This is a genomic window from Roseovarius gaetbuli (assembly GCF_900172365.1).
Lineage (GTDB): Bacteria > Pseudomonadota > Alphaproteobacteria > Rhodobacterales > Rhodobacteraceae > Roseovarius > Roseovarius gaetbuli.
Genome location: NZ_FWFJ01000022.1, coordinates 1 through 57,671, shown reverse-complemented (window position 1 = coordinate 57,671; position 57,671 = coordinate 1). Strand labels below are relative to the sequence as shown.

Genomic DNA, 57,671 nt, shown 5'->3' with positions numbered 1-57,671 from the left:
CACCACACCACAGCGGTCCCCATCACCGTCAAAGCCAAGCGCGAAATCCGCACCGGAAGCTTTCACCGAAGCGCTCATGTCATGCAGCATTTCCATGGCTTCTGGATTTGGGTTGTAATGGGGAAAAGTATAGTCCAGCTCGTTGTGGCTGGGCACGACTTCGACACCCAGACGCTCGAACAACTCGGGTGCAAACGCCGCTGCCGTGCCATTGCCCGTGGCACACACGACCTTGAGCTTGCGGGTCATTTTGAAATCTCCCACCAGGTCATCAAGATAGGCCTCGCGCACGCCTGCGACGAATTCATATTTGCCACCCTCGCGCGCCTCACCTTCGCCGTTCAGCACGATATCCTTCAGCTCGGACATCTCGTCAGGGCCATGGGTCAGGGGGCGCTCGAACCCCATTTTGACGCCGGTCCAGCCGTTGGGATTGTGACTGGCCGTGACCATCGCTACTGCGGATGCATCCAGATGGAACTGCGAAAAATACGCCATGGGCGAGAGGCAGGGGCCAATGTCCTTGACGTGGATACCCGCCTGCATCAGCCCTAGCATCAGCGCGTTTTTGATGCTGAGCGAATAGTCGCGATAGTCATTGCCGACCGCGATCACCGGCTCGATCCCGCGGCGCATCATCTGGGTTCCCAGGCCCAGACCCAGTGCTGTGATGCCAGGCAGGTTGATCGCCTCGGGGTATTGCCAGCGGGCGTCATACTCTCGAAAGCCGGTGGGTGCGATCATCGGATCGCGCAAAAATTCCCATGTGTTCGGGGTCACAACGGAGAGCGGTCTGGTCATAAGAAATCCTGAAGTGAAAATGCAAGTGTAGCATTTCTTTAGGGATATTGAGCAGGCAGCACAACTCATACGGCATAGTAGGCGCAGGTACGCGAAAGGGCAAAACCTTTTGCATTCACCAATTAGATCGGCTTATCTGTCCCATGACAGTTTGTGCAGATTTATGCGCAAAGATTTTACAGAGGAGAAGCTTCAGTGACAAACGTTACATTTCTGGGCAATACGCAAGACTATTTTTTTGATGCATTTGACAATGCCGATTTGGTCTCGCATGAGCCAACCCTTATTGTCGTGCGCGACTTGAACAGTGGATTTCTGACAGAGCTTCAGGGATTTGGCTTTGCGATCAACGAGCAAACTTCATCCGGTTTCGTGGGTACAATCACCCGGATCACCACGGAGACCAGTGCCCTTCAGCCTGTGATTGACATAAGCGGGGTGGCAATTGACGTGAACGAATTCGACCAGGCGATCGAGGCCAATTCGCTCGGAGATGGCGGGCCACTGTCGCTTCTTTTCAGCCAACAAAGCATCAATTTTGATGCATCATCTTCGAATCTGGGAGCCGACTTCGAATTTGACTTGGTGACCTCCCCTGTGACGGCCGTTGGGAGCATTTTTGACGACACGCTCGCGGGCGGACCAGCCGACGACACGCTGCAGGGTGGAGACGGCAACGACTTCCTGTTCGGCAATGCAGGCAATGATGTCATCGAGGGCGGTTTCGGGAGCGACGTCCTGTTCGGCGGAGCAGGCGACGACACGATCAACCCCGGCGACAACATCAGAGACCTAGACTTTATCGATCCGGGAACAGGCAACAATACAATCGTGCTCAGCGATGTCGACCTCGGATATATCCAGATTGGCCACCGCGATCAGGCCCTTGCCGGCCTCGGCGGGTTTTCCTTCATACTCGACGGCACCACCAACACAGGCTCGATCACAACGCCAGGGGGGACCGACACACTGATTGATGTGAACGCTGCCCTGACCGCTGATGGCCTGCAACTCGACGGCTCCGAGCTGAACGATGTCTACACGGTCAGCGGCGTGCCGGATGGCGGCTTTCTCAGTCTGCGAGGGGGGGCCGGCAACGACACCTATAACATTGGGCAAAGCGCGGGTGGGATCCGGATCGACCTGCGCCAAAGCGCACTTTCCGGGCCGAACAACGGTGTGACGGTTGATCTGGCCAACGGCACGGTCATAAACGACGGCTTTGGCAGCACCGACCAGATCATAGGCATCGGCAGCGCAACCATCGAGATCCGCGGTACCGATCTGGCAGACAGCATGACTGGCAGCGATTTCGACGACCGCTTTATCACGCGCGGCGGCAACGATTTTGTCGATGGTGGCCTGGGGGCCGATTTGGTGCGCTATGACCGCACCGGGGTAACCTCCGGGATGGATGTCGATCTGGCGGCAGGCACCGCTTCGGGCAGTTTCAACGGCGTGGCCTTCACCGATACGCTGATGAGCATCGAAGACGTGCGCGGCAGCCGCGTTGGCAGCGATACGCTGTTGGGCAGTGCCGACGACAACCTGTTAAGGGGCTTTGGCGGCAATGACCGCATCGACGGGCGCGACGGTGACGACACGCTGGAGGGGAACGTCGGCAACGACACCTTGCTGGGCGGTGCAGGCAATGATCTGATATTCGGCGGCGCCCTTTCGTCCGTCACCGATGGAAACGATTTTATCGGTGGCGGGGCGGGCAACGACACCATCGAGGTCGTCTCGGGCAATAACACGATCTACGCTGGGCTCGGTGATGATAGCATCAGGGGCGGTGTGGACGCGGATCTGATCTTTGGCTCGGCGGGGTCCAACCATATCTCCACCCACTGGGGGCTATCGAGCGCTGTGGGAACCGGCATTGACACCGTGATCGGCGGCACCGGCGACGATGTGGTGGATGGCACGGGCTCTTTCGCCGCGGAAATCCGCGGGAACGGCGGTAATGACAATATCACCGGCAGCGCGGGCAATGATTTCATCGCAGGCGGCACCGGCAATGACGTCATGCTGGGCGGGGCGGGCATCGACATCATCTACCTGGGCGCGGGCAATGACTTTGCCGGGGGCGGTGAGGGCCGCGACATCATCTACGGTGGTGCCGGCACCAACACGATCTATGGTGGGCTGGGCGACGACACCGTGCAGGGTGGCACAGGTGACGACTTCATCGTGGGCGGTGGATCCGGCCGCAATATCTTGCTGGGCAATGGCGGCAATGATCAGGTCTTTGCCGGAACCGGGAATGACCTCGTCGCGGGCGGCGCGGGCGACGACAGCATCTTTGGCGGGGATGGTGACAACACCATCTATCTGGGCACCGGCAATGACTTTACCGGTGGGGGCGCAGGCGATGACGCGATCTTTGCCGGCGCGGGCAACAACCGCATCTACGGCGGTGCCGGCAATGACACGATCTATTCGGGCGTAGGCAAGGACGTGATCACGGCAGGCCCCGGTGCGGATGTCTTTGTCTTCAACTCTGCCGCAGCGGCGGGCATCGGCGCCGACCGCGATATCCTGACCGGCTTCGAGGTGGGTGTGGACAAGATCGACCTCAGCGCGATGAATCTGACGTTCGGCGTCTCCTTGCTCTACATCCCCGGCTTTGTGGTTGGTGATGTCAATAACGACGAGGTCAATGATTTTGCTATCGAAATCTCGGGCGCGCCCACTCTGACAGTGGATGATTTCATTCTGTAACCGACGCCATACAGTCCAGTACCAAAGTCCACGGCCCGCACCACACGTTGCGGGCCGTGTTCACATAGATGGTGATACCCCATTTTGGCCTTATCTTGGCCCAAATTTGCAAGCCATATTCCCTATGGTATCAGGCAATGTTTGCCTTCTGGACGTTAAGAATGAAACGGGCCCTCTCGTGATCGGCCCCAGCTACATGCAGGCGTGCGGTCAAACAAATACGCCCCGGCGGAGGACATTATGGATAATGGAAACAATTCAGTTCGCTCGGTGAGCGAAGTTGCCGACTATATATCCACTTCTTTCTGGGGCAGCGGCCAGAGTTTCCCTTTCGCTTTGGGGGCTGATCGCGTTTTGACGGTTAACCTTGAGGGTCTGCCGCAAAGCTCCCAACAGATTGCGCTGTGGGGGCTGGATGCCTGGACCACGGTGACCGGCATCACTTTCGAGCGCGTCACCGGTTCGGCGCAGATCACCTTTGATGATGAGCAACCCGGTGCCTTTGCAGGGGCCAGAGTGTCTAACGGGTCTGTGACACAGGCCGATGTAAATGTGTCTCAAGGGTGGGTCGGAACCTATGGCACCGAATTCAACAGTTATTCCACAATGACTTATATCCACGAGATCGGCCATGCCTTGGGGTTGGGTCATCCAGGGGACTACAGCGACGGCGCGAACTATCAAACTGACCGCGATTATGCCAACGACAGCTGGCAAATGTCCGTCCTGTCCTATTTCAGCCAGCGCGACAATACATTCATCGATGCGACCTATGCCCTTGTGGCAACGCCCATGCTGGCGGACATCGGAGCCATTCAAAGCCTGTATGGGGATGTGGCATTGCGCACCGGCAACACGATCTATGGCGACGGCTCGACTGCGGGCGGCACCTATGACCGCATCAGCGAAGCCCGTGCCGCGGGAACGCTGGGCGATGAGGTGGCCTGGGCCATTCTGGATGATGGCGGATATGATATACTGGATGTGTCTTCCAGTGCGGCCAACCAGATCGTCGATCTGCGCCCCGAGGCCATCTCAAGCGTGTACGGCATCACAGGCAACCTCGCGATCGAACGGGGCAGTATCATCGAGGAAATCCGCACAGGCAGCGGCGATGACCTGATCATTGGCAGCACCAATAATGACAGGCTGTTGGGCAATGCAGGTAACGACGAGATTTATTTGGGCCAAGGCGACGATTTTGTGGGCGGTGGCACCGGCAATGATCTCATCCGTGCGGAATCCGGCGCCAATACCATCTATGGCGGTGCGGGCAGCGACACCATCAGCGGCGGCACCGGCAACGACACTATCTATGCAGGTGGCAACAGCCGTAACGAGGTACAGGGCAGCGACGGCAATGACCTGATCTATGGTGGCAGCAGCAATGATCTTCTGGCCGGTGGTACAGGCAACGACAGCATTTATGGCGGTGTCGGCGCAGATACCATCTATCTGGGATTTGGCGATGATGTCGTGGGCGGCGGCACCGGCAGTGATCTGATCGTTGCAGGTGCGGGCAACAATGAAATCTATGGCAGCCTTGGGGACGACACCGTCTATGGCGGCGATGGTGCCGATATGATCAATGGCGGCGAAGGGGCTGATCTGTTGGCGGGTGGTGCGGGCAACGACAGCATTTATGGCAGCGTCGGCGCAGATACCATCTATCTGGGGATGGGCGATGATTTCGCGGGCGGCGGCGCCGATGCCGACCAGATATTTGCAGGTGCGGGCAACAACGAGATTTATGGCGGCGTGGGCGATGACACGATCACCGCCGGTGTGGGCCGCGATGTGAGCAATGGTGGCGCGGGCGCGGATGTCTTTGTGTTCACCACAGCCGCCTCTGCCGGGATTGGCGCGAGCCGCGACATCATCACCGACTTCGAGGTGGGTGTGGACAAAATCGACCTCAGCGCGATGGGGCTGACATTTGGTCCCACGGGCATGGTCGACTACATCCCCGGCTTCGTGGTGGGCGATGTGGATAGTGACGGCACCAACGACTTTGCCATTCAAATGTTCGGCGCACCTGCGCTGAGCGTCGATGATTTCATTCTCTGAGACCGCGCGCACGGTGACACTCTGACATGCTCTCCCCTTGTGACAGGGCATGTTTTGTCAGATATAACCCCAAATTCTGGAATGCGGGTCCATGTCTGAAATCATCAACATCATACTGGTTTGTGAGAGCAGCGACATTTCCGCGCTCGAGCGCAGCCTGCTTAGCCTCGTCACCCAGGCCGGAGACTTCAGTCTGCGGATACATGTAAAGAATATCGGCCCTCATGCTGCTGCAAACGCGCCCGTTTTGGCAGGGTGGCAGGCGCGAATGGGCAATGCCGATACGGTCTTTTACTGCACGAATGTCTGGCTCACCTACCAGACCCAGCCACACCTGACCGCCCATGCCGCCTTGCGCGACGCCATGGGGCAGATCTGCGAAGACGGGGACAGTTTCACGAGCTGGCTGCATCCGGGTGATATTCTGCTGCCGGGCGCCTTGGCCCATATCAGCGATCTTGCGCGCCGGTTTACGGCAGACCATCTGGCTTGGGTACAGGGGGCTGCCGGCCATTTGGACGAAGGCCAGCTGATCGCGGGCAGCGTGTTGCGTGCGCCCACAGCACTTATTGCGCAGGGGGTATGTGACGATCACCGCTGGCCTGCCCTGGCCCAGGGCGGCATGTTTATACGCGCGGGTCTATGGCGCAAGGCGCAGGCATCGCTTGCGTTTGAAGGTCCCGAGGATATTACGCCGTGGCTGCTGTGGCAGCGTCTCGCAAGGCAGGCCCTTTTCGTGCAAAGCACCCAAGTGATGGGTGTTTTTGTCTCTTGTGCGAAAGAGCCGTCCGCCCATCTGAAAATCCGCCGCCGCCGCCGCATGCAACGGGTTGCACCCGAGGCCGAGCCGCGCGACACATTGCAGCGCATCCTGCGCCAGGGCCCCTTGCTGCATCATGTCATCACCAACGATGCTACGGGCGCGCCCACAGCAATCATTGCCATGGATGTCACGGCACCCGCCTATCACTGGGCAAGGCAGACAGACCAGTGGCACAATGACCTGCCCGAACCTGCCAGTATCGCGCAGCAACGCATCGCGACTGCCCATGGCGCACCCATGCCTTTAAAACGTCCATCTGAGAAGACGCCGAACAGCCCCCCCCACAGGGCGATGCCAGACACTACGATCTTCGCGGACCTGCCTGCCTATCGCCTGTTGCTGCGCACCATCAATGCGCAAATGCCCGACACCAACAAGCTGATGCAGCACCCCTTGTACGCCTGGCTGCCCGCCCTGCGTCACAGACCCGTCTGGCAAGCAAGCCGGATCTGGGCATGGGATCAGGGATGGGATGACACCGATCACACCGAATGGGCCGCTCTGCGGGCCCTGCAGGAAATGGGCGACGTGCCGCAAGGCACCAGCTACGTCGGGTTTCCTTGGGCAGCCCTTATCGAAGCGCGGGCCGAGACCACGGCACAGGCGCAAAGACTACGCCATGATTTCCAGAGCTTTGCGACCACCGTTCCACGCGCGGCACGCAGAATCACAACGTGTCAGCACCCCGACTTGATCGCCCATCTCGACTATTTTAAGCATGCGGGTGTGACGGATGTTTTCTGGCCCTATACTACGCCCGAAGCGGTCCAGGCCGCGGCGGCAATGGGAATATGCCTGCATACCATACCGCAATCCGCACGGGCGGCCTTTTACCCCGCGGATCAGACACAGCGGCGCAAACATCTGTTTTGCAAGGTGGACGCAGATACAGTTACCCTGCGCCAAAGTACTTTTGCGCTGTGTCCGGCAGCGCCCCAAGACCATCCGGCCGCCCTGCTGCATGCGATCGCGGCAGGGGCAATCCCTGTGGTGCCGACAGATGCCGACTTTGCACCGCTGGTCGGTCATGACACCCTGTGGCGCAATGCCGTCGAGCGGTGGGATTTCGCGACCAAGACACAGGACGACTTGTCGACACATTTGCGTATCCTGCGTAAAAAGGCCGAGAAAGACGCTGAATATCAGCTGGCCCCACTTCCGCAGGCGCTGGCCCAATTGCAGCTGAGCGTGGGGCCTGAAACGCTGGGCTGTGGCATTCATGCGCTCATGGCTAGACATGCGGATGCATACCGTGCCCTGCCTGCCTTTCCCGCCCCCCGCCAGATTTCACGCCACATCCGCATCTATCATCTGGGCCCGCGTGCAGCACGCAGCCCGTTGGGCTATGCACCCTTTGCAAGGCTCGCCGAAAACCGCATTCTGCGCGTCGAAAGCCCTGCCGAGGCAGATATCGTCATGACCGGATGGAACCGCGATCTGGCAGAAAACCCAGAGCTGCTGGCCCATGCGTTTGAAAGCAATCCGGGGTTGCGTTGCATGGTCATCTCAGAAGAGCCGCTTTGGGATACACTCTGGAGTGACGGCTTTGCTGCGCGTGACCGGCCTTTTGTCTGTAACGGGCGAGAGCATTCTTATCGCTACCTCAATCACATGAATTCGGACATCTTCGCATTCACCCATATTCCCTATTTCCTGCTGACTTCGGATGACTATGTGCCGCGCTATATCTCAATGCTGCGACGCTATGCGCACATCTCTGCGCGCGCGATGCTGACCAAATGGCAAACCACGATAATCGCGGCGGCCTTTGTGGCGGAACACCGTGACGCGCCGGAATTCGATTTCAGCGATCCCGCTCGTGATATCCAAGGGCTCAGCGGATACCGCACCCGCGTCGCCCAGCACGCCAAGCACCCCAAGATCTGGCGCATGGGACAAGGCTGGGCCGATGGCATGCCCCCACGCCAGACCCTGCCTGACTGGCACCTGGACAAGCTGGCCCGCTTGCAAGGCAACGTCCGTCTGTGTAGCGCATATGAAAACACCCATATGCGTGGTTATATCTCTGAAAAAGTGTTCGACGCCTTTGCCGTAGGGGCAATGCCGGTGTGCTATGCCGCACCGGACCACCGCCTGCACGAACTCATCGCACCTTACGCGATGATCAATACATATGATCAACCGGCAGAGACCGCCGCCGCCTGGATAGACTGGTTCATCCCAGAGATGGCGAACGCCGAAAGCTGGCTGGAAACGGCCGCTAGGCTGCGTACACGACTTGCCTGTGCAGATGCCGTGGCGATGGAACGCCAACGGATCGCCACAGAAACACTCCGGGAAATCGACATGTTCATACAAACCTCGCTCTAGAGAAATTTGCATATTCTTTGATACTTGCCAAAAACTCGGCGTGACCCGCCCGCCGCTTTGCTTGTAACGGAAAAAAAAACTTGGTAACGAGCTTCAAGCAAGCTGGTCTCCGACTTGTCAGCACATTGGCGCCCTTCAAAAAACAACATCTATTTTCAGGACATCATATGACCAAAATAGCACTAATCACTGGCATTACCGGACAAGACGGGTCCTATCTGGCAGAGTTTTTGCTCGCGAAAGGGTATGAGGTCCACGGGATCAAACGCCGCGCATCCAGTTTCAACACACAGCGGATCGACCACATCTATCAAGATCCGCATCAGCCCAATCCAAAATTGAAGTTGCACTACGGCGATCTGGCCGACAGCTCGAACCTCACGCGCATTCTTTCTGAAGTGCAGCCCGACGAAGTCTACAACCTCGGCGCACAAAGCCACGTGGCCGTCTCCTTTGAGGCACCTGAATATACCGCCGATGTGGATGCGATGGGCACCCTGCGCCTGCTGGAAGCGATCCGTTTTCTGGGATTGGAGAAAAAGACAAGGTTTTATCAGGCCTCCACCTCGGAACTCTACGGTCTGGTGCAGGAAACCCCGCAGACCGAAACCACGCCGTTCCACCCGCGCAGCCCCTATGCGGTGGCCAAGATGTATGCCTACTGGATTGCTGTGAACTACCGCGAAGCTTACGGCATGTATGCGTGCAACGGCATTCTGTTCAACCACGAGAGCCCGCGGCGTGGCGAGACATTCGTGACCCGCAAGATCACGCGCGGTCTGGCCAACATCGCCCAAGGGCTCGAGCAGTGTCTTTACATGGGCAACATCGATTCCTTGCGCGACTGGGGTCATGCCAAGGATTACGTGCGCATGCAGTGGATGATGCTGCAACAGGACGCCCCCGAGGATTTTGTGATCGCCACGGGCGTGCAATACTCTGTACGCGAGTTCATCACGTGGTCGGCGGCCGAGCTCGGGGTCACACTTGAGTTTACCGGCACCGGCACCGAAGAGATCGCCACCATCACTGACATCAAGGGCGATGACACCCCCGCACTCAGCGTGGGCGATGTGGTCATGCGCATCGATCCGCAATATTTCCGCCCCGCCGAAGTCGAGACGTTGTTGGGTGACCCGGCCAAAGCCAAGCGCGTGCTGGGCTGGACGCCCGAGATCACCGCACAGGAAATGTGCGCCGAGATGGTTCGGCACGATCTGAATACCGCCAAGCGCCACGCTTTGCTCAAAGAGCACGGGATGGACATGCCGGTGAGCGTTGAGAATTGAGTGTCATGACATCCCACATTTAGGGCCCGGAGAACAGCAGTGGGTATCGTGAAATTATGTTCGTTTGCAGACGGGGCTTTTGAAAAGCGTAAAGTAAACTTCAAAGACAACGTCATTGCATCGGGCTTTTTTGACGATATTCACATCGCTGACTGCAATTCCCTCCCGGTGGACTTCCTTCGGTTTCATGAAGCCTTCATGCGCGCAACCGTCCGTGGCTTTGGCTATTGGATTTGGAAGCCCGCACTCATTCTGGCACATCTGGTCGATCTCGGACCGGAAGATGTGCTTGTTTATGCGGATGCCGGCTTTACCTTCAATCCACAAGGCCGCCGCCGCTTTGACGAGTATCTCGAATTGACACGGGACGCTCCAGATCGGATGCTTTCGTTCCAAAATGTCTTTGTTGAGAGCCACTATTCCAAGATGGACCTCAGTTATAGGCTTGGGCTTTGTGACGATGACAGTCACCTCAAAACCAGCCAATTGGGGAGTGGTTTAATCTTCCTGCAGAAAACGAACAGCAATATCGAACTACTGCGCAGTTGGGCCTCTATAGCGGTAGAAGATGCATATCACTTTTCAGATGACAGTGTGTCCCATCTGTCAAATCACCCCGACTTCATAGAACACAGACACGATCAGAGTATTGCAAGCCTGCTTCGGAAAATACGGGGCACGGCAATAACGCATTACGAAGTACAAGACTACAGCTCGGCCTTTGGGCGGCTCAAGGGAAAACTGCCCGCGTTGGCAACTCGTCTGCGTCACTAAATAGGTCACCAGAAAACTCAGTACTGGGAACGGATACATGACAAAATACTACATCGCAGGCCATCGCGGCATGGTCGGCGGCGCCATCACCCGCCGTCTTCAGGCGCGCAGGGACGCGGGCGAGGATCTGACGCTGATCACCCGCACGTCCTCCGAGTTGAACCTGACCGATCAGATCGCCGTGCGCGACTTTATGCAGGCAGAGAAACCCGATGTGGTGATCCTGGCGGCGGCCAAGGTGGGCGGCATTCACGCCAACAACACCTATCCGGCCGATTTTATCTATGAGAACCTGATGATCGAATGCAACGTGATCCATCAGGCCTTCGAGGCGGGTTGCCGCCGCCTGTTGCAGCTCGGATCGTCTTGCATCTATCCGCGTGCCGTTCCCCAGCCGATGCGTGAGGACGCACTGCTCACCGGGGTGCTTGAGCCCACCAACGAGCCCTACGCCGTGGCCAAGATCGCGGGCATCAAGCTGTGCGAAAGCTACAACCGCCAGCATGGGGTCGATTACCGCTCGGTGATGCCGACCAACCTTTACGGCCCCGGTGACAACTTTCATCCCGAAAACTCCCATGTGCTGCCCGCTCTGATCCGCCGCTTTCATGAAGCGGCACAGGCCGGCGACGATGAAGTGATGATCTGGGGCTCGGGCAAGCCGCGGCGCGAGTTCTTGCATGTGGACGATATGGCCGAAGCCAGCCTGTTCGTGCTGGAATTGGACAAGCAGACCTATGATGCCAACACCCAGCCCATGTCGAGCCACATCAATGTGGGCTCAGGCACCGATATTTCGATTATGGAGCTGGCTCAGATGGTGGCCCAGGTGACCGGGTTCAAAGGCCGGATTACCAATGACCCCTCCAAACCCGATGGCACCCTGCGCAAGCTGATGGATGTGTCGCGTCTGGCGGACATGGGCTGGCGCGCGGGCATTGGGCTGGAAGAAGGGGTGCAAAGCACCTACGCATGGTTCAGAGAGACCGAAACCGTCAGGGAGGCTTGAGATGTACCGACAGCCACAATCAAAAGGCGACGTGATGCAAAGCGCGACCGCTCCTTGAAGATTACGGAAAAACTCACCGCCTTCAGACGAGGCGCGTTGCCAGTTGACCAAAGGCTGGATCGGAAAGATGCTGCGTTCAAGAGGTCCGCTTATCTACAGGGATGTTTTTTTGAACATTCAGCCGCGGTATCGTTCCCTCTGATCCAGACGGCGCCCTCTATATTTTTCGGCGCACACAGCTATCGTCATGAACGACGTTTGGATCGGCGACGGCGCGATCATACTGGAAGGTGTGAGCATCGCGACCGGTGCCGTGATCGGGGGCAACAGTGTGGTCACCAAGGACGTTCCCGCCTATGCTATAGTCGGTGGGAGTCCTGCCCGCTTGATCCGTTACCGGTTCCCCGAGCCAATCCGGGACGCCCTGCTGAACGCCCAGTGGTGGGAATGCGATTTAAACGTCCTGCGGCGCTATCCTCTTGGAAACATCACTCAGTTTCTGAAAGCCTATGCTGCAGATACCGACCGCGAGGATGATCCGTTCAAAACATTCGCATTAGAGCAGACGAAATAAAGTGAGGGGTTGAGTTTTGCAGCCCGCTCAAACAAAACCATCACGATAGGTGAACTCATTGACAAAGGATTTTACTATGATCCATCCCATTCTTCTGTGTGGCGGTTCCGGCACGCGCCTTTGGCCGCTGTCGCGTAAATCATATCCCAAGCAATTCGCCAAACTTCTGGGCGACCAGACGCTGTTTCAGGCCTCCGCGCAGCGCCTGTCGGGGGAGGGATTTGCCGCCCCCACGGTGCTGACCAATTCCGACTTCCGCTTTATTGTAACAGAGCAGCTGGCCGATGTGGGCATCGATCCCGCCGCCATCCTGATTGAGCCAGAGGGCCGCAACACCGCCCCTGCGGTGCTGGCCGCCGCCCTCTGGCTGGAAAAGACCGACCCCGATGGTGTGATGCTCATCGCGCCCTCAGACCACGTTGTGCCAGATGCACCTGCGTTCCGCGCGGCCGTGCAGGCGGGCCTGTCGGCCGCCTGCGCAGGTCAGCTGGTGACCTTCGGGATCAAACCCGCCCACGCGGAAACCGGCTACGGCTACCTTGAGCTGGCCGAGGATCCGGGTGATTTTTCCGCCCGCGCCATAGCGCTGACCCAATTCATCGAAAAGCCCGGCGCCGCGCGCGCGCAAGAGATGCTAGACGCCGGTAATTTCCTTTGGAACGCAGGTATTTTTCTGTTCTCCGTGAAGGGTATTCTGGATGCCTTCCGCAGCCACGCCCCAAATCTGATCACACCCGTGCAACAGGCCGTCGATGCGGGTCAGCACGATTTGGGCTTCCTTCGTTTGGCGCCCGAACCTTGGGCGAAGGCCGATGATATTTCGATAGATTATGCCGTTATGGAAAAGGCCGACAATCTGGTGGTGGTACCCTTTGCAGCAGGCTGGTCCGATTTGGGTGGCTGGGATGCCGTCTGGCGCGAAACGGCGCGCGACGACCGCGGTGTGGCCACGTCAGGAGCGGGCACGGCAATTGATTGCGACAACACGCTGCTGCGCTCGGAGGACAGCAACCTTGAGGTCGTGGGCATCGGGCTGAAGAACATCGTGGCCGTGGCCATGACCGATGCTGTTCTGATTGCGGATATCAACCGCGCGCAGGATGTCAAACTGGCCGTCGCCGCGCTAAAGTCCAAATCGGCTAAACAGGCCGAGGAGTTCCCGAAGGATCACCGCCCCTGGGGCTGGTTCGAGAGCTTGGTGGTTGGGGCGCGGTTTCAAGTCAAACGCATTGTGGTGCACCCCGGTGCCGCGTTGAGCCTGCAAAGCCATCACCACCGGTCCGAGCATTGGATCGTTGTCGAAGGCACCGCCGAAGTCACCGTGGATCAGGAGGTCAAACTCGTCACAGAGAACCAGTCCGTCTACATCCCGCTGGGGGCCGTGCACCGGATGGTAAATCCCGGCAAAGTGCCGATGGTGCTGATCGAAGTGCAGACCGGCAGCTATTTGGGCGAGGATGATATCATCCGCTACGAGGACGTCTACGCGCGTACCTGAACGCGCATGATGTGCCGACAAAAAGCGTTCTTGCAGTCTGAAGTCAGCGCTGTACAACGCCACAGCGCCTATTTGAAATGCCCCCCCCGGATCCTGACCGGGGCGACGTCGCCATTGCAAGGATCTCATAACGTGAAGACTAAAATCGCCGTCGTCGGTCTTGGATATGTCGGGCTGTCAAATGCTGTACTGCTGGCGCGGTTCCATGACGTGGTCGCCGTTGATATTGATACAAGCCGGGTGGATTGCGTCAACAAGGGTATGTCGCCCATCGTGGATGATCATATTTCTGACTACCTGTCGCACCATACGCTGAACCTGACCGCGCCACCACCGACCCGCAAGTGGCATACGCAGACGCCGAGTACATCATCATCGCTACCCCGACAAACTATGACCCTGTCAGCAACAAGTTCGATACCCGTTCGATCGAGGCTGTGCTGGAAAACGTTCAGGCCTGCAACCCGACCGCGACAGTGATCATAAAATCAACCATACCCGTCGGCTATACCCGCAGGATGCGGGCCCAATTTGGCACCGATAACATCATCTTTTCCCCGGAATTCCTGCGCGAGGGGCGGGCCTTGTATGACAACCTCTATCCGTCACGCATTGTCGTAGGCGATGTCACCCCCGCAGCCGAACGTTTTGCCGACATCCTCAAAAGCAGTGCATTGGCAGAGGACGTGCCTGTTCTGTTCACGCATTCCACCGAAGCGGAAGCCATCAAGCTGTTCTCCAACAGCTATCTGGCAATGCGTGTCGCATTCTTCAATGAACTGGATACTTACGCATTGGTGAATGATATCGATAGCCGCCAGATCATCAGCGGCATCAGCCTGGATCCGCGCATCGGGGATCACTACAACAATCCATCCTTCGGCTATGGCGGCTACTGCCTGCCCAAAGACAGCAAACAACTTCTCGCCAACTATGAAAAAGTGCCCCAGAATATTATCAAGGCCATTGTCGATGCCAACCGCACCCGCAAGGATTTCATCGCCGATCACATCATTTCCAAAGGGCCCAAGACCGTTGGCATCTACCGGCTTGCCATGAAAACCGGATCGGACAATTTCCGGTTCAGTTCCATTCAGGGCATCATGAAGCGGATCAAGGCAAAGGGCATTATTGTCATTGTATACGAGCCCAATATGCCGGAGACCCATTTTTTCGGCTCGGAGGTGTTCAAAGACCTTGGCGCATTCAAACAGGCCGCAGATCTCATCGTGAGCAACCGCATCTCGGACGAGTTGAATGATGTATCCGACAAGCTCTTCACGCGCGATTTGTTCAATTCCGACTGAGGGATGCCGAATTCCTTCGCGCTCAGTGGTTGACCTGTTGGAAGCCATAGTGACAAGTGTCATCGCACCACTCGACGAAGACAGAACGATGATAAAGGCTTGGGCAGTTTGCCCCCAACGCTCTAAACCGAGGTGGGCGTCAGGCAGCGCCCGCGGTGATGATCGCGACCACGAACAACCGCCTTGAGTACCGCAGGTTCCCAGATAAACGTTCACCGAACGACTGCAGTCGCCATCGCGCCCGCATTCCTTTCTTGGCGGCAAATCACCAGCCGTGGTCTTTTGCAGAGAAAAGAAAAAGCCCAACCCGATCAGCAGGGGCGAAAAGCAGTTTAGATCACGTCAGATCCTGTCCAACAAATGCGAGCAGCTCAGTCAAAGGAGCGGCACAAAAACCGGACAGGTCCAACAAGCGTTCAGCTGCGCCGATAGCGAAACACGCCGGTGGCGGTGGCGACAAGCGTGCCGCTGTCGTCGCGGATTTCACCCTTGGCGAAATAGCTGGTCTTGCCCCCGCCGGTGCGCCAGCCTTCGGCGATCAGCACCGCGCCTTTCGCCTGTGCCAGATAATTCACCGTCATCGACAGGGTAAGCGCCATCTGCGAGCGCTCCGGATCGCCGGTATAACAGCCCGCAAACCCCATCGCCGTATCAAGCAGCGTGGCATGGATACCGCCATGCGGCAGGCCCTGGCGATTCATCAGGTAGGGATGAAGCGGCAGCTCAATCCGCGCATAATCGCGCGACCATCCGGTCATTGAAAACCCAAGGTGGGTTTGCAGGGCCGAGGGCGTCTCGATCAGGGCGGGGTCAACGTCTTGAGTCATAAAACTCCTTTCGCCGCCTCAAGCCCCTGACGGGCAAAGGCGGGTACATATTGGCCAAGTTGCAAACCGCGTTCAGGGTCAGAGGCATTGCCATCAAGCGCGCGTTTCTTCACGCCTTGCAGAATGGCCGCCATGCGGAAATAGCAAAATGCCAGGTAAAAGCCGAAATTGTCGATGTCGGCCAATCCGCGCCGCGCGCAATAGCGCTCGATAAACTGCTGATCGCTCCAGAGGCCAAGCGCCGTGCGATCCACCCCGGCCAAGCCGCGCCCTTCGCGGGTGGCGGGCATCGACCATTGCATGATCACAGCGGCCAGATCGGCGTAAGGGTGGCCGATGGTCGACAGTTCCCAATCCAGCACCGCGAGACAGCGCGCATCGTCTTTGGAAAACAACAGGTTATCGAGGCGATAGTCACCATGCACCAGCGTGCGCTGCCCGTCATCGGCGGGAATATTTCCGTCAAGCCAGTCGATAAGCGCGGTCATATCCGGCAGATCGTCGGTCTGGGTGGCGCTATATTGCTTGGACCAGCGGTCAACCTGACGGCGGTAATAATTGCCCGACGGCCCATAATCCGACAGGCCGACGGCGGTGATATCGACATCGTGGATCGCTGCCAGAACCCGGTTCATCTCGTCAATCAAGGCGCCGCGTTCGGGCGGGGTCATGCCGGGCAGGCTCGGGCTGTCGAAATTGCGGCCCTCTACCTCGTCCATGATGTAGAACGGCGAGCCGATCACGGTCTCGTCCTCGCACAGGATATGCATCTTGGCGACCGGCACGTCGCTGCCTTCAAGGGCGCGCTGCACCCGGAATTCGCGCTCGACCGCATGGGCGGACTTGAGCAGGACGCCGGGCGGTTTGCGCCGCAGTACATAATTGCGCGCAGGGGTCTTCAGAAGGTAGGTTGGGTTCGATTGCCCGCCGCTGAATTTCGTCGCACTCACCGGCCCGGAAAAGCCCGCAAGATGCGCGCCAAGCCATGCGGCAACGGCGGTGGTGTTAAGCTCGGCGCTCATGTGCTGGCCTCTCGCAGGTCGGGTAAAACATAGTTGCCAAACCGCTCCCGAAGGGTAAGTTTCGACACCTTTCCGGTGGCGGTCAGCGGCAGGTCCTCGACCCAGAGCAGGTCATCGGGCAATTGCCAACGGGCGAAATGCGCCGCCATATGGGCGTGCAGGTCGGCCAGCGTCGGGCGGTCCTTGCCTGCGGGCACGGCCACCAGAACCGGGCGCTCATCCCATTTCGGGTGGGCCACGGCAATCACCGCACAGGCGGCAATGGCCGGATGCGCGATGGCGGCGTTTTCAAGGTCGATCGAGCTTATCCATTCACCGCCCGATTTCACCAGATCCTTGGCGCGATCCCGGATCACCAGCATCCCGTCGGGCGCAACCGAGGCCACATCGCCGGTGCCGAACCAGCCTTCGGCGTCCATCGCGGCGCGGCTGGCGGTCTCGTTGTTGAAATAGCCGCTGATCACGGTATTGCCGCGCACGTATAATTCGCCGCTGGCGGTGCCGTCATGGGGTTGGGGCGTGCCCTCGTCATCGACGATCTTGAACTCGACCCCGAAAATCCGCCGCCCGGCACAGGCCTTGGCGGTGATCCTGTCGGCCTCGGGGGCCTGTTGCAGGGCAGGGGGCAAAACGCCGTGGGTGCCAATCGGGCTCAGCTCGGTCATGCCCCAGGCCTGACAAACGGTGACGCCGCGCGCCTCGTACTCCTCGATCATCACGCGCGGCGCGGCCGACCCGCCAACCACCAGATCGCCAAAGCCGTTTGGCGCGCGCCCCTGCGCCTTGATCTCGGCCAAAAGCCCGGCCCAGACCGTAGGTACGCCCCAGGCCGAATAGACCGCCTCGCCATCCATCAGGCGAAACAGGCTTGCGCCATCAAGCGCCCCGCCGGGCATCACCATGGTCATGCCCATAAGTGGCGCGGTATAGGGCAGGCCCCATGCGTTGACGTGAAACAGCGGCACCACCGGCATGACCCGCGCCCCGGCGCGAAAGCTGCTGGTTTGCGAGATCGGCACCATCATCGCATGCAGCAACGTCGAGCGATGCGAATAAAGCGCCCCCTTGGGATCGCCCGTCGTGCCCGAGGTATAACACAGCGCCGAGGCGGTCTCTTCCGCGAATTCGGGCCAGTCATAGGTTTGCGGCTGTCCGTCAAGCAACTCTTCATAGCACAGCGCATCAAGCGTGGTCTCGGGCATATGCGCGCGGTCGGTCAGGATGACAAAGCGCAGGTCTTGAGGAAGCTGATCGCGCACCGCCTCGATCAACGGCACAAAGGTTGTGTCGATGAACAGGATCCGATCTTCGGCATGGTTGATGACATAGACCAGCTGTTCCTGCGAGAGGCGCGGATTGATCGTGTGGCACACCGCCCCGATGGACGAGATCCCGTAGTAAAGCTCGAAATGGCGATAGCCGTTCCAGGCCAGCGTCGCGATCCGGTTACCGAACCTGACCCCGAGCGCGTCAAGCGCATGGGCAAGCTGCGCCACCCGCGCAAGGGTTTGCGGGTATGTGGCGCGATGAATGTCGCCTTCCGTGCGCACCGAGATCAGCCCCTGATCGCCAAAGGCCGCGGCGGCATGGGTCAGGATGTCGATGATCCTTAACGGGCGGTGCATCATCTGTGCCTGCATGGGGCGTTGTCCTGTTGTTTCCGGCGGTCGGGGCGACCGTGGCATGAAACCCGGCAAGGATCAATTGCGGGTGAGGGTCTTGACCTCTGGGCGCGCGGGGCGCATGTGCAAGGCATCCCAACCCCGCGCAAAGAGGCCCTGCCATGAGCTTTGATCGTTCCATCAAAATCGCCCCGTCGATCCTATCGGCGGATTTTGCCAATTTCGGCCAGGAAATTCAGGCAATCGAGGCCGAGGGCGCCGATTGGGTGCATGTCGATGTGATGGACGGGCATTTCGTGCCGAACCTGACGTTTGGCCCGCCGCTCTGTGCCGCGATCCGCCCGCATATCAAGACGGTGATGGATGTGCATCTGATGATCTCGCCGGTGGATGCCTATATTGACGCTTTCGCCGCGGCGGGCGCCGATATTCTGACCGCGCATCTTGAGGCCGGCCCGCATACCCATCGCACGCTTCAGGCCATTCGCGGCGCGGGCTGTAAGGCGGGTCTGGCGCTGAACCCCGGCACCGGGATCGAGGATCTGGACTACCTTCTGGATATGGTCGATCTGATCTGCGTGATGACGGTGAACCCCGGCTTTGGCGGTCAGAAATTCATTCACAGCCAGATCGACAAGGTCCGCCGCCTGCGCGCGATGATCGGCGACCGGCCCATTCATATCGAGATTGACGGCGGCATTACCCCGGAAACAGCACCGCTCATGGCGGCTGCGGGGGCCGATGTTCTGGTGGCCGGCTCTGCGGTGTTCAAGGGTGGCAGCGTCGCCAACCCCGCGCCATATGGCGAGAATATCCGCAGCATCCGTGCCGCCGCCGAGGCCGCAACCACGACCATGGCATGACCCGCGCCGTCATCTTCGATCTTGACGGCACCCTGATCGACAGCGCGCCCGACATTCACGCCGCCGCCAACCGGCTTATGGCGGCGCATGGCTTTGCGGGCTTTACCCCCGAAGAAACCCGCGCCTTTATCGGGCACGGCGTGCCGCATTTCATCGCTTGCTGTCTGCGGGCGCGCGATGCGGATGCGACGGGCGATCTGCACCGTCAATTGGTCGGTGAATTCGAGGCCGGCTATAAGACCGCCGTGTGGCTGACAGAGGTCTATCCCGGTGTGGCCGACGCGCTTGAGCGGCTTGCGGGCATGGGTTTTGCGCTTGGCATCTGCACCAACAAGCCGGTCGCGCCTGCGCGCGCGGTGCTGGCGCATCTTGGTCTTGACGTGTTTTTCTCCGTGGTGATTGGCGGTGACAGTTGCCCGGCGCGCAAACCCGATCCTGCGCCTTTGACGGCGGCGGTCACGGGCCTCGGCGCGACCCGCGTGCTTTACGTGGGCGATAGCGAGATCGACGCCGAAACCTCGGTGCGCGCGGGCCTGCCCTTTGCGCTTTATACCCAAGGCTATCGCAAGACCCCGGTCGCCGAGATCCCGCATCAAACGGCGTTTTCGGATTTCGACGCACTTCCCGATTTCGCCGCAGGCCTCTTGCCCTAAGGCGCGATGAGCGCGCATACTCGGGCCATGAAAACACGTCTGACCGAGGCTTTTGACCTTACCCACCCGATCCTGTCCGCGCCGATGGCCTTTGCCGCCGGCGGCAGGCTGGCCGCCGCCGTTAGCCACGCGGGCGGGCTTGGCCTTATCGGCGGCGGCTATGGCAATGCCGAGTGGCTCGCGCAGGAATTTGGCGCGGCGGGCAATGCGGCGGTGGGCTGTGGCTTTATCACCTGGAAAATGGCTGAAAATCCGGACGTTCTTGACCTTGTGCTCGATCGCAAACCTGCGGCGCTTGTGCTGTCGTTTGGCGACCCCGCGCCTTTCGCCCCAAGGATCGCCGAGGCCGGTGTGCCGCTGATCTGCCAGGTGCAAACCCTGCGCGATGCCCAGGCCGCTGCCGAGTGTGGCGCAACAGCTATTGTGGCGCAGGGGGCCGAGGCCGGCGGGCACGGCGAGCGGCGCGCCACCTTTACCTTGGTGCCCGAAGTGGCCGATTGGCTGGCGCGCACCGCGCCGGATGTTTTGTTGCTGGCGGCTGGCGGGATTGCCGATGGGCGCGGCCTTGCGGCGGCTCTGATGCTTGGGGCAGACGGGGTTCTGGTCGGCTCGCGGCTCTGGGCCTCGGCCGAGGCAAATGTATCGGCGGCCATGACCGACGCGGCGATTGCGGCGACGGGCGACATGACGCTCCGCTCGACGGTGATGGACGCCGCGCGCGGGTTGCGATGGCCCGAACGCTATAGCGCGCGGGTTTTGAAAAACCCGGTGACCGAGCGCTGGCATGATGACCCCGACGGCCTGCGCGCCAATCCCGACGCGCAAAAGGACTGGGCCGAGGGCTGGCAGGCGGGTGATCCGGCGCGCGCCAATACCTTTGTCGGTGAGGCGGCGGGCCTTATCCATGACCGCCCGCCAGTGGCAGAGATCATTCAAAGCATGGTGGAGGAGGCCGAGGCCTTGCTGACCCGCGCGCCCCGTTGGGTGGGCGCATGAGCCTGAACGCGCGCCTGATAGAGGAGGTCGCGGCGCGGCGGGACGATCTGGTGCGCCTCACGCAAGACCTGATCGCGATCCCGACGCTCAACCCGCCCGGCGACAACTACCTTGAGATTTGCGAATACCTTGACCGGCGCCTATCCGGCGCAGGGTTCGAGACCCAAATGATCCGTGCCCATGGTGCGCCGGGTGATAGCGATAAATACCCCCGCTGGAACATCATCGCCCGCCGCGAGGGCGCGCGTCCGCGTCCCTGTGTGCATTTCAACAGCCATATCGACGTGGTCGAGGTCGGCCACGGCTGGAGTGTCGATCCCTTTGCCGGGGTGCTCAAGGATGGCCGGGTCTATGGGCGCGGAGCCTGCGACATGAAGGGCGGCATGGCGGCCTCGATCATCGCCGCCGAGGCGTTTATCGCGGTCTGCCCCGGCTTTGACGGCGCGATTGAGATTTCTGGCACGGCGGATGAAGAATCCGGCGGCTTTGGCGGTGTTGCCTATCTGGCAGAGCGCGGGTTTTTCAGCCCCGAGCGCGTCGATCACGTGATCATCCCCGAGCCTCTGAACAAGGATCGCATCTGTCTTGGGCATCGCGGCGTGTGGTGGGCCGAGATTGAAACCAAGGGTGAAATTGCGCATGGCTCGATGCCGTTTCTGGGCGATTGCGCGGTGCGCCACATGGGGGCTGTCATGGCCGAAATGGAGGCCAGCCTCTTCCCCACCCTCGCCGCGCGGCGCACCGATATGCCGGTGGTGCCTGATGGCGCACGCGCCTCGACGCTCAATATCAATTCGATCCATGGCGGCGAGCCGGAACAGGCCAAGGATTACACTGGCCTGCCAAGCCCCTGTGTGCCTGATCGCTGTCGTATGGTCATCGACCGCCGCTTCTTGATCGAAGAAGATATCGGCGAGGTCGAAACCGAAATCCGCGACCTTTTGGAAACCGTGCGCAGCGGGCGGCCCGGCTTTGATTATGACATCCGCGAATTGCACCGCGTCTTGCCCACGATGACCGACCGCAGCGCGCCGGTTGTGGGGGCGGTGGCACAAGCCGTGCAACAGGTCTTCGGGCGCGCCGCCGATTACGTGGTCAGCCCCGGCACCTATGACCAGAAACATATCGACCGGATCGGACGGCTGAAAAATTGCATCGCCTACGGTCCGGGTATCCTCGATCTGGCACATAAGCCGGATGAATACGTCGGCATTGACGACATGGAACAATCCGCTCAGGTCATGGCCCTCGCACTGCTTGATCTTTTGGGCGCTCCGCCTGTTTCTTCTTGCTGAAAATATCCCCGCCGGAGGCATCCGTGGTCGACCACAGGCGCCTCCGGCGGGAGTGTTTATGGAACGATGAAAATCAGGGCTCAGGCCTCGACCGCGATATTGTCGATCAGGCGGACACCGGCAAGCCAGGCCGCCGCCAAAAGGCGGGCGGGGCGGGTCGGGTCGGTCAACAGGCTGAGGTCGTCATTCGCACGCATTTCGAGGTATTCGACCTTGGTAAAGCCTGCCAGTTCAAGGCGTTTGATCGCCGCCTCTTGCAGGGGAGCGAAGGCCGCGCCGTCGAGGATGGCGGCGGTCATGGTTTCCATTTCCTCGTGCAGGCGCGGGGCGGTGACGCGGGCGCGGTCCGACAGCAACAGGTTGCGCGATGACATCGCCAGCCCGTCAATCTCGCGGATGGTCGGACAGCCGTGAACGGTGGTGGGAACGTCGAGATCGCGTGCCATGCGGCGCACGATTTGAAGCTGCTGAAAGTCTTTCTCGCCAAAGAAGGCATCGCTGGCCGAAGTTTGCAGGAACAGCTTGGCCACCACCGTGGCGACTCCGTCGAAATGCCCCGGCCGATGCGCGCCGCAGAGCACATCGGTGAGCCCCGAGACCGTGATCTTGCTGGCAAAACCGTCGGGGTACATCTGCGGCCCGTCGGGGACATAAAGCGCGTCGATGTTGAAGCGTTCAAGCTTGCGCGCGTCGTCATGTTCGGTGCGCGGATAGTTTTCAAGGTCTTCGGGATTGTTGAACTGCATCGGGTTGACGAAGATCGTCACGATCACCCGGTCACAGGCCGCCTTGGCCGCCTCGACCAGCGACAGGTGCCCGTCATGCAGCGCGCCCATCGTGGGCACGACGCCGATTGTCTCACCGGCAAGGCGCCAGGGCAGGGTGGTGTCGCGCAGCACATCGAGCTGGCGCAGAATGGGGGCTGGCATCAGGAGGGGACCTTATCTGCAAAAACATGTTCGGGACCGGGAAAGGCGCGCGTGCGCACATCTTCGGCATAGCTTTCAATCGCCGCTTCGCCATCACTGCCAAGGGCGGCGTAGCGTTTGACGAATTTCGGCTTGAAGGCGGTGAATAGGCCGAGCATGTCATCGACCACCAGAATTTGCCCGTCGCAGGCCGCAGAGGCGCCGATACCGATAGTCGGAATGGCAATCTCTGCGGTGATCTGATCGGCGAGGGCGGCAGGGACTTTTTCGAGAACCACCGAGAAGGCGCCCGCGTCACATACCGCGCGGGCATCGGCCATAAGCGCCTCGGCGGCGTCGCCGCGTCCTTGAACCTTGTAGCCGCCAAGCGTGTTGATCGACTGCGGTGTCAGGCCGATATGCGCCATCACCGGCACGCCGCGCGCCACCAGAAAGGCGATGGTTTCGGCCATGTGACGCCCGCCTTCAAGCTTGACCGCGCCGGCGCCGGTTTCGGCCATGAGAAGCGCAGCATTCGCAAAGGCCTGTTGCGGCGATTCCTCGTAAGAGCCGAAGGGCATATCGACGACCATCATCGCACGGGTCAGGCCGCGCGCCACCGCCTTGCCGTGCAGGATCATCATCTCCATCGTCACGCCGAGTGTCGAGGGCAAGCCATGCAGCACCATCCCGACGCTGTCGCCGACCAGAACGAAATCGCAATGCCCATCCATCATCTGGGCCATCGGCGTGGTATAGGCAGTCAGGCTGACGATCGGGGTGCCGCCTTTCATCGCCCGGATATCTTCGGGCATCGGGGCGGTTTTTCGGGCAGTTGCGCTCATGATCTTGTCCGGCTTGTTTCTGCAATGCGGCAGAGGCTAGCAATTGCAGGTGGTGAAATCTACTGTTCTGTTGGTATTCAGTATATTGATTTCACAGCGATTTAGATAGCAAAAGGACAAAGCGCAATGTTGCGACCCCCAGTTTGCGGAATTGTGCGGGCATGAGCGCGCTTGAGATTTCCAATCGTGCGGCGCGTCGGCTCTGGCTTGCGGTCAACGGGCTTGGCGCGGCGCCGCTTGCGGGCCTGCCGGATGTGGCGGCGATGATCCGGGCGCTTGGTTTTGTGCAGATCGACACGATCCGCAATGTGACCCGTGCGCATCACCACATTTTATGGAGCCGCGCGCCGGGCTATCGCGAGACGATGCTTTGGCCGCTTCTGGGGCAAAAGCGGCTGTTGTTTGAACATTTCACCCACGATGCCTCGCTTATCCCGATGGAATTTCTGCCCAATTGGCAGCAACAGTTTCACCGTCTCGGGCAAAAGGCAGCCAATGGCGATTGGTATCGCTCGGGCCTGGCAAAGGATGAAGTCCGCGCCATTCGCGACCGGATCGAGGCCGAGGGGCCGCTTTCCACGCATGCCTTTGACAGCCGCGCCACCAGCCGCGAGATGTGGGCGCGCCCGCCGCATAAAAAGGTGCTGGATCAAATGTGGTATGCGGGTGACTTGGCCACCAGCCACCGCGAAAAGTTCATCAAGTTCTATGATCTCGGCGAGCGGGTTTTTCCCGATGTGGCGCGCGATTGCCCACCTGTGCGCGATCAAATCGGCTGGCTGTGCGATCAGGCGCTGGAGCGGTTGGTGATCGCCACGCCCGGCGAGGTGCAGCGGTTCTGGGGCGTGGCAAGCGCGCCCGAGGTGCGCGATTGGCTGGCGCGGCGGCGCCTTGTCGAGGTGGCGGTGACCGGCGCGGATGGCATCCGCCAAAAGGCCTGGGCGCTGCCCGATATCGAGGCGCGTCTGGCCGCATCTGCGCCCGTCGCGCGGCGTCTGCGTCTCCTCAACCCGTTCGATCCGGCAATCCGCGATCGCAACCGGCTTTTGCGGCTGTTCGGGTTTCATTATCGCAACGAAATGTTCGTGCCGCAAAGCCAGCGCATCTGGGGCTATTACGTTTATCCGCTGCTCGAGGGGGATGCATTTGTCGGCCGGATCGAGCTTAAGGCGGATCGCGCGGCGAACTGGATGGCGGTCACCGGATTCTGGCCCGAGCCCGGCGTGAGGTGGGGGATCGGGCGACAGGAGAGGCTTGATCAGGAGTTGCGCCGCTTTGCCCGGCTTGCCGGGGTCACCGAGATTCGCTGGGAGGCAGCGCGCCCGACCTGAGCGCTTTGTGAGAGAGCGCCGCATCGGACGGGGCAAGGGACGGCGGCTTTGCGGACAAAACCGCCTTCACCGCAGTTGCACCAATGGCAGGTTTCGCGCCGAAAGCCTGCTTCAGCAAGACTAGAGCGTCCGGTCCTCCAGCAGATCCGAAAGCACCGGGTTCGGGAAGCGGCGGGATAGGGTGACGGCAAAAAAAGTCTCGCCGATGCCCGGCAGACGGTCTGCTTCGATCAACCTGCCATTGGTGAGTTCGTCCTGAACGACGATGGGCGGCAGGACCGCCAACCCCACGCCGTCGCGCGCAAGAAGGCGCATCATTGCCATATCTTCGACTTCCGCCGCGATCTGGGGTCGGATACCAAGCCGCTCGGTCAGAGCGTCGAACCCAATCCGCACGCCAGTGTCAGATGTTGGGAGGATGATCGGCAAACCGGCCAACAGGTCATTCAATCCAGAAATGCCGCCCAACAATTCTGGCGTGCCCACAAGGCTGACAGGTTGTTCTGACAGCCGGTGCGAAACAAAGGGCGTCGCCGCGTCGCGTAAAGGGGCACGGTTGATCAGCACGACATCAAGGTTAAGCGCCTCAAGCGCCTGCAGCAATTCCGCGCTTCTGCCGGACCGCAGGATGATCTCCACATCCTGCCGTCCCAAGATCGGACGCAGGAACTCCATGTGAAAGTTGCGCGACAAGGTGGCCAAGGCCCCAATCCGCACGGCCTGACGGCTGCGGCCTTTTTCTTGCAACGTGCCGATCAACTCACGCCCCGAGGCAAAAATGGCATCCGCATGATCCAGCGCGATACGGCCCGCTTCTGTCAGGATCAATTGCCGCCCCCGCCGTTCAAACAAGGCATGGCCCAGCGACGCCTCCAACTGCTTGATCTGAACTGAGACGGCGGATTGCGACAGATTGAGCCGCTCTGCCGTGCGGGTGAGGTTTCCGTCATGCGCCACGGCCCAGAAATACCGAAGGTGGTGATAATTCAATTCTGCCATATGATATATAAATCAGAACGTTTTTAAACAAACAATGAATTTTTCTTCCCTTCTCTGCACTGCTACTCAGCCCGGACGCCGCCGCCCAGTCAGAAGGAAATCAGGCCATGTTTATCGCGTTTTTGCCGCTCATCGCCCCGGCCATTTGTATTGGCCTGGCGTGTCTTGCCTTTCGTGGCCCCAAGATGCGGCCGTTCGAGGCGTTGCAAAAGGTAGAGATTGGCGCGCTCGCCGGCTTGGCCGTCGCCGCAGTCTCAGCCCTCATCCTCATTCTGGCCGGTTCGGCAACCAGCCCACTCATCGGCGCAAGCGGCCTTGGCCTGTCGGTCCGGCTCGATGCGGTCAGCGCGGTGATGCTGCTGCTTGTGGCTTTCGTGGGCTGGGTCGTTCTACGCTATGCGGCCACCTACATGGACGGCGAAGACCGCCAAGGCCCATTCACCGGCTGGCTTTGCCTGATGCTGGCGGCAGTGATGCTTCTGGTCGTGTCCGGCAACATCCTGCAATTCGCCCTGGCCTGGATCGCGACCAGCCTGTCACTGCACAAGTTGCTGCTGCACTACCCCAACCGCGTTGCCGCACAGCGCGCGGCGCGCAAGAAATGGGTCACGGCCCGGCTGGGAGACACGGCGATGCTGGTCGCCATGGGTCTTCTCTTTGCGACATATGGCACGGGCGATCTGGCCACCATTCTGGACACCGCACGCAGCGGGCAAGACGCCGATTATTCCGCATGGATCGCAGCCTGCCTCGCCGTCGCGGCCATCCTGAAATCCGCGCAATTTCCTATGCACGGCTGGCTGACCGAAGTGATGGAAACGCCAACGCCGGTCTCGGCCCTGCTGCACGCGGGCGTCATCAACGCGGGCGGCTTCCTGTTGATCCGCTTTGCCGACGTCATGCTGCTGTCGCCCGCCGTGCTGGCGGTGCTGGTGATGATCGGCGGGTTCACCGCGCTCTTTGGCGGTCTGGTGATGCTGACACAATCGGCGGTGAAAACCTCACTGGCATGGTCCACGGTCGCGCAGATGGGCTTCATGATCTTCCAATGCGGCCTGGCACTCTTCCCGCTGGCCCTCCTGCATATCGTGGCGCACTCGCTTTACAAGGCCCATGCTTTCCTGGCCTCGGGCGGCGCGGTCGACGGTGTGGCGGCGATCCGGCGGCCGGGCCCTGTGGCAATTCCCAACGGGGTTGCCGTGGGTCGCGCATTTCTGATCGCGCTCGTGATTTACGGCGCCGTGGGCTTTGTCTTCGGCCTTACGGGCAAGTCGCCTCAGGCCATCGCTTTGGGGGCCATCCTGATCTTCGGCGTGGCCTATCTTCTGGCACAGGGCCTGGCCGACGCGGCCCCGCGTGCGCTGACACAGCGCACCGCCGTTTATTCGGTCGCGGCGACCGTGGGGTACTTTGGGCTGCAAACTGGCGCAGAGTGGCTGATGGCGGGCACCCTGCCGACCACACCAGCCCCGGGCCCGCTGGAGTGGGCGCTGCTCGTGCTCGCCCTGCTCAGCTTTGGCCTCGTGGCCGTGGCGCAGGCCATGTTCCCGCTCTGGGCCTATCATCCCGCCACAGCCGGGCTGCGCGTGCACCTGTCCAACGGGCTCTATGCCAATGCTGTTTTTGACAGGCTGCTCGGCGGCTGGTCGCGCAAGCACACGTCCTGATCCCGCGAAAGGATTGATCCGATGACCACCTCATCCCCGCTCTCACCCGCTGTTGTCACCTCGGCCAGCGACACCGCCGCCCGCGCCATTCCCCCGGTCTGGCCGCTGGCCTCGTCGGTTGCGGTGAACCCCTATCTGGGCCAAACCGGCGAAAGCCTTGCACAGGTGGGCGCACGTCTGGCCCGGGTCGGCGGCGTGCCGGTGACCATGCCGCGCGCGCATTACAATGCGCTAATCACCGATGGCACCATCACCGATGCCGACATCACCGAAGCCCTTGAAGTGCAGAACGCTGACGACGCCCCCGATCTGGCCGAGGTCAAGCGCAGCGCGGCTGTCCCGGCCACCCCCCCTGCGCCACAGCCCACCATTGCAGACCTCGCCGCCTCAGCCTCTGGCATTGACTGGCCCGGCATCCTGGCCGACCGGTTCGGACACTGGGCCGCAGGATATTTCGATCAGGGGCAGGCGCTTTGGGCCGCTCCGCGGCGGCGCGGCGCGTATGACGCCTGGCGGCAGAACGCCACCCATGATCTGACCCCTGAAATCGCGGGCCTTACGGGCTTTGCGCAATTTGTCAGTGAAACCCCAGACCGGGCCGAATATGCGCGCCTGCGCGCGGCCAACAATTTGGGCCTAACCGAGGACATGCTTGAGACCTATCTGCACCAACTGCTCTTTTCGCTGGGCGGATGGGCACAGGTTGCCCGCTATTACCTTTGGCAGGCGGAACTGGCCGACGGCACAGATCAGACGATCACCGATGTCCTGACGATCCGGCTGTTGTGGGAAGAGGCGCTTTTTGCTCAATACAAAGATCAGATCGGCGACAAATGGGAGCAGACCAAGGCGGCCCACGCCGCTCCCATCACGCCCGAGCGGGAGCTGACGATCAACGCCATCCTGCAAGAGGCATGGGAGCGTGCCGTTCAGCGCGATCTGGCCGCAACCTTCGCCGCCGCCCCGCCCGTGCAGACCGAAGACCGGCCTGCGCTTCAGGCCGCCTTTTGCATCGATGTGCGCTCCGAGGTGTTTCGCCGCGCGCTTGAGGCCATGGAGCCCGGCATTCGCACCTTGGGCTTTGCGGGCTTTTTTGGCCTGACTGCCTCGCACAAAGGTTTTGCCTCGGACGTGGACGAGTTGCGCCTGCCGGTGCTTTTGAACCCCGGCGTTACCTCCACCTCCGAAGGGGATAACGTCAACGCCGAACAGGCCGCCCGCTTCAAGGCCCGGGCCAAGCGCGCCTGGGGCCGGTTCAAACTGGCCGCGGTGTCGTCATTCGCCTTTGTCGAGGCGGCAGGGGCCATTTATGCGGGCAAGCTGGTCAAGGATGCACTGAACATCGCGCCCGAGGCCGCGGGCAATGGCCCGGCACCGCGCCTTGATCCCCCATTGCCACTGGACGCCGAGGTCGACGCGGCAGAGACGATCCTGCGCGCCATGTCGCTGACGACCGATTTTGCCCGTCTTGTGGTGTTGGCCGGGCACGGGGCCAATGTGGTGAACAACCCCTTCGCCAGTGGTCTGCATTGCGGGGCTTGTGGTGGCTACGCGGGCGACGTGAACGCCAGGCTTCTGGCCGGGTTGCTTAACGCGCAAGATGTCCGGGCCGGGCTGGCAGATCGGGGGATCGACATCCCAGCCGACACGCTGTTTCTGGGTGCGCTGCACGACACCACGACCGATGTGATCACGCTTTTTGATGCAGACCACCCCTCTGCCGCGCATCAGACCGACATCCGCCAGACCAAGGACTGGTTCGCCCGGGCCGGCATCGTCACCCGCTCAGAACGGGCTCTGCGCCTGCCGCGCGCGGACGGCGCCGCCGCCATCGAGCTGCGCAGCCGCGACTGGGCCGAAACTCGCCCCGAATGGGCGCTCGCCGGGTGCAAGGCCTTCATCGCCGCCCCACGCCAGCGGACAGCCGGCAAAAGCCTCGCCGGGCGCGCGTTCCTGCATGATTATGTTTGGACAAAGGACACTGATTTCGGCGTGCTGGAACTGATCATGACCGCCCCCGTTGTCGTGGCCAGCTGGATCAGCCTGCAATACTACGGCTCTACCGTGGCACCAGACGTTTTTGGCTCCGGCAACAAGCTTTTGCACAACGTAACAGGGGGCTTCGGCGTGGTCGAAGGCAATGGCGGCACCCTGCGCGCGGGATTGCCATGGCAGTCTGTACACGAGGGCGAAGGCTACGCCCACGACCCGCTGCGCCTTTCCGTCTGCATTGAGGCCCCGCGCGAGGCGATGACGGACATCCTGCGGCGGCACGACGGCGTGCGTGCACTGTTCGACAATCACTGGTTGCATCTGTTCGCGCTGGATGAGAATGGTCATATGGCCGCGCGCTATGCGGGGAATCTGGCGTGGTCAGAGATGGCTTTGGATGCCGGGGGTGAGGTGGATATGAAGGCGGCTGGGTGAGGGACTGCAAGTTCCGTAGTGGCGCGAAATCTGACCTCAGACGCATATAGTCGACCGCCCCCAAAAGGTTCAGACCCTGGCTTGTTTGGCCGGGGTCATCGCGTAGGCACAGTCAGAGGAATTTGTCCTGCTCGCAAGGTGCCGAACTTTCCACAAACCAGCCATCCATGCCTGCCGCAGCATTGGTTGAGTTGGGCTAAGATCCGGCTTCGGAGGCACCGCAGCATATGTGCATTTGAGAGCCTCTACTGGCCACAAGAACGGCCCCATAAGAGACATTCATTGCAGTCACCGTCGCTGCGGCGCAGCTTCACCGGACCGGCCATTCGCTGCGAGCGCAAAATCGAGGGCCGTTCGAACTCACAGTCTGCGGACAGAGCAGTCTTGCGGCCCGGCTGCGTCAGTGTCCGCAGCCTCGAATTCAAAATGGCAAATATGTGTGCCAAGCAGCCGACGGAGATCGCTCGCCGGTGGTTAATTCACCGACGGATTGAGCGATGGAGTGGCGGTCGATGCGGAAGTGGCGATAGAGATCGTCGATTGTTCCGGTTTGCCCAAAATGCTCCACGCCGTGCGGGATGGTTTTGTGCCCGGCCACAGCGCCAAGCCATGACAACGTTGCGGGGTGACCGTCGATAACTGTCACAATCGTGCAAGTGTTTGGCAGCGCATTTAGCAGGGCCTCAACATGGCTTACAGCATCTGGGTTGCCCCGTGCGCGTTCACGTTGTGCCGCCGTCCAACCTGCATTCAGCCGATCTGCGGATGTCACTGCCAGAACACCGACGTCACGACGGTATTCTCCTATTATGCCCGCAGCGGCGATGGCCTCTGGAGCGACCGCCCCCTGGTAGGCGATGACGACTGCGCAATTCGGACCAGGTTTGCGCAGCCAATAAGCCCCATCGATGGCACCTTGCCGGAAGTCATCATCGACGCGCTTGCCCAACTGTTCGATCGGGTTTGTTGTCAGTCTTAGGTAAACCGATCCGCCGGTTTCATCGCGCAGCCAAGTCCGCTCGTCTGGGTCGCCGTCGCCGCTCCGCTGCATGTAGTCAAAAGCCCATTCCATGATCACCGCCAGTTCATCCACGAATGCGGGTTCGAATGCGGCAAGCCCGTCTTGCGACATGCCAATGAGAGGCGATGCGATAGATTGATGCGCTCCGCCTTCCGGGGCCAGTGTCACGCCGGACGGGGTGCCCACCAGCATAAAGCGGGCGTTCTGATAACAGGCGTAGTTCAACGCATCGAGCCCGCGTGAGACGAAGGGGTCGTAGACCGTGCCAATCGGGATCAGACGTTTGCCAAACAGGGAATGGGACAGACCCGCAGCGCCCAAGAGCAGCATCAGGTTCATCTCGGCAATACCCAGCTCGATATGCTGGCCTTCGGGGTGGAACTCCCATTTGGCGGTCGAGGGAATTTTGTGATCCTTAAACGTATCCGCCTGCACCTTGCGCGCGAAGAGTTTGCGCCTGTTCACCCAAGGGCCAAGGTTCGTGGTGCCTGTCACATCGGGAGACGTCGTGACAATGCGCTCTGCCAGATCACTGTCGCCTTTGGACAAGTCATCAAGGATTTTTCCAAAGCCCATCTGGGTCGAGATCTCGCGGTCGCCTGCAACATTGATCGTGGGCACTCTGATTGCGTCGTCGGTGAAGCGACGTGGACCCTTGGCGAAGAATGGGACGGTCTTGAGGTAATCCTGGAAGGCAGCCGGGTCGCTCACAGTGGCAAACCGATCCCACTCAGCCCCCTCATCCACGCCCATATCCGCCTGCCAATCAGCCATCTGCGCCTTGGTCATCAAGCCGCCGTGATTGTCTTTGTGGCCCGCGATCGGGGTCCCCCAACCCTTGATCGTATAGGCGAGGAAGCAGACAGGACGGTCGTGATCGATTGAATTGAACGTCTCGGCCATAGTCGCGACGCAGTTGCCACCGAGATTTTCCATAAGGGCAGCCAATTCTCTGTCGCTGCGCGCATCCAGCAAGGCCATGACATCGCCCTGATCGCCCAGATCATCCATCAAATGCTTGCGCCAGACCGCACCTCCCATAAAAGTCAGCGCAGCATAAAGTTGGTTGGTACAGCTATCGATCCATGCCTTTAACTTCTCGCCACCAGGTTCTGCAAAAGCGGCCCTTTGCAGGGTGCCGTATTTCACCCGCACAACATCCCAACCGAAGGCGTCAAAGATCTTCTCGGCCCGCCCGAACAGCCCCTCACGCACGATTCCGTCCAGTGATTGACGGTTATAGTCAATCACCCACCACGTATTGCGCAGGTCGTTTTTCCACCCTTCCTGCAGGCACTCATAGATGTTGCCCTCGTCCAGTTCCGCGTCGCCCATCAGGGCGATCATGCGGCCCAGCGGCACGGCCTTGCCCCAAGACTTGGCCTGCACATAGTCTTGGACGATTGAAGCAAACGACGTGATCGCCACCCCAAGTCCGACCGACCCCGTGGAAAAATCTACATCGTCGATGTCCTTGGTGCGCGAAGGATAGCTTTGCACGCCACCGTAGCCTCGAAAATTCTCCATCTTTTCGCGGGTCATGTTGCCCATGAGATACTGCATCGCGTGAAATATCGGCGAGGCATGGGGCTTGACAGCGACGCGATCCTGCGGTCGCAGCACTGAGAAATAAAGCGCTGTCATGATCGACACCATTGAGGCAGAAGACGCCTGATGTCCGCCAACCTTGATCCCGTCCGCCTTGGGGCGGATGTGGTTCGCGTTATGGATCATCCAGTGAGAAAGCCACAGCAGGCGTTGTTCCAGGGTTTTAAGATGGGTGTTTTGGTCAGTCATTGTAGAAGCCTCGCGGTGGAAAGGGCCACTGCGCCGCCTAAGAGAGGCGCAGCAGTCAGGATTTGATCACCCGTTGCGGTATGTGTAGCTGTATCCGTTCAACGCAGGTTGGCCACCCAAATGTGCGTAGAGCACTTTGGAACCTTCAGTAAAGAAGCCCTTCTTTACCAAGTCGATCATGCCCTGCATTGATTTGCTTTCATAGACCGGGTCGGTGATCATCGCTTCGGTACGGGCCGCCAGCCGAATCGCATCGTTGGTTTCCGCACTTGGCACGCCGTAAGCGGGATAGGCGTAGTCGGGGTTGATGTGGATGTCCTCATCTTCAATCGTGTACCCGCACTCGATCAGATCGCAGGTCTTGTTGGCGATCTCTTTGACTTGCGCGCGGGTCTGCTCGACTGTGCCCGAGGCATCAAGACCGATCACACGATCCGCACGACCATCCTTTTTGAAGTCGACGATCATGCCGCCTTGGGTCGATCCCGTTACCACACAGACCACAATATAATCGAATTTAAACCCCGGCTCCGCCTCTTGTTCGCGGACCTCTTCGGCAAAGCCCACATAACCCAAGCACCCATGCGGGCGGACGGAAGCACCGGCGGGAATACCGTAGGGTTTGCCGCCTTCCTTTTTTACATCCTCAATCGCCTCTTCATAGCGGGCGCGAATGCCGATATCGAACCCGTCCTCGACAAGTCGGCTGCAGCATCTGACAGAATGGCCTCGAAGCTGACATTTGTCCCATGCTTTGCGATAGCCCGCAGGGATATTGAAAACCTATGCGCCGCCCCAAACCCCAAGCGAGCGATGATATCGCTGCATGCGTCGGTTTTGCGCGCTCTTGTGTCGGCTGGGCTGTGCGCGGTTCATCAGGATTGATAAACATCGGTCAACGCATGCACCAAGGGAGTCGCAGCTCATGAAAACCAATGTCAAAGCCCTGGTCGTCGGCGGTGGTGCCGTCGGAACCTCGATTGCCTATCACCTGGCCAAGGCTGGGTGGGACGATGTCATGCTGCTTGAGCGCGACGAACTGACCTCGGGCAGCACCTGGCACGCCGCCGGCCTTCTTCCGCTGTTCAACATGTCCTATGCGACGACTCATATCCACAAATACTCGGTCGATTTCTACAAGACGCTCGAAGAAGAGACCGGCCTTAACGCCGGTTTTGCCGTGGTCGGCAACCTGCGCATGGCCCAGACCAAAGAGCGGATGGACGAGTATATGCTTTATGCCTCGATCGCCGAAACCTGTGGTGTGCCTTATGAATGGCTGACCCCGGATGAGATCAAGACCCGCTGGCCGCTGATCAATACCGAAGATCTTGAAGGCGCGATTTATCACAACACCGACGGCTATATTAACCCCGCCGACGTCACCCAGGCGATGGCCAAGGGCGCGCGCCAGCGTGGCGTGATGATCGAGCGGAAATGGCAGGCGGACGCGTTCCATTGGAACGGCACCCACTGGGAAGTGACCTGCACCAAGATGATCGAAAAGGGCGGCAACCTTGTGCCCGGCGACGAACAGATCGTCATCACCGCCGAGCATGTGGTCACTGCAAGCGGCAACCACGCCCAGACCACGGCGAAAAAGCTTGGCATCAAGATCCCCGCGATCCCGGTCGAGCATCAGTTCATCGTCATGGATAAAGACCCGGCCCTGGTTGAATACCGCTCCAATGGCGGCGAGGAGCATCCAGTGGTGCGCGACGCCGACGCGCAATCCTATGTGCGCGAAGAGCGTGGCGGCTGGATTTTGGGCGTCTATGAGAAAAACGCCCCGGCCTGCTTTGAATACGGCGTGCCAGACAGCTTCCGCGCTGACCTCTTTCCGCTCGACCTTGAGCGGATCGAAGAGCAGTATATGGCGATGATCCACCGGGTGCCCTCCTGTGAGGAATCCGGCCTCAAGGACGATTTCAACGGGCCGATCTGTTACACGCCCGATGGCAACCCTCTGGTTGGTCCGGCGCCGGGCCTGCGCAATATGTGGCTGGCCGAAGGCTTTTCATTCGGGATCACCGCGGCGGGCGGCACCGGCTATTACCTGGCACAGCTCATGGTCGACGGCGAGGCCGAGATCGACATGGCGTCGCTCGATCCCAAGCGCTATTCGCAGAACTGGATGACCACCGAGTTTGCCGCGCGCAAGAACGAAGAATGCTACGATCACGTCTATATCCTGCACCACCCGGACGAAGAGCGCCCCGCTTGCCGCCCGCTGCGCACAGTGCCGGCCTATGAGCGCCAGAAAGCGCGCGGCGCACAGTTCGGTTTTGTGAATGGCTGGGAGCGGCCCAACTATTTCGGCCCGCTCGATGCGCCCGAGAATTTCGACCACGATGCCCGCAGCTTCCGGCGCGGCGGCTGGTGGCAACATGCGGTGGAAGAGGCCAAAGCGATCCGCGAAGGCGTTGGCCTTATTGATGCCTCGGCCTTTACCAAGCATGTGGTCAAGGGCCCCGGCGCGACGGCGTTCCTCGATTGGTTCACCTGTAACAAGCTGCCGAAAGTGGGCCGCATCAACCTGACCTACGCGCTGACCGGCAATGGCACGACGCGCACCGAATATACCATCGTGCGCAATGGCGAGGATAACTATTACCTCGTCTCGGCCGGCGCCTGGACAGAATATGACGCCGATTTCCTGCGCAAGTCGGCCGAGGATAAGGCGGCTGAATTCGGCTATGTCGAAATTCAGGACGTGACCACGCAATGGGGCGTTTTCGCCATTGCCGGCCCGAAATCGCGCGATGTCCTGAAAGAGGTGATCAAGGATGCAGACCCGGATACGGCGCTGTCCAACAAGCGTTTCCCCTGGCTGACCGCGCGCAAGATCGAGCTGGGGATGTGCCCGGTCAACGCGATCCGCGTGGCCTATACCGGCGAGTTGGGCTGGGAATTGCATCATCCGATCGAAATGCAGACCTACCTGTTCGATCTACTCGAAAAGGCTGGCGAAAAGCACGGGATGAAACTGGTCGGCGCACGCGCTCAAAACTGGCTCCGCCAGGAAAAGAGCTATCGCGCCTTTGGCAACGAGCTTGGCCGCGACGCCACCCCGCTTGAGGCCGACCTGCCGCGCTTTGTCGACCTTGAGAAAGAGTTTCACGGCAAGGACAAGATGGTCGAAACCGGCGTGCGCACCAAATGCTGCACGCTCCTGATTGACGGGCCGGACGATGCCGATCCCTGGGGCCGCGAAGTGCTCTATACCCCCGAGGGCGAGCGCGTTGGCCGCCTGACATCGGGTGGCTATTCGGTGGCCTTCGGGAAATCCATCGGCATGGGCTATGTCAAACCCGAACAGGCGGTGCCGGGCACCAAACTAAAGGTCAAGATGCTTGATCAGCTTTGGGATGCGGAAGTGACCGTCGATAGCCCCTATGACCCCAAGAACGAGACCATCCGCAAGGACGGTTGATCAGACTAAAGATGACAGAGGCGGGGCCGGGGATAACCTCCGGCCCCGTTTTCTTCTTGCCCCAAATATCCTTGGGGAGTTTGAGGGGTGAAACCCCTCATCAAGATCAAAAAATGCGCGGCGCAGCCGCTCTGCTTTGAAAAACCGCGCTTAGCGACGGTGTGAGCGCAGCCATTTTTGCCAGTCCTCGCCGCTGCCGTTGAAGACGTTAACGTCGACACCACCGGTGACCCCGGGCACAAGGCCGGTGCCGGTGTATTGCCAGAATTTCCAATGCTGACCGGGATAGGCGTGCTCAAGCGACTTCGCGGTTGAGCGCAGCCAAAACTCAACACCCGGCAGCTTGCCCATCTGATTCTGACTGTAGAATTCCGGCGTCGTATAGATGATCGGGCGCAGGCCGTAATGCTTTTCGACCATCCTCAGGAAAATCCGCGCCTGGCGACGAACCTCTTTGGCCGGGGGGCGCTTGACGCAGGTCGGCGAATGGGGGTTCCATTCCATGTCGAGCACCGGCGGCAGGGTGCCACGGCGACGCGGGACGTTCTGAATGAACCATGCCGCTTGCTCCTTGGCCGGGCGGCAGAAATAATAGAAATGATAGGCGCCGCGCGGGATGTCGGCGCGGCGCGCGCCGCTCCAGTGATCGTCAAACATCGGGTCAAAGAAATCACCGCCCTCGGTGGCCTTGATAAAGGCAAATTCCACGCCCGCCCGCTTGGCCTTGCGCCAGTCGATCCGGTCCTGAAAGCGCGCCACGTCAAGCCCGTGCACCGCATAGCTGTCGGGCGTGCGCCCGGTCCAGACCACCGGGGCGTGGTCCTCAAACCGATAGCCCGCCTGTCCGGGCAGGGCGAGTGAGAGAAAAATCAGGCTGAGCAAAAATGCGCGGATCATGCGATACCTCCGTTACCGGTCAATCAACAGGTCCAGCCTAGCGCAAACGGGCCGCGCGGGGCAGCCCGTTTGTCTGGTCACACGCTTTCAAGCGAGTGTTTCAGGCAGGTTTTGGCCCAAAGCGTGCAAAACACGTAGGGTGGGTGTGAGGTCAGCGAATGAATTTACCCATGACGTCATCCAAGATCGAGCCATCGCCGTCGGCATCCAGCATCGAGGTCAGCATCGACAGGTCAGGCCCGCCCTGCGCGCCCGCTTTGCCGCCGCCAAGCAGACCGCTGACCATGCCCATCAGGCCGCCACCCTGACCACCACCGGAAAACGCCTGCATCATCCCGTCGATCGAGCTGTCGGGCATCTGCTTTTGCAAACCACCCTGCGCCATCGCGGCAAGCGCCGGAAGAAATTGCGCCACGGTGCTTTGATCGACGCCGACGCGGCTCGCGGCCTCGCTGGCAAGCCCCTGCGCTTCTTGCTGGCCGCCCATCAAGCTTTCGAGAAAGGCCATGCCCTGTTGCTGCCCGGCGGGGCTTGCGGCGACGGTTGCATCCTCGAACATCTGCGCCTGTTCTTCGCCGCGCAGCGCGCCGAGCACGCTTTCAAGGCCACCGCTTTCGGCGCGCTGTTTCGCCGCCGAGCCGATGACCGGGGCAAGCAGTCCGGTAAGCTGATTGGCTTTCGCCTCGTCAAGGCCAAGCTGTGCGGCCAGTTGGGCAATGCCCTGACCGCCCTGGGCCTGCTGCAAAAGTTTCATGATCGACATGGGTGGTTTCCTATCTACTGATACAGAATGGCCACCAGACAAACATGAAAGCCGCGCGCGACAAAGGGGAATTCCCCTTGTTTCACCGGAGGATGCCAAGCCTCACGCCGATGTTCTCAACTCGTCATAACAGGCGAGGGCCTTGGCCGCATACATCATCGCCGGGCCGCCGCCCATCTGAATGCACATGCCCATGACGTCGCCGATTTCTTCGCGTGTCGCGCCCGCCTTGATCAGCGCCTCGATATGCAGCGCGATGCAGGGCTGGCATTTGGTGGCGACCGCAATGCCAAGGGCGACGAATTCCTTGGTCTTGAAATCAAGCGTGCCACCCTCTTTCACGGCCTTGCCAAGCCCGCCAAAGGCGCGGGCGGTGTCGGGGATCAGGGCGTTGAGGGCGCGCAAATCGCTGCGCGTGTCATTCAGGGTGTCGGACCAGGTCATGCTGTTGCCTTTTGCCAGGGTATTCGCCTTGTTTTAGGCCTGTGCGCGCGGCATTGGCCTTGATCCAGATCAGGCGGAACGTTCGGTCACCAGCAGAACGTTATTGGCGGGCATCTCCAAGGTGTCGACCGGATCAAGCCCCGCCCCGACGAGCCATTCCATCACCTCGGCGAGGTCTTTATAGCCGATATCGGGGTCCTGTGCGCAAAGGCTCGTGTGAAAGCGGGCGTCGCCCTCAGAGGTTGCCTTACCCTCACGCAAGAACGGCCCGTAGAGCGCAAAGCGTCCCGAAGGGGCAAGCGCGCGGGCGGCTTGGCGGATCACGGTTTGCGCCTCGGGCGCGCTGATCAGGTGCAAGAGGTTGATGAGCACGATCAGGTCCTGATCGCCGTGGCGCGCGCCCCAACCGGTTTCGGTCGCATCAAGCGCTATCGCGGCACGCAGGTTGGGTAGCGCGGCATCCTGCGCATAGGCGTCGATGCTGGCGCGCCGCTCTGCGTCAATCTCGGTCGGTTGCCAGATCAGGCCGGGCAGGGCACGCGCAAAGGCAACCACATGCTGGCCGGTGCCGCTGGCGATCTCAAGCGCGCACCCCGAGGGCGGCGCGATGTCCTGCAAGGCCTGGGTGATCGCGGATGCGTTGCGTTCCGCCGCAGGTGCCGAGAGGCGCGCGCCGGTCACGGGGTGCGCGACCGAGGCGGTCGCGGGCAGGGGGCGGCGCGCCGTCATTCCCCGGCTTCTTCAAGCCGGTCGGTGGCGGGGGGCGGTGCCGGGCTAAGGGCGGAGAGGCGCGCATAAAGCGCGTCGTCCATGTCAAACCCGGTCGCGGCCAATGACGGCGCAAGCTGCTCTGCCGAGCGCGCCGAGAGGATCGGCATCGGCGCGGCCGGGTGGCGCGCGGCCCATGCGGCGGCCAGCGTGGCCGGGTGCAGGCCCATCTCACCCGCCATCGCCGCCAGATCACGCGCGGCGGCGTGCATCCAGTCAAGCCCATAGCGCGCCGCGTAGCGGTCATTGTCGATCAGGCGCCCGGTGCCGCCACTGGCATATTTGCCGGTCAAAAGCCCGCCAGCGAGGGGCGAATAGGGCGCCACGGCAATGCCTTCGGCGGCGCACATCGGCAAAATCTCAACCTCGGCCTGGCGTTTCACGAGGTTGTACATCGGCTGCAGGATCGAGATTCGCAGATCAAACCTGGCGGCGGTACAGACGGCCTTCATCACCTGCCATGCGGCAAAATTCGACAGGCCGACATGGCTGATCTGGCCGCGTGATTTCAAAAGCGCGAAGGTTTCCAGCGTCTCGTTGAGGTCGGTGGCCTCGTCAAAGACATGCAGATAGAGGATATCGACATGATCGAGCCCAAGCCGACGCCGCGAAATGTCGAACTGCGCCAATAGGTTGTCGCGCCCCGCGCCGCCGGTATAGCCCGCCTTGGTGGCAATGATCAGCCGCTCGCGATGTGGGGGGATGAACTTGCCCAACAGGGTTTCCGATGCGCCGTCATTATAAAGATGGGCGGTGTCGAAATGGGTGATGCCGGCGGCAAGGCTGGCCTCGAACATGGCGCGGCTATCGGCCTCGTCGGCGAGACCGCCAAATTGCATGGTGCCAAAGGCAAAGCGGCTGGCCGGGGTTGCGTCGGGGGATGTGAGCGTATTTGTCATGGCGCGGAGAGTGCCACGGTGCATATGCAAAGGGAAGATGCTACCTTGATGCTTGAAACTCTGGCTCAGGCGGCTTAGGCGAAGGAAACGCCGTCCTATCCCCGCAAGGAGCATGCACGCCATGAAAATGCACGAGACCTTTATCAAGCCGATGCACCCCGAGGGGCGCAAGTTCGTGGCGATCTTTGCCGCGATCACGCTGGTGTTGTTCATGATCTGGAACGTGCTGGGCTGGATCGGCGTCGGGCTTACGGTCTGGTGCTATTACTTCTTCCGCGACCCCGAGCGCGTGACGCCCGAACGCCCCGGCCTGATCATAAGCCCGGCCGATGGCATGGTGTCGCTGATCGAACCGGCGGTGCCGCCTGCCGAGCTTGGCCTGGATGACACCCCGCTGACGCGGGTGAGCGTGTTCATGAGCGTGTTCAATTGCCACGTGAACCGCGCGCCGGTGGCGGGGCGGGTGCATGCGGTGGCCTATCGGCCCGGCAAATTTTTCAACGCCTCGCTGGACAAGGCGAGCGAAGACAACGAGCGCAACGGTGTGGTGATCGAGATGGCCGACGGGCGGCTTTTGCCGGTGGTGCAGATTGCCGGCCTCGTGGCGCGCCGGATCGTCTGTTTTGTCGACAAGGGCGCCCCTCTCAAGCGTGGCGAGCGTTTCGGCCTGATCCGCTTTGGCTCGCGGCTTGATGTCTATCTGCCCGAAGGGGTGCAGCCGCAGGTGCGTGTCGGCCAGACCATGATCGCCGGCGAAACCGTGATCGCAGAGCTGGGCGCGCCCAAAGGACCCGCAAAATGACCACGCCCCCCGACGCCCCGCGCAAAGAGGTCACCCTCGCACAGCTTTTGCCGAACATGCTGACCGTGGCGGCGATTTGCGCCGGGATCACGGCCATTCGGCTTGGCGTGCAGGGCGATTTCGTGCGCGCGGTCCAGCTTTTGCTGATCGCGGGGGTTCTTGACGGGCTTGACGGGCGGCTGGCGCGGCTGTTGCGCAGCAGCAGCGCGATGGGCGCCGAGCTTGATTCACTGGCCGACTTTCTCAACTTCGGCGTCGCGGCGCCGCTGGTGGTCTATTACTGGGGGCTTCAGGATGTCTCCCGTCAGGCGGGGTGGATCGCGGTGCTGTTCTTCGCGGTCTGTTGTGTGATGCGGCTGGCGCGGTTCAATGTCTCGGCCAAATCAGACGACACCAAGGGCGGATCGGGGGCCTATTTCGAGGGGCTGCCCTCGCCTGCGGGCGCGCTTTTGGCAATGCTGCCGATGTTCATGACCTTTGCCATTCCGGGCATGTCGACACCGCCCGCGCCGCTGATCGGGCTTTACATGGCCGGGGTTGGCCTTTTGATGATCTCGCCGGTGCCGGTCTGGTCATTCAAAAAGACCAAGATTTCGCGCGAGAACGTCAAATTCTTCCTGCTCGGCTTTGCCTGCGCGGCGGCGGCACTGGTGATTTTCACCTGGACCGCTTTGATCGTGATGTGCCTCGCTTATGTGGGCATGGTGATCTGGGCCGCTTTGGTCTGGTACCCTAACGAAGGTTAATCGAGATAGGCGTCGGCCCGCTGGCCCGCGCGCTCGTGATGGATCGCCAAGGTGCGCCCGTAAAGCTGTTGACAGCGTTCGGGCGTGCCCACCATCCCCGGCTCTTCCACATAAGAAAAGATCGCCACATACCGCGGGGTCTTGCCGCGCAACGGCGCCACCCGGTGAAGCGAATAGCGGCCCCGGAAAATCTGAAGATCGCCCGGCTCAAGCACAAGCGTTCTGACCTTGTCAGAACTGCCATCCAGCACCTTTTCCACTTCGGCAAAATTCTCGCCACCGGCGCGGATATTGGGCGCGTATTCAAAGGCGCCGCCCTCGTCTGCGTTCTGAATGGCGATGGTGACGGTGAAATTGTTGGTGTCAAAATGCCAGGGAAATCCGTTGCCCTCGTCGGCGGCATTGACGATCACATCGGCCAGCGGATCGGCGTAGGGATAAAAGTTCTCTTCCTCAAGACAGTCCTGAATGAAGCCACTTAGCGCCGGGTATTCATAGAGCGCACGCAGCGGGCTTGCGGGCGCAAAGTTATCCGCCGGGATAAAGCTGTTGGAGCGATCAAAGAACCGCCGACGCGGATCGCTGGCGGGCAGGGTCGGGTCATCCTTGGTGAAATAGGGATTGGTGCGGTTGAAGGATCGAAACGCCTTGTCGGCCACGCCATGCGCCTGCGCGCGCAGGGTTTTGATACCCTCGGGGGTGATGAACCGCTTGATCACCGCACAGCCGTCACGGCCAAGATCGGCGCGGATGCGGGCCAAAAGATCATCGCGTGCCCCCCCGGTGCGGTGGATCGGGTAACGGTCAAGATCAATCAGGGTTTCGGGCGTGTTCATGGCCAATCTCCTCGCGTGGCTTTGCGAAAAGTTTACGGCGCAGGGTGCGGGCGTCTGTTCTGAAACCGACCGGTGGCGATTTTGTGATTTTGGCTTGGACGATGCACGCAAACAGCCGCCAGTTTCCCGGCGGCTGTCGTTTTTGGCCTCGGTGAAGGGCTTAGTTCGGAATGTCGCCGGTGATGCCTTCGACATAGAAATTCATCCCCAGAAGCGTGCCGTCATCGGCGGTCTCGCCGTCGCCCAACCAATCGCTGCCGTCCTGCTTTTTCAGCGGGCCGGTGAAGGGGTGATCGCTTCCGTCGGCTAGGGCGGCCTTGAGGGCAAGCGCCTCGGCCTTGATGGCTTCGGGCACGGCGCTGCTGATCTCGCCGATGCCAACCATGCCGGCGCCGATGCCGTCCCATGTCTGAACGCTTTCCCATGTGTCATCCATCACCGCCTGTGTGCGGGCGATGTAATAGGGGGCCCAGTTGTCGATGATCGAGCTGACGCGCGGCATCGGGGCATATTCCCCCATATCCGAGGCCTGCCCGAAGGTGATGACATTGTCGGCCTTTTCGGCAGCGGCTTGCGGCGCTGTTGAATCGGTATGTTGCAGGATCACATCGGCGCCCTGTTCGATCAGCGCGGTGGCGGCGTCGGCCTCTTTGGCGGGATCAAACCAGGTATAGGCCCAGATGATCTTGAACTCGACATCGGGGTTGACCTTCTTGGCATGAATATAGGCCGAGTTGATGCCGCGAATGACCTCGGGGATCGGGAAAGAGGCGATATAGCCGACGATGTTCGACTTGGTCATCTTGCCCGCGATATGGCCCTGCACGGCGCGCCCCTCGTAAAAGCGGGCCGAATAGGTCGCAAGGTTGGGCGCGGTCTTGAACCCGGTGGCGTGCTCGAATTTCACGTTCGGGAATTTACCGGCCACGGCAAGGGTCGGCTCCATATAGCCAAACGAGGTGGTAAAGATAAGGTCCGCCCCCTGAAGCGCCATCTGCGTGATCGCGCGTTCGGCATCGGCACCCTCGGGTACGCTTTCCTGATAGACGGTTTCAACCTTGTCGCCGAAATGCGCCTCAACGGCGAGACGGCCCTTGTTGTGCTCATAGGTCCAGCCACCATCGCCAATCGGGCCGACATAGATAAAGCCGACCTTGGTCTTGTCCTGCGCCATCGCGGTGGTCGCAAGCCCAAGCGCCACGGCGGCGGTTGCAAGCAGTTTTGTAAGGTTCATATGTCGTTTCTCCCTGTTGTTGTGGTCTGGCAGCGCCTCATTGCGAGGCATGGAAAATACGGCCCAAAGAGGCCGGGGCACGCGAGCGATCGGCGGACATGATGACCAGCACGAGGATCGTGATAAGGTAAGGCGACATGGACAGATATTCGACGGGAATTGCAATCCCGGCCGCCTGAAGATTGAGCTGAAGCACCGTCACACCGCCGAAAATCCAGGCTCCAAGCAGGACCCGCCCGGCCTTCCAGCTTGCAAAGACAACAAGCGCAAGCGCGATCCAGCCAGCCCCTGCGGTCATGCCTTCGGTCCATTGCGGTACGCGAATGAGGCTGATGTAGGCGCCGCCAAGCCCGGCGCAGGCGCCGCCAAACAGGATCGCCAGAACCCGGATACGCACCACCTTATAGCCAAGCGCATGGGCGGCGTCGTGGTTTTCCCCCACCGCCCGCAGGACAAGCCCGGCGCGGGTATATTTCAGCATCGCCCAGATCGCGAGGACAAGGCCAAGCCCGAAATAGACCATCAGGTCATGCGAAAACAAAATCGGCCCAAGCACCGGGATATCGCCTAGCAGGGGGATATCAAGCTTGCCCACGGGCGGCGGTTTGATGCCCACATATCCTTGCCCCAAAAGCGCGCTCAGCCCCAGCCCGAACAACGTCAGCGCCAGCCCCGAGGCGACCTGATTGGCAAGGGCAAACTGGGTCAGCAGGGCGAACAAAAGCGACAAGAGCGCGCCACCGCCCGCCGCCGCGACAAAGCCCAGAACCGGCGATCCGGTGTTGACCGCCACCGCAAAGCCACAGATCGCGCCGATGATCATCATCCCCTCGACCCCGAGGTTCAAAACGCCTGCGCGCTCGACCACCAGTTCGCCAAGCGCGGCCAACAGGATCGGCGTCGCGGCCACCATCAGCGAGGCCAGCAAAAGCACCGGGTTGATTGATCCGAAATCCATCACGCAACCCCTTCTGATCTGCTCAGGCGAATGCGGTAATTGGTCAGCACATCCACCGCCAGCAGAAAGAACAACAGCATGCCCTGGAAAAGCTGGATCGCGGCGGCCGGCAGGCCAAGGTTGGATTGCGCCAGCTCGCCGCCAATATACGTGAGCGCCATCAACAGCCCCGCAAGCAAGATGCCAACCGGGTGCAATCGGCCCAGAAAGGCGACGATAATCGCGGTAAAGCCATAGCCGACGTTGAAATCAATGCTCACCTGCCCGGCGGGGCCCGCCACCTCGAACATCCCCGCAAGCCCGGCAAGCGCGCCCGAGGTGCCAAGGCAAAACAGCACAAGCCGCGCCGGGTTCACCCCGGCAAACCGCGCCGCGCGCGGGGCTTGGCCCGTCAGGCGAATGTGATAGCCAAGGATATGCCGGTTGAGCAGGATATAGGCAAAGATCACCGCGATCATCGCCGCCACCACGCCCCAATGCATGCCCGATCCGGTGATCAACTCGGCGTTATGCGCGCTTTCATACTGGCGCAGATTGCGCGAGCCGGGAAAGCCCATGCCCTCGGGGTTCTTCATCAATCCCAGGGCCATCGCCGCCAAAAGCTTTTCGGCGACATAGACCAGCATCAGCGACACAAGGATTTCATTGGTCCCAAAGCGCAGCTTCAAAATCGCCGGGATCATTGCCCAGATCCACCCGCCAAGCGCCCCCGCCAAAACCATCAGCGGAAAGATTACCCAGCTTTCCATCGGGTAAAACGCAAGGCCAACACCGGCCCCGGTCAGCGCGCCGATGATATATTGCCCCTCGGCGCCGATATTCCAGATGCCTGCGCGAAACCCAAGGCTAAGACCGATGGCGATCAGCACCAGCGGCGCGCCCTTGATCAAAAGCTGCGGGCGGTAATAAAACGCGAACTCGCCAAAAAGCGGCTCCCAGAAAATCGTCGTGATCGCCGCAACCGGGTCCTTGCCAAGCGCGGCAAAAAGCGCCGCCCCGGCAATCATCGTGATCACCACCGCCAAAAGCGGCGTAAGATAGGTCCAGACCTGCGAGGGCTGTGGTCGCTTCTCAAACCTCAGCATGGCGTCCGTCCGTTCTTCTTCTTGGCAAAAATACTCAATCCCGACGGCTCAGACATGCGCCACCTCCATGCCATGCACCCCGCCCATCATCAGGCCGATCTCTTCCACGCTCAGCCCCTCTGCGGGCCTGATCTCTGACAGGCGCCCCTCGTTCAGCGCGCAAAACCGATCCGAGATTTCCATAAGCTCGTCAAGGTCCTGACTGATACAAATCACCGCCGCGCCGTTCGCCGCCAGATCAAGCAGCGCCTGACGGATCGCCGCTGCCGCTGCGGCATCCACGCCCCAGGTCGGTTGATTGACCACCAGAACCTCGGGGCGTTGCAAGACCTCGCGGCCGATCACGAATTTTTGCAAATTTCCCCCCGACAGCGCCCGCGCGGCGGTGCCGGGGCCGGGAGTGCGCACGTCAAAGGCGGTGATGATCTTGCGGGCAAAGGCCTCGGCGGCGCCCCATTTCAAAAAACCGTTTTGCATCAGGTTTTCACGCGCCGCAGCGGTCAGAACCGTGTTTTCGATCAGGCTCATATCCGGCGCGGCGGCATGGCCAAGCCGCTCTTCCGGCGCGGTCAAAAGCCCGCGCGCGCGCCGCTCTGACGGTCCAAGCCGCCCGATCCCGTCTCCCTTCAGGCGGATCGCCTCGGCCCCGGCACGCGCCTCGCCCGAGAGCGCGGCAAGCAATTCATCCTGGCCATTTCCGGCCACCCCGCCAATGCCCAAAACCTCGCCTTCCTGCACCGCAAAGCTGATGTTTTCCAGCGCGGTGCCAAATTGGCTGGGGGCGGGCATTGAAAGATTGGCCACTTCAATCGCCACCGTCCCAAGGTTGCGGCCAACCCGCGCAGGCGCGGCAAAGGCCGAGCCCACCATCATTTCCGCCATCGCCCGCGCCGAGGTTTCGCGCGGGATACAAGTGCCCACCGTCTTGCCAAGGCGCAGGATCGTGGCGTGATCGCAAAGCGTGCGAATTTCCTCAAGCTTGTGCGAGATATAGAGGATCGCGACCCCTTCGGCGGTCAGCTTGCGCAGCGTCTCGAACAGGATATCAACCTCTTGCGGGGTCAGAACGCTGGTCGGCTCGTCCATGATCAAAAGCTTGGGGTCCTGCAACAGACAGCGGATGATCTCGACGCGTTGGCGCTCTCCGGCGGACAGATCCCCCACCGTGCGAAACGGATCAAGCGGCAGGCCGTAAGTCTCCGAGACATCCCGGATACGGGTGGCAAGGTCGCGCAGGGCGGGGGGATGTTCCATGCCAAGCGCGACGTTTTCGGCCACGCTCATCGCGTCAAACAGTGAAAAATGCTGAAAAACCATCGCCACACCAGCGGCGCGCGCGGCACGCGGTTCGGCCGGGGCATAGGGCGCGCCGTGCAATGTCATGGTGCCGCTGTCGGGGGTGACAAGGCCATAGATCATCTTGACCAGCGTTGATTTCCCGGCGCCGTTCTCGCCCAAAAGCGCATGCACCTCGCCTTCGCGAATTGCAAAAGACACGTCGTCATTGGCGATAACGCCGGGATAGGCCTTGGTCAGACCTTCGACACTCAGAAGCTCTCCCGTCACCCGGCTCTCTCCTCTGACTGTTTTTTGCGGCGCAGTCTCAGCATGTTTGGCCCCTCTGCCCAAAGCTTAGGAACGCAAGGCGCGCCCTGACAAGTCCTGCGTGCATCGGCTGGTCCGGGCGTGGCGGTCTGGGCGCTTGCGACCGGTCCCGGTCTGCCCCGGTTAAGACTTTGATTACCTTTAGGGAAACCACCCCTGCCTTGGCAAGTCTATCGGGGCTTTCAAGTTTCATGCGAAGCTGCTTCTGCGTTTTGTACCTGCATTCAAGGCAGGGTTCAAAAACTCTGCTGCCACGCCGATCGCAATCATCTGCGGATGCTTGCCAAGCGCGGGTTGGCCAATCGGGCAGGTGATGCGCGCGATCTGATCCGGCGCATGGCCGAGCCCGGCAAGCCGCTTGGCAAACCGCGCCCATTTCGTGGCCGATCCGATCAGCCCCGCGCTGGCAAACCCATGGGTCAAAAGCGCGTGGCAAAGCTCAAGATCAAGCGCGTGCGAATAGGTCAGGACAAGGTGCTCAGCCTCTCTTGGTGCATGCCCCACCAGCCGCGCCGGGTCTTGCGCGGGCAGCACCGAAATCCCCACCGGGATATGCTCAGGAAAGCGCTCGACACCGGTATCGACCCAGGTAATCTGCACCCCCGGCAGCGGCGCTAGCACCTCAACAAGGGCACGCCCGACATGCCCCGCCCCCCAGATCCAGAGTGCGCGGCTCGCCCGCGCAACAGGTTCCACCATCCATCCCTCGATCATCTGCGGGTCGGGCAAAATCCCCTGCGCACGCTCCATCGCGATCAACCGGCTGACGGCCAATGGCATCTCGCCCTTGGGTGACACCGCGCGCGCAATGACCGGTCGATCCGCCATCGCGTCCAACTCGGCGGCGGTGTAAACCTCGCTCAAAACCTCGACCGCCCCACCACAGCACTGGCCCATCTCGGGCCCAAGCACATGGCGGCTGAACCGGCGCGGCGCGGTTTGCGCGCGCGCCAGCCGGGCCAGCTCAAACTCAAGCGCGCCGCCGCCGATGGTGCCCGATTGCCCGCCCTCCCAGACAAGCATCATTGCGCCAACCTCGCGCGGGGTCGAGCCATGGGTGGCGGCAATCACGACGCGGGTGACGCGCCCGTGTCGCGCCATGGCGGCGCGCAGGCTGGCCAGGTCAAACGCCATTCTCTTGCCTCTGAAGTGCGGCAAACACCTGTTCCGCCGTCGCGGGCGCATCAAGCGCCGGATAGCCATCGCCGCAGGCCGCAATCGCATCGCTGAGCGCCAGAAAGGCCGAAATCCCCAGCATGAAGGGCGGCTCGCCCACCGCTTTCGAGCGATAAATCGTGTCCTCGCGGTTTTGCGCATCCCACAGCGCGACGTTGAAAATATCGGGCCGGTCGCCTGCGGCCGGAATCTTGTAGGTCGAGGGCGCATGGGTGCTCAACCGTCCGGATTTGTCCCAGACCAACTCTTCGGTGGTCAGCCATCCGGCCCCCTGCACATAGCCGCCCTCGACCTGCCCGATATCAAGCGCCGGATTAAGGCTCGCGCCCGCATCATGCAGGATATCGGCGCGCAGAATGCGGTTCTCGCCGGTCAGGCGGTCGATCACCACCTCGGTGACCGCCACGCCATAGGCGAAATAAAAGAACGGCCGCCCCGCGCCCTTGATCCGGTCCCAGGCCAGCTTGGGCGTCTTGTAAAACCCGGTACTGCTAAGGCTGATGCGATGCTCATAGGCAAGCTTGGCGGCCTCCGCAAAACTCAGAACATGCGCGCCAATGCGCACCTGACCGCCCGCAAAGATCACATCCCCCGGCGTTCCCTGAAAGTACTCGGCCAGAAAATTAGCCATACGCTCTCGTATGGCGTCGCAGGCCGCCTTGACCGCCATCCCGTTGAGATCACTACCCGAACTCGCGGCGGTGGCCGAGGTATTGGGCACCTTGGCGGTATCCGTCGCGGTGATCCTTATCGCCCCTGTCTCAAGCCCAAAGCGCGCGGCGGCCACCTGTGCCACCTTCTGGAACAGACCTTGCCCCATTTCCGTGCCGCCATGGTTCAGATGAACCGAGCCATCCTGATAGACATGCACAAGCGCCCCGGCCTGATTGAGATGGGTCAGCGTAAAGGAAATCCCGAACTTCACCGGCGTCAGGGCGATCCCCTTTTTAAGAACCGGATTCGCGGCATTCCATCTCGCCACCTCCGCGCGCCGCGCGTGATACTCGCTTGAGGTCACAAGTGCGTCGGTCATCTTGTGCAGGATGAAATCCTCGACTTCCTGACCATAGGGCGTCGTCTGGAGCTTCTTCTTGCTGGAAATATCCTCGGGGGGGGCCGAAGGCCGGGGGGCAGACGGCCCCCCTCTCTCATTCGCCGCATAGAAATTCCGTTGCCGGATCACGAGAGGATCGGCCCCAAGATCATGCGCGATGTGATCAAGCACCCGTTCGATCCCGAGCATGCCCTGCGGCCCGCCAAAGCCGCGAAAGGCGGTGGCGCTTGCGGTATTGGTGCGCAAGCGGTGCGATTCAATCCGCGCGGCAGGCAGGTGATAGGCGTTATCGGCATGCAGCATCGCGCGATCGGCCACCGGAAGCGACAGATCCTGACTCCAGCCGCAGCGGGTATACTGCACGAACTCGACGCCGCTGATGCGCCCATCGGCGTCAAACCCGGCGCGATAGGTGATGCGGAAATCATGGCGCTTGCCGGTGATCGCCATGTCGTCATCGCGGTCATAGCGCATCTTGCAGGGCCGCCCCAAGATATCCGCCGCCACGGCACAGGCGATGGCGGGTGCATTGGCCTGGCTTTCCTTGCCGCCGAACGCCCCGCCCATGCGCCGGGTTTCCACCCGCACCGCATGCATCGGGCGACCAAGGGCATGGGCGACCTTGTGTTGCACCTCGCTTGGGTGCTGGGTCGAGGCATGCACGACCATATCGCCGTCCTCTTGTGGCAGGGCGAGCGCGGCCTGACCTTCAAGATAGAAATGCTCCTGACCGCCGATTTCGATTTGGCCCTCGACCCGGTGTGCGGCCCCGGCGATGGCGGCGGCGGCGTCGCCCTTGGCATAGACGCGCGGGCCCTCTTCAAAGCGGGCATCGGCGGCGAGCGCCTCTTCGATGCTCAGGATCGGGGTTTGTTCGGCATAGCTGACCTCGGCCATGCGCGCGGCGCGCCGAGCCAGAAGATGCGAGGTGGCGATCACGAGAAAGATCGGCTGGCCGTGAAAATGCACGCTGCCGTCACTCAACAGCGGCTCGTCATGGGCCGAAGGTGAGGTGTCGGCGTCGCGCGCAAGGTCGCTTGCCGCCAGCACCGCGACCACGCCGGGCGCGGCGCACACCGGGGCAAGATCCATCGCGGTGATGCGCCCACGCGCGATTCGCGCCAGTCCAAAGGCCAGGTGCAGCGTGCCCGCAGGCGTCGGGATGTCATCGACATAGCGCGCGCGCCCGGTCACATGCAGGGCGGCGGCGTCATGGGGAAGGGGGGCGGAAACCGTCATGCCATCACCCCCTGCACGTCAACCTCGGCGCCGTTGTCCTCAAGGAAATAGCGCATCAGCATGTTGCGCGCGGCATTCAAGCGATACTCGCCCGAGGCGCGCATGTCGCTGAGCGGTTGATAGTCCTGCGCCCAGGCGGGGGTGGTGGCCTTGATGCTGGCCTCGTTCCAATCCTGCCCGATCAGGGCGGTCTCGACATGAGTGGCGCGTTTGGGGATGCCGGCCATGCCACCAAAGGCGATGCGGGCGCGGGCGATCTTGCCGTTTTCCACCGTGATGTTGAAACAGCCGCAGACCGCCGAGATATCCTGATCAAACCGTTTGCTCAGCTTGTAAGCGCGCAGCCGGTCGCGCGCGCGCGGGATGCTCACCGTCTCGACAAATTCGCCGGGCGCGCGATCCTGTTTGCCGTACTCGATAAAGAATGCCTCAAGCGGGATGTCGCGGCGGGTGTCGGCGTGGCGCAGGTGGAGCCTCGCGCCAAGCGCGATCAGGGCCGGTGGGTTATCCCCGATCGGCGAGCCATTGGCGATATTGCCGCCAAGGGTGGCGGCATTGCGCACTTGTTCAGAGCCATAGCGCCGGATCATCGCGGCGTAAGACGGGTGATGCTCGCGCATGAGATCATACATGCGGGCCATGTTTACCCCGGCACCGATGCGGATGTGATCCTTGTTTATGGCGATCTGTTGCAGGTCGGTGCAGTCGGCGAGAAAGACCGGTTGGGCGATGTCGCGCAGGCTCTTTGTGACCCAGAGCCCGATATCGGTGGCGCCCGCTATCAACGTCGCGTCGGGATTTTGGGCATAATGGCGCGCCAATTCATCGCTGGTTTTGGGCCGCACGGGCGCCGGGGGGCTGTCTGCCCCCCGGCCTTTGGCCCCCCCCGAGGATATTTCCGGCAAGAAGAAATTGGGATCATTGAGCATCTGGCGGTCCTGCATCATCCAACCGGGCACCGGGGCATGTTCGGCGGCCTTGGCCGCGCGGATGATCGGCGCGTAGCCGGTGCAGCGGCAAAGGTTGCCCGCAAGCGTACGGTCATGATCGGTCTCGCCGTTGAGATGCGCGGCGGCCATCGAGGCGATGAAGCCCGGCGTGCAAAAGCCGCATTGCGAGCCGTGATGTTCGATCATCGCGCTTTGCACCGGGTGCAGGGCGCCGTCGGGGCCGCTTATCCCCTCGACGGTGCGCAGGGCACGGCCGTGCAGTTGCGGCAGGAAGAGGATGCAGGCGTTGAGCGCGCGGGAGCCATTCTTGTCGGTCACCAGAACCGTGCAGGCGCCGCAATCGCCCTCGTTACAGCCTTCCTTGGTGCCAGTGAGCCCGCGTGCCTCGCGCAGCCAGTCAAGCAGGGTTTGGGTGGGCGCTGCGTCTTGCAGGGCCACAGTCTCTCCGTTGAGAAGAAACGTGATGTTCATTGTGAAAACCTGCCGCGTTACCCATAGCTGCCCTGAACGTGCCTGACCTTCGATGCGGCGTAGAAGGCGGCGGGCTTGAGTGATGTAAGGTCATAAAAGCGGCGAAAATGGGCTTTGGCAAGTCTTTTGTTTACCGCGCGCCAAGGCTAGTGTCGCGGTTATGACATCTGATCCCCGATTCATTCATCTGCGCGTTCACACCGAGTATTCCTTGTTGGAAGGTGCTGTGCGGCTCAAGAAACTTGCCGGTCTTTGCGCCGATGCGGGCATGCCCGCCGTGGCGGTGACCGACACCAACAACATGTTTGCAGCGCTGGAATTTTCGGTGACCGCCAGCGGGGCGGGTATTCAGCCGATCATGGGCTGTCAGGTCGATCTGGGCTATATCACGGCGGCGCCGGGCGAGCGGGCCAAGCCGCCGGCACCAGTGGTTTTGCTGGCGCAGAACGAGCGCGGTTATGAAAACCTGATGAAGCTCAATTCCTGCCTCTACCTGCGCGGTGACGGGGAATTGCCGCATGTGACGGTCTCTGATCTGGCCGAGCATGTTGAGGGGGTGATTTGCCTCACTGGCGGGCCGGATGGGCCGGTGGGGCGGCTTTTGCGAGGTGCGCAGCGCCCTGCGGCAGAGGCGCTGATGCGGCAGTTCAAGGAGATTTATGGCGACCGGCTTTATGTGGAATTACAGCGCCATCCCGGTGAGGGCGGCGCGCCCGAGGCCGAGCGGTTATCAGAGCGCGGGCTGATTGAAATGGCTTACGCGATGGATATCCCGCTGGTGGCGACCAATGACGTCTATTTCCCCAAATCCGCGATGTATGAGGCGCATGATGCGATGCTTTGCGTGGCTGATGGCGCCTATGTCGATCAGAGCCAGCCGCGCCGCCGCCTGACGCCGCAGCATTATTTCAAGACGCCGCAGGAAATGGTGACGCTGTTTGCCGATCTGCCAGAGGCTTTGGAAAATACCGTCGAGATTGCCAAGCGCTGTGCCTTTGGCACCTATCGGCGCGATCCGATCCTGCCGAAGTTTGCCGATAACGAGGTTGCGGAGCTGCGCCGTCAGGCGATTGCCGGGCTTGAGGCGCGCCTTGCGGTGATCCCGCATGCGGCCTCGGTCGAGGACTATAAAGCGCGGCTTGAATTCGAGCTTGGCATTATCGAGGGCATGGGCTTTCCGGGGTATTTCCTGATCGTTGCCGATTTCATCAAATGGGCCAAGGATAACGACATTCCGGTGGGGCCGGGGCGTGGCTCGGGCGCCGGGAGCCTTGTGGCCTATGCCCTGACGATCACCGATCTTGATCCGCTGCGCTATAGCCTTCTGTTCGAGCGGTTTTTGAACCCCGAGCGGGTGTCGATGCCCGACTTTGATATCGATTTCTGCATGGATCGCCGCGAAGAGGTGATCCAATACGTGCAGGCGAAATACGGGCGCGACAAGGTCGGCCAGATCATCACCTTTGGGGCGCTTCTGTCCAAGGCGGCGGTGCGCGATATCGGGCGGGTGTTGCAGATGCCCTATGGCCAGGTCGATCGCCTGTCCAAGATGATCCCGGTCGAGGGCGTCAAACCTGTCAGCATCGAACAGGCATTGGCGCAGGAAGAGCGGCTTCGCGAAGAGGCCAAGAACGAAGAGGTTGTCGACCGCCTGTTGAAATACGGCATGCAGGTTGAGGGGCTGTTGCGCAATGCCTCGACCCATGCGGCGGGTGTGGTGATCGGCGACCGGCCGTTGGATGCGCTGGTGCCGCTTTACCGTGATCCGCGATCCGATATGCCCGCGACGCAGTTCAACATGAAATGGGTGGAGCAGGCCGGCCTCGTCAAGTTCGACTTTCTGGGCCTGAAAACCCTGACCGTCATTCAGAACGCGATTCAGCAGATCCACTCGGGCGGGCGCGATCTTCATGTCGCCGCCGATGGCAGCACGCTTTACGAACCCATCGAGGGCGCGGAAAACGATATCGGGCAAATCCCGCTTGATGACGAAAAGACCTATGATCTTTATGCGCGGGCCAAGACCGTGGCGGTGTTCCAGGTTGAAAGCTCGGGGATGATGGATGCCCTCAAGCGGATGAAACCCACCTGCATCGAGGACATCGTGGCGCTTGTGGCGCTCTATCGTCCCGGCCCGATGGAAAACATCCCGACCTATTGCGAGGTCAAGAACGGGCTGCGCGAGATTGAATCGGTTCACCCTCTGATCGACAGCATCCTTGAAGAAACCCAAGGCATTATTGTTTATCAGGAACAGGTGATGCAGATCGCCCAGGTCATGGCCGGCTATAGCCTTGGCGGCGCCGACCTGTTGCGTCGCGCCATGGGTAAGAAGATCAAAGAGGCGATGGATGCCGAACGGCCCAAATTCGAAAAGGGTGCCGGTGAAAATGGGGTCGAGAAAAAGAAGGCGAGCGAGGTTTTCGACCTTCTGGAGAAATTCGCCAACTACGGCTTCAACAAATCGCACGCCGCCGCCTATGCCGTGGTCAGCTATCAGACCGCATGGCTCAAGGCCAACCACCCGGTCGAGTTCATGGCCGGGGTGATGAACTGCGATATTCATCTCACCGATAAATTGGCGGTCTATTTTGAAGAGGTCAAAAAGGGCCTTCGCCTTGAGTGGGTGCCGCCCTGTGTGAACCGCTCCGAGGCGACATTCGTGGTGCGCGAGGGCGCGTTGCATTATGCGCTGGGCGGGCTCAAGAATGTTGGCGTCGAGGCGATGAAATTGATCGTGCAGGGGCGCGAGTACAGACCCTTTGCAACGCTTTACGATTTTGCCCGCCGGGTTGATCTCAAGCGGATCGGCAAGCGCCCGCTTGAAATGCTGGCGCGGGCGGGGGCGTTTGATGCGCTTGATCGCAACCGCCGCCGGGTGTTCGATAGCCTTGAGGGCTTGATGAATTATTCCGCCGCGATCCATGATCAGAAAAACTCCAATCAGGTGTCGTTGTTTGGCGAAGCGGGCGATGATCTGCCCGAACCACGGATGAGTCCGCTAGAGGATTGGCTGCCCGCAGAGCGCTTGACCGAAGAGTTCAAGGCGGTCGGCTTTTACCTCTCGGGGCATCCGCTTGACGATTACATGACGGTGCTCAAGCGCAAGGATGTCAAAACCCTCGACGAGGTGATGGCGCGCGCGCAAGGCGGGCCGTTTCTTGCCAAGATGGCGGGCGTTGTGGCCGGGCGGCAGGAACGCAAATCGGCGCGCGGCAACCGCTTTGCCTTTGCGCAGCTGTCGGATACCACCGGCGGCTACGAGGTGACGCTGTTTTCAGAAGCGCTTGAAAAATCACGCGAATTTTTGGAAACCGGCGCGCAGGTGGTGATCACCGCCGAGGCGACGCTGGAATCGGATCAACTCAAGCTTTTGTGCCGCAGCGTTCAGCCGATTGACGGGATGGTCGCCGATGCCGGCGCCGTCGGATTGCGGATTTTCATAGATCAGCCGGGGGTGATCGCCTCGGTCGCCTCGGTGCTTGATAACGCCGCGCGCACCATCAAGGCCGGCGGGCGCGGCCCGATCCATTTTTGCCTGATGGGGCAGGGATTGCCCGGCGAGGTCGAGGTCGACAGCGGTCAGGAATACCCCGTCACCCCGCAAATCAAGGGCGCGATCAAGAGCATGAGTGGCGTTGTCACGGTCGAGGAAATCTAAGGTCGCGGCGCTGCCGGTCCGGCCATAAAGGGCCGATTGCAGGGGCGGTGGCTCTGGGTGCTGGACCGGCGCGCGTACAATCGGTTAAGACGCGGTGTGGGATTAACGGGGGACTGAGGGTTATGCGGCAGGCAGTATATCTGGCATTTTGCTTGCTGGCGGTGGCCTGTAGCGATCCGCTCGATCAAATCCCGCGGCTGAGCGACCAAGACCTTGCCGATGAGCCGCCTCAGGTTGGCCTTGTCCAGAAACCGGATGTGGGCACCGGCGGCGGCTTTCTTGCGCGGCTGTTGCGGGGCGACGAAGACGACACGGCGAGCGCCACAGCAGAGAACGCTACACCTGAAGAGGCAGAGGCCGCGCCAGTCGCAGAGACCGTGGTCGCGCCAGAGGCAGTGCCAGAGCCGGAGCCGGACACAGTGCTTGCCCTGGCCGAAACCCCAAAGCCGGACACGCCGAAACGCGGCGGTTTTCTGAACTTTCTGCGCCCCGAAACCCTTGGCGCACCGGCATCCGCCGCACAAAGCGAGATCGGCCCCGGTACGGTTCTGCCCTATGGGCAGGCGGCGCGGATTTGTGGCCTTGCGCAGCGCGACATGGGCAAGCGGGTGCAGCAATACCCCGAAAAACGCCCGGTCTACGCGCTTTATGACAGCGATCCGCGCGATGCCGGGCCGCATAGCTTTTACATCACCGGCTTTGCCGATGGCTGTGCGCAACAATTTACCGCGTCGCTGGTGATGTTCGGTTCGGTCGGCCTGCACGAGCAGTTGCGCTATGGTCTGCCCGCCAAGGTGCAGCCCTATAGCGACACCGATAAGGCCTATGAGACGATCAAGTCAAAGGTCTGCCGTGTTGGGCGTCAGACGCCTTGCGGCGCGTCGCTGTCACGGCTTGAGAAGGACACGGTGTTCATCACCATCTACAAGAATTTCGGCGGCAATACAGAGTGGTCCGAGATGCTCTTGCATGATCGCCAGATGGTCGCGCTTAGCCATAAGGGCGTTTAGTATCCACGCCGTGGAGCAAACCCTCCGACTTCCAGTCGGACCTGCTTCAGCGTGAAAGAATCGCTTTATGATCGTACCCTCAGAAAAATGAGCCGCAGCCGGGTCGGAGGCTCATTTTTCTGAGGGTACGATCATGCAATATGACACCGGCAAACACTGCGTTTTCTATC

42 protein-coding genes and 1 pseudogene (1 of these 43 running past the window's edge) are annotated in these 57,671 nt (G+C 60.9%); 21 read left to right on the top strand and 22 right to left on the bottom strand.

Going from position 1 to position 57,671, the window contains the following annotated elements:
• Nucleotides 1-801, bottom strand: the 5' portion of a protein-coding gene (locus tag ROG8370_RS11875; protein WP_085827355.1) for a phosphomannomutase/phosphoglucomutase. It extends 684 nt beyond the left edge of the window; 801 of the gene's 1,485 nt are visible here — the first part of the coding sequence; it begins with the start codon at nucleotides 799-801; its stop codon lies beyond the left edge, outside the window.
• Nucleotides 802-996: 195 nt separating this feature from the next.
• Between ROG8370_RS11875 and ROG8370_RS11870 the strand changes: the two genes are divergently transcribed.
• The 9 genes and pseudogenes from ROG8370_RS11870 (at nucleotide 997) to ROG8370_RS11825 (ending at nucleotide 15,197) form a co-directional block, all read left to right on the top strand.
• Nucleotides 997-3,525 (top strand): calcium-binding protein, encoded by a 2,529-nt coding sequence (locus ROG8370_RS11870; RefSeq protein WP_170925229.1) that lies wholly within the window; start codon nucleotides 997-999, stop codon nucleotides 3,523-3,525.
• A 240-nt stretch (nucleotides 3,526-3,765) separates the two neighbouring features.
• Nucleotides 3,766-5,592, top strand: a complete 1,827-nt coding sequence (locus ROG8370_RS11865) for a M10 family metallopeptidase C-terminal domain-containing protein (protein WP_139838124.1) — start codon at nucleotides 3,766-3,768, stop codon at nucleotides 5,590-5,592.
• A 91-nt stretch (nucleotides 5,593-5,683) separates the two neighbouring features.
• Nucleotides 5,684-8,746 carry a hypothetical protein gene (locus ROG8370_RS11855; protein ID WP_139838123.1) on the top strand — a complete coding sequence of 1,021 codons (3,063 nt, stop codon included), beginning with the start codon at nucleotides 5,684-5,686 and terminating at the stop codon, nucleotides 8,744-8,746.
• Nucleotides 8,747-8,913: 167 nt separating this feature from the next.
• Nucleotides 8,914-10,035: a GDP-mannose 4,6-dehydratase gene (gene gmd, locus ROG8370_RS11850; RefSeq protein ID WP_085827345.1), complete on the top strand. Its 1,122-nt coding sequence runs from the start codon at nucleotides 8,914-8,916 to the stop codon at nucleotides 10,033-10,035.
• 39 nt (nucleotides 10,036-10,074) lie between these two features.
• Nucleotides 10,075-10,809 (top strand): hypothetical protein, encoded by a 735-nt coding sequence (locus ROG8370_RS11845; protein WP_085827343.1) that lies wholly within the window; start codon nucleotides 10,075-10,077, stop codon nucleotides 10,807-10,809.
• A 37-nt stretch (nucleotides 10,810-10,846) separates the two neighbouring features.
• Nucleotides 10,847-11,818, top strand: coding sequence for a GDP-L-fucose synthase (gene fcl / locus ROG8370_RS11840; RefSeq protein WP_085827342.1), 972 nt, complete (start codon nucleotides 10,847-10,849; stop codon nucleotides 11,816-11,818).
• 247 nt (nucleotides 11,819-12,065) lie between these two features.
• Nucleotides 12,066-12,392: a CatB-related O-acetyltransferase gene (locus tag ROG8370_RS11835; protein ID WP_085827340.1), complete on the top strand. Its 327-nt coding sequence runs from the start codon at nucleotides 12,066-12,068 to the stop codon at nucleotides 12,390-12,392.
• A gap of 76 nt (nucleotides 12,393-12,468) precedes the next feature.
• On the top strand, nucleotides 12,469-13,890 hold the full coding sequence (locus ROG8370_RS11830; protein WP_085827338.1) for a mannose-1-phosphate guanylyltransferase/mannose-6-phosphate isomerase: 1,422 nt from the start codon (nucleotides 12,469-12,471) through the stop codon (nucleotides 13,888-13,890).
• A gap of 132 nt (nucleotides 13,891-14,022) precedes the next feature.
• A pseudogene (locus ROG8370_RS11825) lies at nucleotides 14,023-15,197 on the top strand (nucleotide sugar dehydrogenase).
• A gap of 416 nt (nucleotides 15,198-15,613) precedes the next feature.
• Here the strand turns inward: ROG8370_RS11825 and ROG8370_RS11820 are convergent.
• From ROG8370_RS11820 to ROG8370_RS11810, 3 genes are read right to left on the bottom strand one after another with little or no spacing between them, the layout of a single operon-like run.
• Nucleotides 15,614-16,024 carry a PaaI family thioesterase gene (locus ROG8370_RS11820; protein ID WP_085827336.1) on the bottom strand — a complete coding sequence of 137 codons (411 nt, stop codon included), beginning with the start codon at nucleotides 16,022-16,024 and terminating at the stop codon, nucleotides 15,614-15,616.
• On the bottom strand, nucleotides 16,021-17,046 hold the full coding sequence (locus tag ROG8370_RS11815; protein WP_085827334.1) for a phosphotransferase family protein: 1,026 nt from the start codon (nucleotides 17,044-17,046) through the stop codon (nucleotides 16,021-16,023). Before ROG8370_RS11815 ends, ROG8370_RS11820 begins: the two co-directional genes overlap by 4 nt.
• On the bottom strand, nucleotides 17,043-18,686 hold the full coding sequence (locus ROG8370_RS11810) for a long-chain-fatty-acid--CoA ligase (RefSeq protein WP_085827332.1): 1,644 nt from the start codon (nucleotides 18,684-18,686) through the stop codon (nucleotides 17,043-17,045). The genes ROG8370_RS11815 and ROG8370_RS11810 overlap by 4 nt, the downstream gene beginning before the upstream one ends.
• Nucleotides 18,687-18,829: 143 nt before the next feature.
• Here ROG8370_RS11810 and rpe point away from each other — a divergent pair, with 143 nt between their 5' ends.
• Genes rpe through ROG8370_RS11790 form a run of 4 tightly spaced genes read left to right on the top strand, consistent with a single transcriptional unit; the run spans nucleotide 18,830 to nucleotide 22,475 of the window.
• Nucleotides 18,830-19,531, top strand: a complete 702-nt coding sequence (gene rpe / locus ROG8370_RS11805; RefSeq protein ID WP_085827331.1) for a ribulose-phosphate 3-epimerase — start codon at nucleotides 18,830-18,832, stop codon at nucleotides 19,529-19,531.
• Nucleotides 19,528-20,184 (top strand): phosphoglycolate phosphatase, encoded by a 657-nt coding sequence (gene gph / locus ROG8370_RS11800; RefSeq protein ID WP_085827329.1) that lies wholly within the window; start codon nucleotides 19,528-19,530, stop codon nucleotides 20,182-20,184. The genes rpe and gph overlap by 4 nt, the downstream gene beginning before the upstream one ends.
• Before the next feature lie 27 nt (nucleotides 20,185-20,211).
• Complete coding sequence (locus ROG8370_RS11795; RefSeq protein ID WP_085827327.1) at nucleotides 20,212-21,180, top strand: NAD(P)H-dependent flavin oxidoreductase; 969 nt, start codon at nucleotides 20,212-20,214, stop codon at nucleotides 21,178-21,180.
• Nucleotides 21,177-22,475 carry an acetylornithine deacetylase/succinyl-diaminopimelate desuccinylase family protein gene (locus ROG8370_RS11790; protein ID WP_085827326.1) on the top strand — a complete coding sequence of 433 codons (1,299 nt, stop codon included), beginning with the start codon at nucleotides 21,177-21,179 and terminating at the stop codon, nucleotides 22,473-22,475. The genes ROG8370_RS11795 and ROG8370_RS11790 overlap by 4 nt, the downstream gene beginning before the upstream one ends.
• 80 nt (nucleotides 22,476-22,555) lie before the next feature.
• On the opposite strand, the gene panC is transcribed toward ROG8370_RS11790, so the two are convergent.
• Together panC and panB are read right to left on the bottom strand one after the other, a co-directional pair.
• Entirely contained in the window at nucleotides 22,556-23,404 is an 849-nt protein-coding gene (gene panC, locus ROG8370_RS11785) for a pantoate--beta-alanine ligase (protein ID WP_085827325.1), read from the bottom strand.
• Nucleotides 23,404-24,228 carry a 3-methyl-2-oxobutanoate hydroxymethyltransferase gene (gene panB / locus ROG8370_RS11780; protein ID WP_085827324.1) on the bottom strand — a complete coding sequence of 275 codons (825 nt, stop codon included), beginning with the start codon at nucleotides 24,226-24,228 and terminating at the stop codon, nucleotides 23,404-23,406. Before panB ends, panC begins: the two co-directional genes overlap by 1 nt.
• A 161-nt stretch (nucleotides 24,229-24,389) precedes the next feature.
• Here panB and ROG8370_RS11775 point away from each other — a divergent pair, with 161 nt between their 5' ends.
• On the top strand, nucleotides 24,390-25,559 hold the full coding sequence (locus tag ROG8370_RS11775; RefSeq protein ID WP_085827322.1) for a winged helix-turn-helix domain-containing protein: 1,170 nt from the start codon (nucleotides 24,390-24,392) through the stop codon (nucleotides 25,557-25,559).
• A 120-nt stretch (nucleotides 25,560-25,679) separates the two neighbouring features.
• On the opposite strand, the gene ROG8370_RS11770 is transcribed toward ROG8370_RS11775, so the two are convergent.
• Nucleotides 25,680-26,558, bottom strand: a complete 879-nt coding sequence (locus ROG8370_RS11770) for a LysR family transcriptional regulator (protein WP_085827321.1) — start codon at nucleotides 26,556-26,558, stop codon at nucleotides 25,680-25,682.
• A gap of 107 nt (nucleotides 26,559-26,665) precedes the next feature.
• On the opposite strand from ROG8370_RS11770, the gene ROG8370_RS11765 reads away from it, so the two are divergent.
• Complete coding sequence (locus ROG8370_RS11765; RefSeq protein ID WP_085827319.1) at nucleotides 26,666-28,225, top strand: proton-conducting transporter transmembrane domain-containing protein; 1,560 nt, start codon at nucleotides 26,666-26,668, stop codon at nucleotides 28,223-28,225.
• A gap of 21 nt (nucleotides 28,226-28,246) precedes the next feature.
• The gene (locus tag ROG8370_RS11760; RefSeq protein ID WP_085827317.1) at nucleotides 28,247-30,652 is read left to right on the top strand and encodes a YbcC family protein; all 2,406 of its coding nucleotides are present in this window, start codon (nucleotides 28,247-28,249) and stop codon (nucleotides 30,650-30,652) included.
• A 421-nt stretch (nucleotides 30,653-31,073) separates the two neighbouring features.
• Here ROG8370_RS11760 and ROG8370_RS11755 read toward each other — a convergent pair whose 3' ends face one another.
• Together ROG8370_RS11755 and ROG8370_RS11750 are read right to left on the bottom strand one after the other, a co-directional pair.
• Nucleotides 31,074-33,470: a thiamine pyrophosphate-binding protein gene (locus ROG8370_RS11755; protein WP_085827316.1), complete on the bottom strand. Its 2,397-nt coding sequence runs from the start codon at nucleotides 33,468-33,470 to the stop codon at nucleotides 31,074-31,076.
• 66 nt (nucleotides 33,471-33,536) lie between these two features.
• Nucleotides 33,537-34,121: a pyridoxal-phosphate dependent enzyme gene (locus ROG8370_RS11750; RefSeq protein WP_281252702.1), complete on the bottom strand. Its 585-nt coding sequence runs from the start codon at nucleotides 34,119-34,121 to the stop codon at nucleotides 33,537-33,539.
• A 274-nt stretch (nucleotides 34,122-34,395) separates the two neighbouring features.
• Between ROG8370_RS11750 and ROG8370_RS11745 the strand changes: the two genes are divergently transcribed.
• A complete protein-coding gene (locus ROG8370_RS11745) occupies nucleotides 34,396-36,903 on the top strand; it encodes a GcvT family protein (protein ID WP_085827313.1) in 2,508 nt (835 codons plus the stop codon).
• A 150-nt stretch (nucleotides 36,904-37,053) separates the two neighbouring features.
• Here ROG8370_RS11745 and ROG8370_RS11740 read toward each other — a convergent pair whose 3' ends face one another.
• The 5 genes from ROG8370_RS11740 to ROG8370_RS11720 form a co-directional block, all read right to left on the bottom strand.
• Nucleotides 37,054-37,800, bottom strand: a complete 747-nt coding sequence (locus ROG8370_RS11740) for a glycoside hydrolase family 25 protein (protein ID WP_085827311.1) — start codon at nucleotides 37,798-37,800, stop codon at nucleotides 37,054-37,056.
• 151 nt (nucleotides 37,801-37,951) lie between these two features.
• Nucleotides 37,952-38,563 carry a DUF937 domain-containing protein gene (locus tag ROG8370_RS11735; RefSeq protein WP_245827343.1) on the bottom strand — a complete coding sequence of 204 codons (612 nt, stop codon included), beginning with the start codon at nucleotides 38,561-38,563 and terminating at the stop codon, nucleotides 37,952-37,954.
• Between the two features lie 102 nt (nucleotides 38,564-38,665).
• Nucleotides 38,666-39,007 (bottom strand): carboxymuconolactone decarboxylase family protein, encoded by a 342-nt coding sequence (locus ROG8370_RS11730; RefSeq protein WP_085827310.1) that lies wholly within the window; start codon nucleotides 39,005-39,007, stop codon nucleotides 38,666-38,668.
• A 69-nt stretch (nucleotides 39,008-39,076) separates the two neighbouring features.
• The gene (locus tag ROG8370_RS11725) at nucleotides 39,077-39,736 is read right to left on the bottom strand and encodes a DUF938 domain-containing protein (protein WP_085827308.1); all 660 of its coding nucleotides are present in this window, start codon (nucleotides 39,734-39,736) and stop codon (nucleotides 39,077-39,079) included.
• Nucleotides 39,733-40,674: an aldo/keto reductase gene (locus ROG8370_RS11720; protein ID WP_085827307.1), complete on the bottom strand. Its 942-nt coding sequence runs from the start codon at nucleotides 40,672-40,674 to the stop codon at nucleotides 39,733-39,735. The genes ROG8370_RS11725 and ROG8370_RS11720 overlap by 4 nt, the downstream gene beginning before the upstream one ends.
• Nucleotides 40,675-40,726: 52 nt before the next feature.
• Between ROG8370_RS11720 and ROG8370_RS11715 the strand changes: the two genes are divergently transcribed.
• Together ROG8370_RS11715 and ROG8370_RS11710 are read left to right on the top strand one after the other, a co-directional pair.
• Entirely contained in the window at nucleotides 40,727-41,476 is a 750-nt protein-coding gene (locus ROG8370_RS11715) for a phosphatidylserine decarboxylase (protein ID WP_281252701.1), read from the top strand.
• On the top strand, nucleotides 41,473-42,222 hold the full coding sequence (locus ROG8370_RS11710; protein ID WP_085827304.1) for a CDP-alcohol phosphatidyltransferase family protein: 750 nt from the start codon (nucleotides 41,473-41,475) through the stop codon (nucleotides 42,220-42,222). The genes ROG8370_RS11715 and ROG8370_RS11710 overlap by 4 nt, the downstream gene beginning before the upstream one ends.
• Here ROG8370_RS11710 and ROG8370_RS11705 read toward each other — a convergent pair.
• From ROG8370_RS11705 to xdhA, 8 genes are all read right to left on the bottom strand, one after another.
• Nucleotides 42,219-43,058, bottom strand: coding sequence for a HalD/BesD family halogenase (locus ROG8370_RS11705; RefSeq protein WP_085827302.1), 840 nt, complete (start codon nucleotides 43,056-43,058; stop codon nucleotides 42,219-42,221). The two genes, ROG8370_RS11710 and ROG8370_RS11705, sit on opposite strands and share 4 nt — an antisense overlap.
• Before the next feature lie 160 nt (nucleotides 43,059-43,218).
• Complete coding sequence (locus tag ROG8370_RS11700; protein ID WP_085827358.1) at nucleotides 43,219-44,292, bottom strand: BMP family ABC transporter substrate-binding protein; 1,074 nt, start codon at nucleotides 44,290-44,292, stop codon at nucleotides 43,219-43,221.
• A gap of 37 nt (nucleotides 44,293-44,329) precedes the next feature.
• Nucleotides 44,330-45,250, bottom strand: a complete 921-nt coding sequence (locus ROG8370_RS11695) for an ABC transporter permease (protein WP_085827300.1) — start codon at nucleotides 45,248-45,250, stop codon at nucleotides 44,330-44,332.
• Nucleotides 45,250-46,335, bottom strand: coding sequence for an ABC transporter permease (locus tag ROG8370_RS11690; RefSeq protein WP_085827299.1), 1,086 nt, complete (start codon nucleotides 46,333-46,335; stop codon nucleotides 45,250-45,252). Before ROG8370_RS11690 ends, ROG8370_RS11695 begins: the two co-directional genes overlap by 1 nt.
• Nucleotides 46,336-46,383: 48 nt before the next feature.
• Entirely contained in the window at nucleotides 46,384-47,901 is a 1,518-nt protein-coding gene (locus ROG8370_RS11685) for an ABC transporter ATP-binding protein (protein ID WP_085827298.1), read from the bottom strand.
• 228 nt (nucleotides 47,902-48,129) lie between these two features.
• The gene (gene xdhC / locus ROG8370_RS11680; protein WP_085827297.1) at nucleotides 48,130-49,074 is read right to left on the bottom strand and encodes a xanthine dehydrogenase accessory protein XdhC; all 945 of its coding nucleotides are present in this window, start codon (nucleotides 49,072-49,074) and stop codon (nucleotides 48,130-48,132) included.
• Entirely contained in the window at nucleotides 49,064-51,409 is a 2,346-nt protein-coding gene (gene xdhB / locus ROG8370_RS11675; RefSeq protein ID WP_085827296.1) for a xanthine dehydrogenase molybdopterin binding subunit, read from the bottom strand. Before xdhB ends, xdhC begins: the two co-directional genes overlap by 11 nt.
• A complete protein-coding gene (gene xdhA, locus ROG8370_RS11670; RefSeq protein WP_085827295.1) occupies nucleotides 51,406-52,830 on the bottom strand; it encodes a xanthine dehydrogenase small subunit in 1,425 nt (474 codons plus the stop codon). Before xdhA ends, xdhB begins: the two co-directional genes overlap by 4 nt.
• 160 nt (nucleotides 52,831-52,990) lie before the next feature.
• Between xdhA and dnaE the strand changes: the two genes are divergently transcribed.
• Together dnaE and ROG8370_RS11660 are read left to right on the top strand one after the other, a co-directional pair.
• On the top strand, nucleotides 52,991-56,491 hold the full coding sequence (dnaE, locus tag ROG8370_RS11665; RefSeq protein WP_085827294.1) for a DNA polymerase III subunit alpha: 3,501 nt from the start codon (nucleotides 52,991-52,993) through the stop codon (nucleotides 56,489-56,491).
• A 122-nt stretch (nucleotides 56,492-56,613) separates the two neighbouring features.
• On the top strand, nucleotides 56,614-57,501 hold the full coding sequence (locus ROG8370_RS11660; RefSeq protein WP_139838122.1) for a hypothetical protein: 888 nt from the start codon (nucleotides 56,614-56,616) through the stop codon (nucleotides 57,499-57,501).
• Nucleotides 57,502-57,671: the final 170 nt, after the last annotated feature.

Coding starts and splice junctions, on each gene's coding strand:
- ROG8370_RS11865 (WP_139838124.1), top strand. CDS start 3,766: ATGGATAATGGAAACAATTCAGTTCGCTCGGTGAGCGAAGTTGCCGAC.
- ROG8370_RS11855 (WP_139838123.1), top strand. CDS start 5,684: ATGTCTGAAATCATCAACATCATACTGGTTTGTGAGAGCAGCGACATT.
- gmd (WP_085827345.1), top strand. CDS start 8,914: ATGACCAAAATAGCACTAATCACTGGCATTACCGGACAAGACGGGTCC.
- fcl (WP_085827342.1), top strand. CDS start 10,847: ATGACAAAATACTACATCGCAGGCCATCGCGGCATGGTCGGCGGCGCC.
- ROG8370_RS11835 (WP_085827340.1), top strand. CDS start 12,066: ATGAACGACGTTTGGATCGGCGACGGCGCGATCATACTGGAAGGTGTG.
- ROG8370_RS11830 (WP_085827338.1), top strand. CDS start 12,469: ATGATCCATCCCATTCTTCTGTGTGGCGGTTCCGGCACGCGCCTTTGG.
- ROG8370_RS11820 (WP_085827336.1), bottom strand. CDS start 16,024: ATGACTCAAGACGTTGACCCCGCCCTGATCGAGACGCCCTCGGCCCTG.
- ROG8370_RS11815 (WP_085827334.1), bottom strand. CDS start 17,046: ATGAGCGCCGAGCTTAACACCACCGCCGTTGCCGCATGGCTTGGCGCG.
- ROG8370_RS11810 (WP_085827332.1), bottom strand. CDS start 18,686: ATGCAGGCACAGATGATGCACCGCCCGTTAAGGATCATCGACATCCTG.
- rpe (WP_085827331.1), top strand. CDS start 18,830: ATGAGCTTTGATCGTTCCATCAAAATCGCCCCGTCGATCCTATCGGCG.
- gph (WP_085827329.1), top strand. CDS start 19,528: ATGACCCGCGCCGTCATCTTCGATCTTGACGGCACCCTGATCGACAGC.
- ROG8370_RS11795 (WP_085827327.1), top strand. CDS start 20,212: ATGAAAACACGTCTGACCGAGGCTTTTGACCTTACCCACCCGATCCTG.
- ROG8370_RS11790 (WP_085827326.1), top strand. CDS start 21,177: ATGAGCCTGAACGCGCGCCTGATAGAGGAGGTCGCGGCGCGGCGGGAC.
- panC (WP_085827325.1), bottom strand. CDS start 23,404: ATGCCAGCCCCCATTCTGCGCCAGCTCGATGTGCTGCGCGACACCACC.
- panB (WP_085827324.1), bottom strand. CDS start 24,228: ATGAGCGCAACTGCCCGAAAAACCGCCCCGATGCCCGAAGATATCCGG.
- ROG8370_RS11775 (WP_085827322.1), top strand. CDS start 24,390: ATGAGCGCGCTTGAGATTTCCAATCGTGCGGCGCGTCGGCTCTGGCTT.
- ROG8370_RS11770 (WP_085827321.1), bottom strand. CDS start 26,558: ATGGCAGAATTGAATTATCACCACCTTCGGTATTTCTGGGCCGTGGCG.
- ROG8370_RS11765 (WP_085827319.1), top strand. CDS start 26,666: ATGTTTATCGCGTTTTTGCCGCTCATCGCCCCGGCCATTTGTATTGGC.
- ROG8370_RS11760 (WP_085827317.1), top strand. CDS start 28,247: ATGACCACCTCATCCCCGCTCTCACCCGCTGTTGTCACCTCGGCCAGC.
- ROG8370_RS11755 (WP_085827316.1), bottom strand. CDS start 33,470: ATGACTGACCAAAACACCCATCTTAAAACCCTGGAACAACGCCTGCTG.
- ROG8370_RS11745 (WP_085827313.1), top strand. CDS start 34,396: ATGAAAACCAATGTCAAAGCCCTGGTCGTCGGCGGTGGTGCCGTCGGA.
- ROG8370_RS11740 (WP_085827311.1), bottom strand. CDS start 37,800: ATGATCCGCGCATTTTTGCTCAGCCTGATTTTTCTCTCACTCGCCCTG.
- ROG8370_RS11735 (WP_245827343.1), bottom strand. CDS start 38,563: ATGTCGATCATGAAACTTTTGCAGCAGGCCCAGGGCGGTCAGGGCATT.
- ROG8370_RS11730 (WP_085827310.1), bottom strand. CDS start 39,007: ATGACCTGGTCCGACACCCTGAATGACACGCGCAGCGATTTGCGCGCC.
- ROG8370_RS11725 (WP_085827308.1), bottom strand. CDS start 39,736: ATGACGGCGCGCCGCCCCCTGCCCGCGACCGCCTCGGTCGCGCACCCC.
- ROG8370_RS11720 (WP_085827307.1), bottom strand. CDS start 40,674: ATGACAAATACGCTCACATCCCCCGACGCAACCCCGGCCAGCCGCTTT.
- ROG8370_RS11710 (WP_085827304.1), top strand. CDS start 41,473: ATGACCACGCCCCCCGACGCCCCGCGCAAAGAGGTCACCCTCGCACAG.
- ROG8370_RS11705 (WP_085827302.1), bottom strand. CDS start 43,058: ATGAACACGCCCGAAACCCTGATTGATCTTGACCGTTACCCGATCCAC.
- ROG8370_RS11700 (WP_085827358.1), bottom strand. CDS start 44,292: ATGAACCTTACAAAACTGCTTGCAACCGCCGCCGTGGCGCTTGGGCTT.
- ROG8370_RS11695 (WP_085827300.1), bottom strand. CDS start 45,250: ATGGATTTCGGATCAATCAACCCGGTGCTTTTGCTGGCCTCGCTGATG.
- ROG8370_RS11690 (WP_085827299.1), bottom strand. CDS start 46,335: ATGCTGAGGTTTGAGAAGCGACCACAGCCCTCGCAGGTCTGGACCTAT.
- xdhC (WP_085827297.1), bottom strand. CDS start 49,074: ATGGCGTTTGACCTGGCCAGCCTGCGCGCCGCCATGGCGCGACACGGG.
- xdhB (WP_085827296.1), bottom strand. CDS start 51,409: ATGACGGTTTCCGCCCCCCTTCCCCATGACGCCGCCGCCCTGCATGTG.
- xdhA (WP_085827295.1), bottom strand. CDS start 52,830: ATGAACATCACGTTTCTTCTCAACGGAGAGACTGTGGCCCTGCAAGAC.
- dnaE (WP_085827294.1), top strand. CDS start 52,991: ATGACATCTGATCCCCGATTCATTCATCTGCGCGTTCACACCGAGTAT.
- ROG8370_RS11660 (WP_139838122.1), top strand. CDS start 56,614: ATGCGGCAGGCAGTATATCTGGCATTTTGCTTGCTGGCGGTGGCCTGT.